Consider the following 55112-nt stretch of genomic DNA (forward strand, 5'->3'; position numbering starts at 1 on the left):
GCGCTGCACGGCGCGGTGCGGTCGGTCGCGCGCGGGCGGCGACGCCAGGGCTCGGACGTGGTCGTCGGCGCGGTCGAGCGCGCCGCGGTGCTCAACGCGGCGGACTTCGCGGCGAACCGCGTCACCGTCCCGGTGGACCGGCACGGCCGCGTAAACGCCGACGCGTTCACGGCCGCGGTCGCGGCGCCGGGCGTCGCCCTGGCCGCCCTTCAGCACGCCAACGGCGAGGTCGGGACCCGCCAGCCCGTCGACGCCGTGCACGCGGCCGCCCGCGCCGCCGGGGTCCCGTTGCTGGTCGACGCGGGCGCGAGCCTGGGCCACGTCGACGTCGGCGACTCCTGGGACCTGCTGGCGGCGGACGCGGGCGACTGGGGCGGCCCCGGCGGGCTCGGCGTCCTCGTCACCCGGAGCGGGGTCCGGCGCTCGCCCGACTGGCCGGAGGACGAGGACCGCTGGTTCCCCGGCGGCGTGAGCGTGCCCACCGCCCTGGCGGCCGCGGTCGCATTGCAGGTCGCCACGTCCACCCGCGGCGCGGACGACACGGGACGGCGACAGCTGGTCGACCGGATCCGGTCGCGGGTGGCCGCCGAGGTCCCCGACGTCGACGTCGTCGGCGACCCGGTCGACCGTCTCCCCCACGTCCTGACCTTCTCCTGCCTCTACGTCGAGGGCGAGGCGTTGCTCGCCGCGCTCGACGCCCGCGGGTTCGCCGTGGGCTCGGGGTCGGCGTGCACGTCGAGCGCGCTCGAGCCCAGCCACGTGCTGGCGGCCATGGGCGCGCTCACCCACGGCAACCTCCGACTGGCGCTCCCGCGCGGCACCGACCCCGCGGACGTCGAGCGGTTCCTCGACGAGCTGCCGGGCATCGTGGCGGCCGTCCGGCAGGAGTGGGGGGTCGGCGGGCTGTGATCACGGTCGACGCCCGCGGGCTGCGCTGCCCGGCGCCGGTCATCCGCCTGGCCCGCGCCGCGGCCGACGCGCCGCCCGGGACCGAGCTGACGGTGCTGGCCACCGATCCCGCGGCCGTGCACGACGTGCCCGCCTGGGCGCGGATGCGGGGGCACGCGATGGTCGGCGCTACCGAGGAGGACGGCGTGCACGCGCTGACCGTCCGCCTGCACGCATGACGCAGGCCCGGCCCCCGCGAAGGGGAACCGGGCCTGTGGACGTCAGATCAGCTGAACGAGCCGCCGCACGCGCAGGCGCTGCCGGCGTTCGGGTTGTCGATGGTGAAGCCCTGCTTCTCGATCGAGTCGGCGAAGTCGATCGTCGCGCCCTCGAGGTACGGGACGCTCATCCGGTCGACGACGACCTCGACACCGTCGTAGTCCTTGAGGGCGTCGCCGTCGAGGACCCGCTCGTCGAAGTAGAGCTGGTAGATCAGGCCGGAGCAGCCACCGGGCTGGACGGCGACGCGCAGACGCAGGTCGTCGCGGCCCTCCTGCTCGAGGAGGCTGCGGACCTTCGAGGCGGCGAAGTCCGTGAGGAGGACGCCGTGCGTCTCGGTCGCGGTCTCGGTCGCGGTGGTCTCGCTCATGGGTTCTCCTGGGTGCTCGCTGGACAGCACTTCTGTTGCGTCAACCTCTGGCAACAGCACCCGCCGCGAGGTTGTTCCCGTCCAGGGTACGACGCCCACGGCGACTTCCCGTCAACGTGACCAGGTTCTCGCCACGCGGGCGGCCCGGGCCGCCAGGGTCTGCGCCGGGGCGGCCAGCGCGGCGGCCACCTGCTCGGGGGTCTCGCCCACCGCGTAGGCGGCCGTGATGCCCGCCGCGGACAGCTCGCGGCGCCCGACCAGGACCTCTCCCGCGACGACGACGGTCGGCACGGCGTGCGCCAGCGCCCGGGTCGCGACCTCGGCGACCACCTTCCCGTGGAGCGACTGCCAGTCGAAGCGCCCCTCCCCGGTGACGACGACGTCGTGGTCTCCGACGAGCGCGTCGAGGCCGACGGCGTCGGCGACGAACGCCGACCCGGGCACCAGACGCCCGCCGAGCAGCGCCAGGCCGAACCCGAGCCCGCCGGCGGCACCGGCCCCGGGTGCGGCGGTGAGCCGCGAGGTGGCCGAGGCAGGACGGGTGCCGGCGAGCAGGTCGGGGCGCAGGGCGTCGCCGAGGGCTGCGGTGGCGGCGTGCGCGAAGTGGCCGAGCGCCCGCTCGAGCTCCTGCGCCTGCTCGGGCGTCGCGCCCTTCTGTGGCGCGAACCCGGCGCTCGCGCCGTGCAGCCCGAGCAGCGGCACGTCGACGTCCGTGGCGACGACGAGCTCGACCTCTCGCAGCCGGTCCCGCAGCTCCCGGAGGCCCGCGAGGTCGTCGGGGACCACCGCGCCGAGCGAGCCACCGCCGGTGTCGAGCAGGTCGGACGGCCCGGCGAGCCCGAGCGCGCGGGCGAGCCCGACCAGCGCACCGGCGCCGCCGTCGTTCGTCGCGGAGCCGCCCAGTCCCACGACCACCCGCCGGGCACCCGCCGTCAGCGCGGTCGCGACCAGCTCACCGACGCCCCGGCTCGACGTCCGGGTCGGGTCGCGGAGCTCGGGCGCGACGAGGGGCAGACCGACCGCCTGCGCGGACTCGACGTAGGCGGTCGTCCCGACGAGCAGGACCACGGCCGGGACCTGGACGCCGACCGGCGAGGTCACCGCGACGGGGACCAGCTCGCCGCCCAGCGCCGCGTGCAGGGTCGCGACGAACCCGGGTCCCCCGTCGGCGAGCGGGCACACCGTGACCTCGTCGTGCGGCGCGACGGTCCGCCAGGCACCGGCGATCGCGTCCGCCGCCTCGGCGGCCGTGAGGCTCGAGCCGAAGCTGTCGGGGGCGATGAGGACGCGCACGCCGTGCATCGTGGCACGCCGGTCTCCCGCGAGCGTGCAGCGCCTCGTGTGCGAGGATCGCCGCGTGAGCGTGAGCACCTTCTCCGAGCCGGCTCCGTCGGCCCTCCTGCTGCTGGGGCGCGGTGTCGACCTGGCCTCCGAGCGCGGCGTCGAGTGCGTGGGCGACCTCCCCGCGCCGAGCGACCCGGACCTCGTCGAGCGCGCCCGCGCGGCGCGCGCCGCGCTGGGTACCCGCGCCTTCGTCCTCGGCCACCACTACCAGCGCGACGAGGTCATCGAGTTCGCCGACGTCACGGGCGACTCGTTCAAGCTCGCGCGCGAGGCGGCCGCGCGGCCCGAGGCCGAGTTCATCATCTTCTGCGGCGTGCACTTCATGGCCGAGTCGGCCGACATCCTCACGTCCGACCACCAGCAGGTGATCCTGCCGGACCTCGCGGCGGGCTGCTCCATGGCGGACATGGCCGCGATCGACCAGGTCGAGGACGCGTGGGACGTGCTGGTGGACGCCGGCGTCGCGGAAGCGACGGTCCCGGTCACCTACATGAACTCCGCCGCGTCGATCAAGGCGTTCACGGGCCGCCACGGCGGCACCATCTGCACCTCGTCCAACGCGCACGTCGCCCTGCGCTGGGCCTTCGACAAGGTCGGCGGCGTCGGCGGCACGGGCAAGGTGCTGTTCATGCCCGACCAGCACCTCGGGCGCAACACCGCCGTGCAGCAGCTCGGCCTCTCGCTCGACGACTGCGTCGTCTTCGACCCGCGCAAGCCCGGCGGCGGCCTGACCACGCAGCAGCTGCGGGACGCCCGGATGATCCTGTGGCGCGGGCACTGCTCGGTGCACGGGCGGTTCTCGGTCCGGAACGTGACGGACATGCGCGCGGCGGTCCCGGACGTCACGGTGATCGTGCACCCGGAGTGCCAGCACGAGGTCGTGCTGGCGGCGGACCTGGTGGGCTCGACCGAGTACATCGTCAAGGCTCTCGACTCCGCGGCGCCCGGCAGCTCCTGGGCTGTGGGCACCGAGCTCAACCTCGTGCGCCGGCTCGCGGCGGCCCACCCCGACAAGAACATCCACTACCTCGACTCCACGGTCTGCTTCTGCTCGACCATGAACCGCATCGACCTGCCGCACCTGGTCTGGGCGATGGAGTCGCTGGTGGCCGGGCGGCCCGTCAACCGGATCGTCGTGGACGCCGACGACGCCCACTGGGCGCGCGTGGCGCTCGACCAGATGCTCGCCCTGCCGGGCTACTGAGCATGTCCACGGGACACCATCTGCGCGTCGGCATCTTCGTCTTCGACGACGCCGAGGAGCTCGACGTCGTCGGGCCCTACGAGGTGCTCTCCTCCTGGGCGAGCACGTCGGAGCTGCGGCCCGAGGTCGTGACGTTCTCCGTGGACGGCTTCGGGGTGCGCTGCGCCAAGGGTCTTCGACTGGTCCCGGACCTCAGCGCGGACGAGCTCGGCCCGGTGCACGTCCTCGTCTACCCCGGCGGCTCCGGCACGCGTCCGCTGCTGCGGGACCCGGAGCACCTCGAGTGGGTCCGCGGCATGCGCGCGTCGACCCCGCTGATGACCAGCGTCTGCACGGGCGCGCTCGTGTACGCCGCGGCGGGTCTGCTGTCGGGGCGACCGGCCACGACCTACTGGAACGCGTTCGACGAGCTGGCGACGCTCGACCCGAGCGTGCTCGCGGACACCGAGGCGCGGTTCGTCGACGACGGCGACGTGGTCACGTCCGCGGGCGTGTCGGCGGGCATCGACATGGCCCTGCACCTCGTGGCGCGACTGGAGTCGGTCGAGGCCGCCAAGGCCGTGCGGCGCGGCATCCAGTACGACCCCGAGCCCCCGGTATGACGGGACCGCTCGACGCTCCCGTGGTCGAGCACGCCCTGCTGCCGGTCCGCGCCGGCCAGGAGGACGCGTTCGAGCGGGCGATGGCGGAGGCCACCCCGCTCGTCGCGAGCGTCCCCGGCTTCCGTGGCATCCGCGTCTCCCGGGGCGTCGAGAGCGCATCGACCTACCTGCTGCTCATCGGCTGGGACTCCGTCGAGGCGCACGAGGTCGGGTTCCGCGGCTCGCCGCAGTACACGCAGTGGCGGGAGCTCCTGCACCACTTCTACGACCCGTTCCCGGTGGTCGAGCACTTCGTCGCCGTTCCCGCGGAACCTACTCGCGAGTAACATCGCGCGGGTGACCCGGATGATCCAGCTCGCACTGGCCACCACCCGCCCCCGACGTGCCGTCCCCGGTCGCGGCCTGCTCGACCCGTCCGTCACGCGGATGCGCGTCCACGTGGGCGACCTGGACTTCTACCGCCACGTGAACAACGGCGTGTACCTGCAGATGATGGACGTCGCGCGCAGCAACTTCCTGGCGGACCTCGGGGCGTTCGGCCCGCTCCACACCCACGGCTGGTACCCCGTCGTCGCCTCGTCGACCATGTCCTACCGCCGGTCGCTCACGCTCGGCCAGCGCTTCGAGATCTCCACGCGCCTGCTCGGCTGGGACCAGCGCTGCGCCTACCTCGAGCAGGTCTTCCGCCGCGGGGACCAGCACGTCGCCCGCGGCGTCGTCGCCGGCCGGTTCCTCGGCCGGGACGGCTCCCGCATCCCGGCGCCGGACGTCATCGACCTGTTCGGCACCCACGACTGGCCGTCCCCAGAGCTGCCGGCGGACGTCCAGGCCTGGGCCGAGGCCGTCGGCGTCGCGCACCGCGAGACCGCCTGACGCCCTCGGCGCCGTCTGGTTGGCTGGGTCGATGGCCCGCACCGTCCCCCTGCTGCCCTGCGGCTCCCTCGACGAGACCGTCGACTTCTACGGCGCGCTCGGCTTCTCGGTGGTCTCCCGCCAGCAGCGGCCCTACGCGTACGTCGCCCTGCGTCGCGACGACGTCGACCTGCAGTTCTACGGCATGCCCGACTGGGACCCCGCGCGACCCTCGCCCGGCTCGCCGCCCTGCCGCTGGACGACGACGAGCGGGCGGCCGGCGCGACAGTCCTCGCCCAGGCCCGCGAGCTCGCCGCGGACCTCTAGCTGCCGGCCAGCCGCTCGAGCAGCAGCGCCTCGGCCAGCACGACCTTCTCCAGCTCGCCCAGGTGCACCGACTCGTTCGCGCCGTGCGCGCGGCCGTCGGGGTCCTCAACGCCCGTGACCAGGATCGACGCGTCGGGGTAGACCTCGAGCAGGTCGGCGATGAACGGGATCGATCCGCCGACGCCGATGTCCACGGGGTCCGTCCCCCACGACTGCGCGAACGCCCACCGCGCGGCCTGCATCGCCGGGGAGTCCAGCGGCGCCTGGAACGGCTTGCCCTGCTCGCCGTCGGTCACGGTCACACGGGCGCCGAACGGGGCGTGCCCGACCAGGTGCGTGCGCAGGGCGGCCATCGCCGCCGCGGGGTCCTGGCCGGGGGCGAGCCGGACGGAGAGCTTGGCCGAGGCGCGCGGGGTGATGGTGTTCGACGCGCTGGCCACGCGGGGCGCGTCGAAGCCGATGACACCGATCGCCGGGCGGGTCCAGAGCCGGGCGGTGATCGGCCCCGTGCCCGCGAGCCGGACGCCGTCGAGCACGCTCGCGTCCGCGCGGAACGTCGCCTCGTCGTAGTCCACGGACGGGTCGGGCGCGTGCACGAGGCCGGCGACCGCGACGTCGCCCTCGTCGTCGTGCAGTGTCGTGATCAGGCGGGCGAGGAGGGTCGGGGCGTCCAGGATCGCGCCGCCGAACATGCCCGAGTGCACGGCGTGGTCCAGGACGGCGACCTCGACCACGCAGTCGACCAGGCCGCGCAGCGACGTGGTGAGGCCCGGTACGCCGATGGCCCAGTTCGACGAGTCCGCGACGACGATGACGTCCGCCTCGAGCAGGTCGCGATACGTGTGCAGGAACGCGGTGAACGTCGGCGAACCGATCTCCTCCTCGCCCTCGACGAACACCGTGACACCGACGCCCAGGTCGTCGCCGAGCACGCGCAGGGCACCGACGTGCGCGATCACGCCCGCCTTGTCGTCCGCCGCGCCGCGGCCGTAGAGCCGCCCCCCGCGCTCCGTGGGCTCGAACGGCGGGCTGTCCCAGTCGGCGTCGTCGCCCGGCGGCTGGACGTCGTGGTGGGCGTACAGCAGCACGGTCGGCGCACCCTCCGGCGCGGGGCGACGGCCGACGACGCCCGGGGCGCCGCCCGGGACCGAGAGCACCTGCACGTCGTCGAGACCGGCGTCGCGCAGGAGCGCCACGACGGCGTCGGCGCTGGCCGCGACGTGCGCCTGGTCGAACTCGGCGTTCGACACGCTCGGGATGCGCACGAGGGCCTCGAGGTCGGCGCGCAGGGCGCCGAACGCGGCCGCCGTGCGAGAGCGGAGGGCGTCCGTGCGGTCGCCGGGAAGGATGCTGGGGTGCGAGGAGGCGTCGGTCACGGACCAGCACGCTACTCGACTACCCTGGCGGGGTGTTCGGACGCAGCAACGACCCCCAGCCCGTGACTCCCGCACTGACGGAGAGCGCACCCCCGCCCACGGACGCGGGCAAGGGCCGTCCGACGCCCAAGCGCAAGGTCTCCGAGGCCGCGAACAAGCGCCCGCTGGTCGCGCCGACCACCAAGAAGGCCACCCGCGAGCAGGCCAAGGCGCAGCGCGACGTCGAGTACCGGGCGATGCAGACCGGCGACGAGCGCAACATGCCGGCCAAGGACCGCGGTCCCGTCCGGCGCTACATCCGGGACGCGGTCGACGCCCGCTGGAACCTCGGCGAGTTCTTCCTGCCGATGGCGGCGGTGTTCCTCGTCGCGCAGTTCGCGCTGGCCAAGACCGCGATCGCCGTCTTCGCCATCCTGGCGCTCTACATCTACATCATCGCCGCCGGCATCGACGGCTGGCTCATGTGGCGCGGCCTGAAGAAGCGCCTCGTGGCCAAGTTCGGCGCGGAGCAGATCCCGCGCGGGGTCGCGATGTACGCGGTGCTGCGGGCGTTCCAGATCCGCCCGGCGCGCCTGCCCAAGCCGCAGGTCAAGCACGGTCAGCGGCCCTCCTGAGCCCGCCGTAGGGTGGCGGGCATGGTTTCCTACCGCTACCTGGGCCGCTCCGGCCTGAAGATCACTGAGATCACCTACGGCAACTGGCTCACGCACGGCTCGCAGGTCGAGAACGACACCGCGAAGGCCTGTGTGCGCGCCGCGCTCGACGCGGGCATCACCAGCTTCGACACCGCCGACGTCTACGCCAACACCAAGGCCGAGACCGTCCTGGGCGAGGCGCTGAAGGGCGAGCGGCGCCAGTCGCTCGAGATCTTCACCAAGGTCTACTGGCCCACCGGCCCCGGCGGCGCCAACGACATGGGGCTGTCGCGCAAGCACATCATGGAGTCGATCGACGGCTCCCTGGAGCGCCTGCAGACGGACTACGTCGACCTCTACCAGGCGCACCGGTACGACGAGTCGACGCCGCTCGAGGAGACGATGCAGGCGTTCGCCGACGTCGTCCGCGCGGGCAAGGCGCTCTACATCGGGGTCTCCGAGTGGACCGCGGACCAGATCCGCGCCGGCCACGCGCTGGCGACGGACCTGGGCTTCCAGCTCATCTCCAACCAGCCGCAGTACTCGGCGCTCTGGCGGGTCATCGAGGGCGAGGTCGTCCCGACGTCCGAGGAGCTCGGGGTGTCGCAGATCGTCTGGTCCCCCGTGGCGCAGGGCGTGCTCACCGGCAAGTACAAGCCGGGCCAGGCGCCGCCCGCCGGGTCCCGCGCGACCGACGAGAAGGGTGGCGCCCGGTTCATCGGCCGCTTCCTCGAGCAGCCCGACGTGCTGCGGCGGGTGCAGGACCTCACGCCCGTCGCCGACGAGCTCGGCCTCTCGCTGGCGCAGCTCGCCGTGGCGTGGGTGCTGCAGAACCAGAACGTCGCCGCAGCGATCATCGGGGCCTCGCGGCCCGAGCAGGTCACGGAGAACGTCGAGGCGTCGGGCGTGACCATCCCGGCGGAGCTGCTCGCCCGGATCGACACGATCCTCGGCGACTCCGTCGTGTCCGACCCGGCCGAGACGGCCAAGAACGCGCCGCCGGCGCGCTGAACGGACGGTCCGGCCCTGGGGCTCCCCCGGGGCCGGACCCCCGTCACACGGTGACGGGCTCCCGCGCCTCGGTGGGAACCGTCATCCGCGGCAGGAACACGTGCACCAGCGGGCCGATCGCCAGCGCGTAGGCCAGCGTCGCGAACCCGACGGTGCCGCCCAGCAGCCAGCCGACGGAGACGACCGCGACCTCGATGGTCGTGCGGACCAGGCGCACCGAGCGCCCGGTCCGGCGCACCAGGCCGGTCATGAGGCCGTCGCGCGGCCCCGGACCGAGCCGGGCGCCGACGTAGAGCCCCGTCGCCAGGCCGTTGAGCACGATGCCGCTCGCGGCCAGCGCGATGCGGACGCCCATCGCGTCCGGCAGCGCGTCCAGCGCGGTGAGGAACGGATCGACCAGCACGCTGATCACGACGACGTTCGCCACGGTGCCGACCCCCGGGCGCTGGCGCAGCGGGATCCAGCAGGCGAGCACGACGAGGCCGACCAGCAGCGTCACCATGCCGAACGAGAGCCCGGTGCGGTGCACGATCCCCTGGGTCAGGACGTCCCACGGCATGCTGCCGAGGCCGGCGTCGACGAGCATCGCGATCGAGGCGGCGTAGAGAACGAGGCCGACGAGCAGCTGCCCGCCCCGGCGCACCGGTCGGGCGTCGGACCTCTTCCACGACGGCATCGCGCGAGCATACGCACGCGCCCTCACGTGAGCTGCTCGAACCACGCGTGGTGCGAGGCCGGCGGCGGTCGGTGGCCCAGCCCGTCGCGGCGCACCAGGCGCGCCAGGTGGACGATGAGGCTCACGAGAACCACGATCGCGATCAGGACGAATATCCACGTGCTCATGGTCAGGAATACTGGCTCGTAAGTGGCATCGCTTGGAATAGCCACTTCTGGCATAGTGGCCTCATGACGATCACCGAGCTGCCCGCGGACCGACGGATCAGCGGCCACCGCCTCGGCGCGGTGCTCGGCGCGTGGCAGCGGCCCGGGCCCGCGTACGTCGCCCTGGCCGACGCGCTGCGCGCCGCGATCCTCTCCGGCGCTGTCCCGCTGAGCACCCGGCTGCCGAGCGAACGGGAGCTCGCCGACGCCACGGGCGTCTCCCGGACGACGACCACCGCGACGTACGGGCTGCTGCGCGACGAGGGCTACGTGGTGAGCCGCCGCGGCTCGGGCACCGTCACCACGCTCCCCGCCGGCCCGGGCGCACGCTCGTCGATGGCGGAGTCGGTGGGCGACGAGCCGGGCGTCGTCGACCTGGCCATGGCGGCGCCGTCGGCACCCTCGTCCCTGCACGGTGCGTACCTCGCCGCGCTCGACGCGCTGCCGCGGCACCTGGCCGGCACCGGCTACGCGCCCCTCGGCCTGCCCGTGCTGCGGGAGGCGATCGCCCGCTGGTACACGCGACGCGGCACACCCACGACGCCGGACCAGGTGCTGGTGACCACGGGCGCGCAGCAGGCCATCCACCTGCTCGTGAACGCGCACGCCGGCCCGGGCGACCGCGTCGTGGTCGAGCACCCGACCTACCCGCACGCGATCGACGTGGTCCGCTCCGCCGGCGCCCGCCCCGTCCCCGTGCCGTCCGGGGGGACCGGGCTCGACATCGACCTGCTGGAGTCGACGCTGCGGCAGGTCTCACCGCGGCTCGTGTACCTCATCCCGAGCCACCGCAACCCCACGGGCACCAGCCTGACCGACGAGGACAGCGCCCGGGTGCGCGGGCTGGCCCGCCGGTACCGCACGACGATCGTCGGCGACGAGGTGCTCACCGAGCTGACCATGGACGGGTCGGCGCCCGGCTCGTTCGCCGGCGACGGCACCGCGGCGGCGTACGTGGTGTCGATCGGCTCGGCGTCGAAGAGCTACTGGGGCGGCCTGCGCATCGGCTGGGTCCGCGCGCACCCGGATCTCGTCAACCGGCTCGCCGCCACGCGGGCGCACGTCGACATCGGCACCGCGCTGCTCGAACAGCTCGTGGTCGCGGAGCTGCTGGCCCACTCCGACGAGCTCCTGGCCGGGCGGCGCGCGGCGCTGCGGGACCGGCGCGACCTGCTCGTCGGTCTGCTGCTGGACCAGCTGCCGTCGTGGAGCTTCGAGGTCCCCGCGGGCGGGCTGTCGCTCTGGGCCGACCTCGGCGCCCCGGTGTCGAGCGCACTGGCCGCGATCTCCACGCGGCACGGCGTCCGGGTGGTGCCCGGCACCGCATTCGGCGTCGACGGCAGCTTCGAGCGGAACCTGCGCCTGCCGTTCAGCACCACCGCCGACAACCTGCGCCGGGCCGTCGCAGGTCTGGCCGATGCCTGGGCCGGCCTGGGCGTCACCGAGCCCGCCGCCGGACCCGCCCGGGTCCACGCGATGGTCTAGGTCGTCAGATCAACGGCAGCGTGAGCGTCGGGGTCGCCTGCGACCCCTCGTGCAGCAGCCCCACGGACTGGACGCCCTGGGCGGCCAGCGTGCGCCAGTTCTCCCCGAGCCACTGCTCGGCGTCGTACTGCGTGGTGAACACCGGGCTCACGGGTCGGTCGAGCGTGGCGCCGTCAGCACCGTCGAACCGCCACTCCCACTGCGGCCTCAGCACCATCACGCGACCGCCGTCCGGCGGGCGGGTCCACGCAGCGCCTGGTCGGCGGCGAGCGCGCGGGTGATCCGGGACGCGTAGGCCGGTCCCTCGTAGATGAGGCCCGTGTAGCCCTGCACGAGCGTCGCGCCGACCGCGACGTACTCGCGCGCGTCGGCCGGGGTCGTGATCCCGCCGACCCCGATGATGACGGCGTCCGGCCCGAGGTGGCTGCGCAGGCGTGCGACCACGTCGAGCCCGCGGGCCAGCACCGGCGGACCGGAGAGCCCGCCCGGTCCGAGGTCGTGGCCGATGGTCGTGTTCACGGCGACGATCCCGTCCAGGCCGAGCTCGGCGGCCAGCTCGGCGACCGCGTCGACGTCGTCGTCGGACAGGTCCGGCGCGATCTTGACCAGCAGCGGGACCGCGGCCAGCCCCGCCGCCGCGGTCGCCTCGTCGGCGGCCACGCGCGTCGCCTCGAGGATCGGGCGCAGCGCAGTCACGGACTGCAGGTCGCGCAGGCCCGGGGTGTTGGGCGACGACACATTGACCACGAGGTAGTCGGCGTAGGGCGCGAGCCGCGCGGCGCTGGTGGCGTAGTCGACCGGTGCGTGCTCGGCGGGGGTCACCTTGGTCTTGCCGATGTTCACCCCGACCACGAGCCGGCGGCCCGCGGGCGTCGCCCGCAGCCGGCGCAGCCGGGCCGCCACGGCCTCGGAACCCTCGTTGTTGAAGCCCATCCGGTTGCGCAGCGCCCGCTGGTCGAGCACCCGCCACAGCCGCGGCGGCTCGTTGCCGGGCTGGCCGTGGGCCGTGACGGTCCCGACCTCGACGAAGCCGAACCCGATCATGGTCAGGCCGGCGACGCCGACCGCGTTCTTGTCGAAGCCGGCGGCGAGCCCGAACCGGGACGGGAAGCGTCGGCCCCACACGTGCACGGCGCCCGCGTCACCGGCGCCGAAGATCCGGCGGACGACGTCGCGCAGCACGGGGACCTGGGCGACCACGCGGATCAGCCGGAACGCGACCTCGTGCGCGCGCTCGGGATCCATGCGACGGAAGACGAGGTCGAAGAGCAGGCGGTACACGTGTTCACCCTAGGTCGTCGGCAGCGGAGCGGCCCGTGCGCCACAGCCACAGCAGCCCGAGGAACGGCAGCACCAGCGGGACGTACCCGTAGCCCTGGCCGAACGCCGACCACACCGTCTCGTCGGGGAACTCCCCCACGTCCACCAGGGACAGCGTCCCGACGGTGAGCACGCCGACCAGCTCGATCGAGACCGCCCACCACGCGACCGTCCGCCAGTCCTTGGCCAGCGCGACCGTGGCGACGACGTACACGAGCCCCGCGGCGAGCGAGAGCAGGTAGGCGACGGGCGCCTCGTCGAGCTTGGTCGCCACCTGGTAGATGCCACGCGCCGTCGCCGCCAGCGCGAGGATCCCGTACACGGCGACGAGCAGGCGGCCGGGGCCGCTCCCGGTCGGTCGGTGTGCTGCCGGTCGGTCCGTCACACGGTCCCCCAGATCTGGAGCAGTCGGAATTCGAGGAAGGCCACGGTCACCGCGGCCACGAGCAGGACGACCGAGCTCCAGCGCGTCCGCTCGGCGAACGCCCACGCGGCGGCGATCGGCAGGATGAGCAGCTGCGTGATGACGTAGCCCCACAGGAGCACGCCGTCGACGTCAGGGCTCCCGGTCGCGGCCAGGACGCCGGCGACCAGGGCCTGCACGACGAGCACGGCCTCGATCACCGCCCCGCCCCAGAGCTGGCGCAGGATCACCGCGCGGTCCCGCACGACGAACCAGGCCGCCCAGCCACCGAGCGCGAGGCACAGCGCGGCGACCAGCAGGGCGAGGGGGACGATCACGGTGCCCCACCGTACCGGCGGCCGCCGGGCGGACCGTCCACCGTCCGGATCTATCATCGAGCCGTGACCGTCTCGCTGACCTCCCAGGACCCTGCCCGCCTCGCCGTCGACGCCCTGGTCGTCGCGGTCGCCCAGCAGGACGGCGCACCGGCCGTCCTGGGCGCCGAGCGCCTGCCCAAGGACCTGCGGGCCCAGCTGGCCGACGCCGCGGCGCTCGGGATCACCGGCGCGGCCGACGAGGTCCGACGCCTGCCGGGTACCGGCCTCGTGGCGAAGGTGGTCGTCCTGACCGGGGTCGGGCCGGCCGACAAGGTGACGCCCGAGGTGCTGCGGCGCGCGGCGGGCGCGGCGACGCGCGAGCTCGCCGGAACCGCCAGCGTGGGCCTCGCCCTGCCCGCCGACGACGCCGCCTCCGTGGCCGCCGTCGCGGAGGGCGCTCTCTTCGGCGCGTACTCCTACACCCGCTACCGCGCGTCCGAGGCCGCCAAGGAGGCGCCGGTCGGCTCGATCCAGATCGTCACCGCACACCCCCGCGACCGCGCCGCGGCTGCGGCCGTCGCCCGTGCCGAGGTGGTCGCCGCCGCCGTGCACGGCACGCGCGACCTGGTGAACGCCGCCCCCAACGACCTGTACCCGGCCGCGTTCGCGGAGATCGCGAAGGCCGCCGCCAAGGACTCGGGCGCCAAGGGCCTCAAGGTCACCGTGCTCGACGACAAGGCGCTCGCCGCCGGCGGCTACGGCGGCCTGATCGGCGTCGGCCAGGGCTCCGTCCGTGGCCCGCGCCTGGTCAAGGTCGCCTACTCGCCGTCGCACCCGAAGGCCAAGGTCGCCCTTGTCGGCAAGGGCATCACCTTCGACTCGGGCGGCATCTCCATCAAGCCCGCAGCCGGCATGGAGGCCATGAAGTCCGACATGGCCGGCGCCGCCGCGGTGCTGCACACCGTCCTCGCCGCCGCGCGCCTCGAGCTGCCCGTCGCCGTCACCGGCTGGCTCTGCCTGGCGGAGAACATGCCGTCCGGCACCGCCCAGCGTCCGTCCGACGTGCTGACGATCCGCGGCGGCAAGACCGTCGAGGTGCTCAACACCGACGCCGAGGGTCGCCTGGTGATGGCCGACGGGCTCGTCGCCGCCGTCGAGGAGAAGCCGGACGTCGTCATCGACATCGCGACCCTCACCGGCGCGCAGCTCGTCGCGCTCGGCCACCGCGTCTCGGCCGTCATGGGGACCGACGACGTGCGCGCGGAGGTCGTCACCGCCGCCGAGACCAGCGGCGAGCTGTTCTGGCCCATGCCGCTGCCGGCGGACCTGCGCGCGGGCCTCAAGTCCAAGGTCGCCGACCTGGCGAACATCGGGGACCGGTTCGGCGGCATGCTGACCGCCGGGATCTTCCTGCAGGAGTTCGTCGGGCAGACCCCGTGGGCCCACCTGGACATCGCCGGACCCGCCTACAACGAGCGCTCCGCGCACGGGTACACGCCGGTCGGCGGCACCGGCGTCGGGGTGCGGACGCTGCTGGCACTCCTGGAGGGCCGCGCGCCGGCTGCCTAGGCGTGCTTGCGCTTCGTCGCCAGCCGCTGCCGCGAGTTCCAGTCGCGGACGCGCTGCGGGTAGCCGGTCCGCTGCACGTCGTACACGGGGATCCCCATGTCGCGCGCGAGCTGCCACGCGGTCTCGGGGTCCGGCACCCGGCGACGGGTCCACTCGCCGTCCGTGGCGACGAGCATCATCGTCGTCGGGGTGTCGTTGGTCCGCGGCTCGACGTAGGCCTCGACCCCGACGCGCGTGGCGACGAAGTCCTTGAGGTGCGTGATCGTCGCCTGCCGCGCGTCGCGGTCCGTCGGCGCGTCGTTGGCGGCGGCCGGCTTGCGGCGCGAGAACAGGCCCATGGCGCACGAGAGTAACCTGCGAGCCTGTCGGTCCGCGGGGTGTGATGCGACAGACGGAACAGCAGTCATGGGACGACTGTTCTGCTCATCACACGGTCGCGCGCGTCGTCCAGGTCGTTCCAAGCCTGCCGGGATGACAGGATGGTCGGCGAGCTCGAGACCACCAAGTCTGCGTATGAGGAGTCTGCACGTGGCCGACACGAACGGCACCGCTTTCGACATCGTCGTCCTGGGCGGAGGCAGTGGCGGCTACGCCGCTGCGCTGCGCGCCGCACAGCTGGGCAAGTCCGTCGCCCTGGTCGAGGCCGACAAGGTCGGCGGCACCTGCCTGCACTACGGATGCATCCCGACCAAGGCCCTGCTGCACGCCGCCGAGCTGGCGGACCACGCCCGCGACGGCGCCCACTTTGGCGTGCACACCACGCTCGACCACATCGACATGAACGGTGTGAACGAGTACAAGGCCACCGTCATCGGCCGCCTCTACAAGGGCCTGCAGGGCCTCGTGAAGTCGCGCAAGATCACGGTCTTCGAGGGCTACGGCAAGCTCGTCGGCCCCGACACCGTCGAGGTCAACGGTGAGCGCATCACCGGTGGCCACGTGATCCTCGCGACCGGGTCGTACGCGCGCTCGCTGCCCGGCCTCGAGATCGGCGGCCGCGTCGTCACGTCCGACCAGGCGCTGCAGCTCGACTGGGTGCCGAAGTCCGTCATCGTGCTGGGCGGCGGGGTCATCGGCTCCGAGTTCGCCAGCGTGTGGAAGTCGTTCGGCGCGGACGTCACCATCATCGAGGCGCTCCCCCACCTGGTCGCCAACGAGGACGAGTCGCTCTCCAAGGCGTTCGAGCGCGCGTTCCGCAAGCGCGGCATCAACTTCAACCTGGGCGTCCGGTTCCAGGGCGTGACCCAGGACGACAACGGCGTGCACGTCACGCTCGAGGACGGCAAGACGTTCGACGCCGACCTCCTGCTCGTCGCCGTCGGCCGCGGGCCGCGCACCTCGGGCGTCGGGTACGAGGAGCAGGGCATCACGCTGGACCGCGGGTTCGTCATCACCGACGAGCGCCTGCACACCGGCGTCGGCAACATCTACGCGGTCGGAGACATCGTCCCCGGCCTCCAGCTGGCGCACCGCGGCTTCGCGCAGGGCATCTTCGTGGCCGAGGAGATCGCGGGCCTCAACCCGGCGGTCATCGTCGAGTCGGGCATCCCGCGCGTGACGTACTCCGACCCCGAGGTCGCCTCGGTGGGCCTCACGGAGGCGCGCGCCAAGGAGGTCCACGGGGCCGACGCCGTCGAGACGCTCGAGTACAACCTGGGCGGCAACGGCAAGAGCCAGATCCTCGGCACGCAGGGCTTCGTCAAGCTCGTGCGCCAGAAGGACGGACCCGTCGTCGGCGTCCACATGATCGGCGCGCGCGTCGGCGAGCTCATCGGCGAGGGTCAGCTCATCGTCAACTGGGAGGCCTACCCGGAGGACGTCGCTTCTCTCGTGCACGCCCACCCCACGCAGAACGAGGCCCTCGGGGAGGCGCACCTCGCGCTCGCCGGCAAGCCGCTGCACGCCCACAACTGACCTCACGAATCGAAGGAGACACGAGCGGTCATGTCCGACAACGTGCAGCTGCCCGCACTCGGTGAGTCCGTCACCGAGGGGACCGTCACCCGCTGGTTGAAGAACGTGGGCGACACGGTGGAGGTCGACGAGCCGCTGCTCGAGATCTCGACCGACAAGGTCGACACCGAGATCCCGTCGCCGTTCGCCGGCGTGCTCGAGCAGATCCTGGTCCAGGAGGACGAGACGGTCGAGGTCGGCGCCACGCTCGCCGTCATCGGGTCCGGCCAGGCGTCGTCCGGCCAGGATGACGCCCCGCAGGCGGCCGAGCCCGCTGCCGAGGAGGCGCCGTCCGAGGGGGGGCCCGCTGAGGAGGCGCCCGCCGAGCAGGCACCCGCCGAGGAGCCCGCCGCCGAGGCCGCCCCCGCCCAGCAGCCGGTCGAGTCGCACGAGGAGCCCGCCGCGGCGCAGTCCGCGCCGGGGTCGGACGGCGGCGCCAGCGAGAACGTCACGCTCCCCGCGCTCGGCGAGTCCGTGACCGAGGGCACCGTCACGCGGTGGCTCAAGGCCGTGGGCGACGACGTCGCCGTGGACGAGCCGCTGCTCGAGATCTCGACCGACAAGGTCGACACGGAGATCCCGTCGCCGTTCGCCGGCACGCTGCAGCAGATCCTGGTGCAGGAGGACGAGACCGTCGAGGTCGGCGCCGTGCTCGCCGTCATCGGCTCCGGTTCCGCACCTGCAGCCGCCGCACCGGCTGCCGCACCCGCTGCCGCACCGGCCGCCGCACCCGCCGAGAAGGCGCCGGAGCAGGCTCCCGAGCCCCAGTCGGCACCCGAGCCCGCCGCCGAGCAGGAGTCCGCCGCGGCCACGCCCGCGCCGGTCGCCACGCCGACGCCGGTCCCGGCCACCCCGACGCCGGCGCCCGTGCCCGCCACCCCGGCGGCCGCTCCGGCTCCGGCTCCGGCTCCGGCACCCTCGGCCTCGGGCACCTACCTCACGCCGCTCGTCCGCAAGCTCGCGGCCGAGAAGGGCGTCGACGTGGCCGGTCTCGTCGGCACCGGCGTCGGCGGTCGGATCCGCAAGGAGGACGTGCTCGACGCGGCCGCCAAGGCCGAGGCCGAGAAGGCCGCCGCGGCGACTGCTCAGCCCGCGGCGCCCGCCGCCGCACCGGCTCCGAAGTCCGCTGCCGCGACCGTGTCGCCGCTGCGCGGGACCACCGAGAAGGCGAGCCGCCTGCGCCAGATCATCGCCGAGCGCATGGTCGACGCCCTGCACTCGCAGGCGCAGCTCACCACCGTGGTCGAGGTCGACGTCACCAAGATCGCCCGGCTGCGCGCCAAGGCGAAGAGCGAGTTCTCGTCCCGCGAGGGCGTCAACCTCACGTTCCTGCCGTTCTTCGTGCTGGCGGCGATCGAGGGCCTGAAGGCATACCCGAAGATCAACGGGGTGCTCGAGGGCAACACGATCACGTACCACGGCCAGGAGAACGTCGGCATCGCGGTCGACACCGAGCGCGGCCTGCTGGTGCCGGTCATCCGCGACGCGGGCGACCTCAACCTCGCCGGCATCGCGCGCAAGATCGTGGACCTGGCCGGTCGCACGCGCCAGAACAAGGTCACGCCGGACGAGCTCAGCGGAGCCACGTTCACGGTGACGAACACCGGGTCGGGCGGCGCGATCATCGATACGCCGATCGTCCCGGGCGGCACGTCCGCCATCCTCGGCACCGGCGCGATCGTCAAGCGCCCGGTCGTCATCCAGGACGCGGACGGCGCCGAGGTCATCGCGATCCGCTCGATGTGCTACCTGTCCCTCTCCTACGACCACCGCCTGGTCGACGGGGCGGACGCCTCGCGCTACCTCAGCGCGGTGAAGGCCCGCCTCGAGGAGGGTGCGTTCGAGTCCGAGGTCGGCATCTGACGCGCGGCAGCACCTGATCGGCCGACGGCCCGGCACCCCGACATGGGTGCCGGGCCGTCGACATGTCGACCGGGCGGCCCGACCGTAGGGTGAGCGCCATGCACGTGGTCATCGCGGGGTCGCACGGCTTCATCGGCAGCGCGCTCGTCCCGCACCTGCGGGCCGACGGGCACGACGTCCGGGTCCTGGTGCGAGGAGACGCCGGAGGTCCCTCGGAGATCTCCTGGGACCCGCAGGCCGGCCGCCTCGATCCGGCCGAGCTCGCCGACGCCGACGCGGTGATCAACCTGGCGGGCGTCAACCCCGGCTCGCGCCCCCTGACGACGGCCCGCAAGCGGGAGGTGCTGTCCTCGCGGGTGCTCACCACGCGGCTTCTCGCCCGGACCCTCGCGGAGCTGGACGACGGGCCCGAGGTGCTCCTGCAGGCGTCGGGCATCGGCGCCTACGGCTCGCGCGGCGAGGACGTGCTCGACGAGGACGAGCCGATCGGCACCACGTTCTTCGCCAACGTCGTCCGCCAGTGGGAAGCGGCCACCGAGGCCGCCGCCGACGCCGGCGTCCGGGTGGTGTTCCTGCGCACCGGGATCGTGCTCGGCCAGGGCGGCGGCGCGCTGGGACCGCTGCTGCCTCTGCTCAAGGCCGGCGTCGGGGGCCGCCTCGGGTCGGGCAGGCAGTTCTGGCCCTGGATCACGCTGCTGGACGAGGTCCGCGCCATCGAGCACCTGCTCACGGCCGACGTGCACGGTCCGGTGAACCTGGTGACCGCGCCGGCGAGGAACGCCGAGGTCGTGGCCGCCCTCGCCCGCGCGTTCCACCGTCCCGCGGCGATCCCCGTGCCGTCGTTCGCGCTGCGGACGGTGCTCGGCGACTTCTCGTCGGAGGTGCTCGGCTCGATCCGCGCGGTGCCGGCGGTGCTGGACGCGACCGGGTTCGTGCCGACGCACAGGGACCTGGACACCGCGGCCGCCTGGGTCGCCCGCGGCTGACGTCAGGGTTGGACCACGTCCCACACGCGCCAGCCCTCGTCGGTCCACCGCAGCCCCAGGACGACGGTGCGCGGCGGCGAACCCGTGCGGGTGGCCGAGGACATGGCCGCCGTCACGGCGACGTCCGTGGTGGAGCCCCGCGTGCCGTCGTCGGCGACCAGCCACGCGTCCTGCACGTCGGCCGCGAGGCCCTCCTGCGGGCCATGCCCAGCGAGCAGTAGCACGTCGGCCGTGTGCGCCGGACCGTCGGCGACCTCGACGGCGCCGAGCGCGCCCGCGTCGCCTGCACCGACCGCCGCTGCGCGCAGCCTGCTGAGCTCCGTCGCCGCCGCCACGGGATCGCCGCGGTCCGTCACCGGCGACCCTCCGGGACCCGTCACCGCAGGCTCCGGTGCGGACGATCCGGGATCCGTCGACCGGGACCCCGAGACGGGCGCCGACACCACGTCGGCGTGACCGGGCACCGAGGCCGCAGGCGACACCAGGAGGTGCCGTCCCGCAAGACCGCCGACCACGAGCACGACGGCCGCGGCAGCGGCTACGGACAGCCGCAGCCTGCGTCGTCGCCCGGCATCACGCCCCGCTCGGACGTCCCGGCGGGCCCGTGTCGCCGGCGCAGACGCCCCTGTCGCTCGGACGTCCGGGAGCCGGAGGGGCGCCGGTTCGGTCACGCGGTAGCAGCGGTCCACCACCTGCCCCGCCCCCAGCCCCGGCACCGTCAGCAGGTCCACCAGGGCCCCTCGCAGGGACGGCTGGTCCGCAGGGTGCACGTCCTCGCCCGGCAGCTGCGCGACCACGGTGGTCACCAGACGGCGCACGTCCGCCTCGGCCTCCCCCGACCCGAGCAGGGCGCCGCGCAGGTCGGTCAGCACGGGCCGGCCGTCGGGGCGCAGCACGACGGCCGACGCCGAGACGGCACCGTGCACCAGGCCGGCGTCGTGCAGCACCCCGAGCGCCCCCGCCACCGGGATCGCGACCGTGGCGGCCTCGCCGTCGGTCAGCGGCGACCGCGCGGCGCGGACCTGGTCCAGCGTCAGGCCGGCGACGTGCTCGACCGCCAGACCGAGGCGACCGGGCGAGAGCTCGATGACGTCGAGGAGCCGCGCGAGGTGCTCGTGCCGCAGCGCCCGCAGCCGGTCGGCCCGGGCCGCGAGGTGTCCCTCGAGCGCGGCGGGCACGACGTGCAGCTCGAGGCGGCGGTCGGTGCCGTCGAGGGCGACCGCCAGCCAGCCGGTGCCCGCGACGTCGACGGGGCGGAACCCGACGCGGGCGAGGGCCGCCTCCACGTCGGCCGGCACGAGGAACCTGTCCATGCCGGACATCCAAGACCGGACGGCCGCGGCCCGTCGGCCGTCATCCACAGGCCGTCAGGCGAGCAGGACGACCCGCCGCTCCGCCGCGGACACGAGGGCGGCGTCGAGGACGCGGGCCGTGCGGGCGGCGTCGGCGGGCTCGACCGGCGGCGGTCCGCCGTCGACGACCCACCGGACCACGGCGCGGTAGAGGTCGACGTGGCCGCCGCCGACCGCCGGCACGGGGAAGCGCTCGGCGCCGCGGACCAGCCAGCCCTCGTGCACGGGCTCGCCGGGCCGCCGGGTCTCCTCGTAGGCGTCGTCCAACGCGGCGAAGGGCGTCGGCTCCCCCTCGAAGCTGGTGACCAGGAACGCGCCGCCGTCGCCCAGCACTCGCGTGCGCGGCCCGGGCGCACCGACGACGGCCCCCGCCTGCAGGTGGCTCACCACCCCGTTGTCGGCGTGCACGAGCGCGAGGAACACGTCGTCGACGGCCGGGGTCGAGCGCGCGTGGAGCTCGGCGTACACCTGCGTGACCGGGCCGAACAGCTGGACGGCAGAGTCGACCAGGTGCGCGCCGAGGTCGAGCAGGAGACCGCCCGACTCGGGGTCGTTCTCCTTCCAGCGGTCGTGCGGCACGGGCCGGAACCTCTCCCAGCGCCGCTCGAACCGGTGCACGGTCCCCAGCTCGCCCCGGGCCAGGAGCCCGAGCAGCGTGAGCTGCTCGCTGTCCCACCGGCGGTTCTGGAAGACCGTGAGCCGCCCGTCGGCGCGATCGGCCAGCGCCTGGGCGTCGGCCGCGCTCGTGGCCAGCGGCTTGTCGACGATCACGTGCAGCCCCGCGTCGAGGGCGGCGCCCACGTGCGCGACGTGCTCGCCCGTGGGGCTGGCGACGACCACGAGGTCGAGCTCGGCCGCGTGCTCCAGCAGCCCGTCCACGTCGGCGACCACGGTGGCCCCGGGCCAGTCCTGCTCCACCTGCGCCGCTCGGCTGCGGGTGACCACGCAGGTCACCTGCTGGCCGGCCTCGCGCAGCAGCCGGGAGTGGATGCCCCGGCCCGCTCCCCCGTACCCGACCAGTCCGACGCGCAGCGGCTCCATGCGGCTCACTCTAGGTCGGGGGCGACCTTGTGCAGACCGTGCTCCTCCTGGCGGGACAGCGCGCTGGGCCACCACGTCCGACGCCCGAGGTCGTGCACCAGCGCGGGCACCAGCAGGCTCCGGACGACGAGCGTGTCGAGCAGCACGCCGAACGCGACGATGAACGCGATCTGCGCCAGGAACAGCAGGGGGATGACCCCCAGCGCGGCGAAGGTCGTGGCCAGCACCACGCCCGCGGACGTGATGACGCCGCCGGTCACCGCGAGCCCGCGGACCACCCCGGCACGGGTGCCCACCTTCACGGACTCCTCGCGCACGCGGGTCATGAGGAAGATCGAGTAGTCGACGCCGAGCGCCACCAGGAACACGAACGCGAACAGCGGCACGACGGGGTCGGCGCCGGCGAAGCCGAACACGTGGTTGAAGAAGATCGCCGCCACGCCCAGCGACGCCGCGAACGAGAGCACGTTGGCGACGAGCAGCACCGCCGCCGCCACGACCGAGCGCAGGAGGAACATGAGAATCAGCCCGATCACCAGCAGCACGACCGGGACGATCACGCGCAGGTCCCGCTCGCTGGCCAGCTGGGTGTCCAGCGTCTCGGCGGCGGCACCCCCGACGACCGCGGTGGGGCTGACCTCGTGGACCGCGGTGCGCAGGTCCTCCACCGTGGCGACGGCCGCCTGGGTGTCGGCCGAGGCCGTCGTCGTGACGTCGAGACGCACCCGCCCGTCGACGACCACCGGCGGGGCGTCCGTCGCGGGAGCCCCGGCGCCGGCCGGCGCACCGGTGTACGGCGCGACGGACTCGACGCCGTCGACCCCTTCGGCCGCGGTGGTCACGGCGTCGACGTCCGCCTCGTCGACGATGACGATCGCGGGCTGCACGGCGCCGGCCGGGAAGTGCTCGGCCAGCACGGCCTCGCCGGCGACGGCGTCGACGTCGGTGAGGAAGATGTCGACCTGGCTGGTCCCGGACGCGTTCAGGGTGGGCAGGAAGGCGGCACCGACGCACAGGACCAGCGCGGTGACCACCCAGACCGGCCGGGCGCGGCGGCCGACGAAGCGCGCCAGCCGCGCCCACACGCCAGTGCCGTCGGCGGGGTCAGGCTCGGCCGCGACGTCGACGTGCGCGTGGCCGTCGGCCGGGGCGACGGGCGCCGGCTCCGGACGCGGTGCGCGCGGCCAGAACAGGAACCGGGACCGCTTGCCGCCGATCAGCAGGATGGCCGGCAGCAGCGTGAGCGCGCCGAGCAGGGCCGACGCGATGCCGATGGCCGCGACCGGCCCGAGGGAGCGGTTGGAGCCCAGGTCGGAGAGCAGCAGGCACAGCACGCCCGCGATGACCGTGCCGGCGCTGGCCGCGATGGGCTCGACGCACGCGCGGAGCGCACGCCCCATCGCCTCGGCGGGGTGCTCGACGCGGTGCAGCTCCTCGCGGTAGCGCGCCACGAGCAGCAGCGCGTAGTCCACGGACGCACCGACGACGAGGATCGACAGGATCCCCTGCGACTGCCCGTTGAGGACCAGCGTCCCGTTCTTGGCGAGGTGGTAGACCACCAGGCCCGCGAGGCAGAGCGCGAACACCGCCGTGAGGATGACGACGAACGGCAGGAACGGCGAGCGGTAGACGAGCACGAGGATGAGCAGCACGGCGCCCAGGGCGACGAGCAGCAGGACGCCGTCGATGCCGCCGAACGCGGTGACCAGGTCCGCGACGAACCCGGCGGGGCCCGTGACCCACGCGTGCAGGCCGAGCTCGCCCGCGGACGTCGCGGTCGCGCCGAGGTCCTGCTCGAGGGAGTCGCGCAGCGCCAGGACGAACGAGTCGGTGACGCCCTCGTCGTCGGCGAGGAGGTCGTCGGCCTTCGCACCGTCCAGGGAGAAGGCGACCAGCAGTGCCTCGCCGTCCTCGGACGGGACCACCGCGGGCTCCCCCACGAGGTACTCGGACCACGTGCCCTCGTTCCCGGGCGGCAGGGCCTGGTCCGGCACGCCCGCGGCCCACTCCTGCACGGCCGCCAGCTGGTCGGGGGTGACGTCGCCGCCACCCTCCGGCTCCAGGACGACCAGCGCCGGTAGGGTCTCGGTGTCGACGAAGCCCTTGTTCTCCTCGGCCGCCACGGTGGACTCGGCCGACGAGGGCAGGAAGGCCGAGGCGTCGTTCGTCTGGACCTGCGACAGCTTGCCCTGCGCCATCCCGCCGACCGACCCGATGCCGAGCCACACGACGAGGGCGACGCCGACGAGGACGGCGCGGACGATCGTGGAGCGGCGATTACTCAGCATGCTGAGTATCATTGGGCTTGTTCTTCGGAACAGCAAATGGAGGCGGAACGGATGAGTGGGCGGATCGGAGCGTTCGACCCCTCGTCCCCCGACCCCGAGCAGTGGCCCGTCGGCCGCCTGCTCGCCTCGGCGGCGCGGCGCGTCGAGCGCGACTGGAACACGCACCTGGCCGCCTGGGACCTCAACCACGCGAGCCTGGCGGTGCTGGCCCACCTGCAGCGGAGGCCGATGTCCCAGCGCGAGCTCGCCGCGGCGAACGCCGTGACTGAGCAGACCATGAGCCGTGTGCTGGCCCGCATGGAGCGCACGGGCTACGTCACGCGCACGCCCCACGACGACGACCGCCGCCGCCACGTCATCACGATCACGGACTCGGGCCGCGCCGCGTTCGCCGTCGCCGCGGACCACGAGCTGGCCGAGGCCATGGTCACGCGCGGGCTCACGCCGGAGCAGGCGGACCAGCTGCGGCGCCTGCTGGTGGTCGTCGCCCGGGCCGACCGCGACGCGGGTTAGCCTGACGGGCATGCGGTTCGACGAGCTCGACCTCGGCACACGCCTGCTCCCCTACGAGCCGACGTGGCAGCTGCAGCGCGAGGTGCTCGCCGCGGTCGCGGACGGGTCCAGCGACGACGTCGTGCTCCTGTGCGAGCACGAGGACGTGTACACCGCGGGCCGCCGCACGGCGTCCTGGGACCGTCCCGTCGACGGCACGCCGGTGGTCGACGTCGACCGCGGCGGACGGATCACGTGGCACGGACCGGGCCAGCTCGTCGGCTACCCCATCGTGAAGCTGGCGACGCCCATCGACGTCGTCCGCTACGTGCGCGCGCTCGAGGACGCGCTCATCCTCACGTGCGCAGACCTGGGCCTGACCGCGGTCCGGGTGGAGGGCCGCAGCGGGGTGTGGTTCGCCGCGGACGATCAGCGTGGGCTGCGCGAGCGCAAGGTCGCCGCCATCGGCGTCCGCGTGTCGCGCGGCGTGACGATGCACGGCTTCGCGCTGAACTGCGAGCCCGACCTGGCCGCGTTCGACCGCATCGTGCCCTGCGGGATCACCGACGCCGACGTGACGTCGCTGTCGGTCGAGACGGGTCGACGCGTGACCATCGCCGAGGTCACCCCCCTGGTGCGCGCGCACCTCGTCGAGACCCTCGTCCCGATCATCGAGGTCCGGCCGGCCGTCGCCGCGGTGTGACGCGCACCTCCCCCGCAGCCGACGCGCCACCAGCGGGTTAGTCTGACCGGCGTGACGATCGCAGCCGATGGCCGACGCATGCTCCGCATCGAGGCGCGCAACGCCGAGACGCCCATCGAACGCAAGCCGGAGTGGATCCGCACGCGCGCGACGATGGGCCCCGAGTACACCGAGCTCAAGGGCCTGGTGAAGCGCGAGGGCCTGAACACGGTGTGCGAGGAGGCCGGCTGCCCCAACATCTTCGAGTGCTGGGAAGACCGCGAGGCGACGTTCCTCATCGGCGGCGACCAGTGCACGCGGCGCTGCGACTTCTGCCAGATCGACACGGGCAAGCCGGCCGCCTTCGACGCCGACGAGCCGCGCCGGGTCGCCGCGTCCGTGCAGGCCATGGGCCTGAAGTACTCGACCGTGACGGGCGTCGCGCGCGACGACCTGCCGGACGGCGGCGCGTGGCTGTATGCGGAGACGGTCCGGCAGATCCACGCCGTGAACCCCGGCACCGGCGTCGAGCTCCTCATCCCCGACTTCAACGCAACCCCCGAGCTGCTGGCCGAGGTCTTCTCCTCGCGGCCCGAGGTGCTGGCGCACAACCTCGAGACGGTGCCCCGGATCTTCAAGCAGATCCGCCCGGGCTTCCGCTACGACCGGTCCCTGTCGGTGATCACGGCCGCCCGCGAGGCCGGCCTGGTCACCAAGTCCAACCTCATCCTCGGCATGGGCGAGACCACCGAGGAGGTCGTGGAGGCCCTGGGCCAGCTGCACGAGGCCGGCTGCGACCTCATCACGATCACCCAGTACCTGCGCCCGTCCGTGCGCCACCACCCAGTGTCGCGCTGGGTGCGGCCGGAGGAGTTCGTCGAGCTGTCGCAGGAGGCGGAGCGCCTCGGGTTCCTGGGCGTCATGTCCGGGCCGCTGGTCCGCTCCTCGTACCGTGCCGGCCGCCTCTGGGGCCAGGCCATGCGGCGCTACGGACGCCCGATCCCCGAGGCGCTGGCACACTTCGCCGAGCCGACGACGTCGCGCCAGGAGGCGGCGAGCCTGCTCGCCCGCTGAGGGCCGTCAGAGGCTGCCCGATCCGTCGGTAGACTTCGGGCCCATGGCCCGTGACACTTCCTCCGCCGCTGCACCGACCGGCAAGGTCAAGAAGACCCGCTGGTACCACCAGGTGTGGCAGGCGTACCAGATGACCCGCAAGAACGACCCTGCCGTCACGTGGATCGTGCTGGCCGCGTTCTTCGGCATCATCGCGCTGGGGCTCATCATCGGCCTGCTCATCGGCCACTGGGTCTACGTCCTGCTGCTCAGCATCCCGTTCGCGGCGCTCGGTGCGATGTTCCTCCTCGCCCGCCGCGCCGAGACGGCGGCGTACACCCAGATCGAGGGCCAACCCGGAGCCGCGTTCGCCGCCCTCGGGACCATCCGGCGCGGCTGGAACTTCACGCAGGAGCCCGTCGCCGTCGACCCGCGCACGCAGGACATGGTGTTCCGCGGCGTCGGCAGGCCGGGCGTCGTCCTCGTGGGCGAGGGGCCCGGGCCGCGCATCTCGAAGCTGCTCGAGTCCGAGCGCAAGCGCACCGCGCGCGTCATCTCCGGCGCGCCGATCACGCTCATCCAGGTGGGCGACGGCGAGGGTCAGGTCGCGCTGCGCAAGCTCCCCCGCGCGGTCCAGAAGCTCCGCCCGAAGCTGTCCAAGCAGGAGGTCGCCGAGGTGAGCAAGCGCCTCACCGCCCTCGGTGGCGTCAGGCTGCCCGTGCCCAAGGGCGTCGACCCCATGCGCGCCCGCCCCGACCGCAAGGGCATGCGCGGCCGCTGACGGCTCATGTCGGACCGTCGCTGGAACCACAACACGCACTACCACCGGCTGGCGCTCCGGCACGCGTCGGTGGCCCGCACGGCGCTCGACGTCGGCTGCGGCGAGGGCCTCCTCACGCGCGAGCTGCGCGCCGCCGGCGTGGGCGTCGTGACGGGGCTCGATGTGGACGACGCGCAGATCGGGCGCGCCCGCGCCCAGTCCGGTGACGGCCTCGACTACCTGGTCGGCGACGTCCTGACGACGCCCGCCGACGGGCAGTTCGACCTGGTGACCTGCTACGCCACCCTGCACCACCTCGAGCTCGAGGCCGGGCTGCGGCGGCTGCGGGACCTGACGGCTCCGGGCGGCCGCCTGGTCGTCGTCGGTCTGGCCCGGGTCGCCACGCCGGCGGACGCCGCGCTGAGCCTGGCCGCCGTGCCGGCCGCGGCCGTCGCGGACCGGGTCCGGGGCGACTGGGAGCACGGTGCGCCGGTCCGGGACCCGGAGCACGCCTACGGCGAGGTGCGCAGCGCGGCGCGACGCCTCCTGCCCGGCGTCCGGTGGCGCCGGCGCCTCTACTGGCGCTACAGCCTGGAGTGGCAGGCGCCGGCCTGACGGGTCAGCGCCGGACGATCGCCGTGCCCGCGGCCCGGTCGTGCAGGCCGCGCCCGTCGCCGTCCCAGACGGCGGCGGGGATCACGAGGCACAGGAGCACGGTGCGGACGAGGGCACTGAGGAACCCGGGCGCCGCGGTGGCCCACACCGGGTCCACGACCTCGCCGGCTCGTGGCACGAACACCCGGCGCACGCGCAGGCCCAGCAGGCGGTGCCCGAGGGTGAACCCGATGGACCCCACCAGCAGCACGTTCTCGAGCGCGAAGATCCCGAGGGTGGCCAGGGAGCTGCCGCGGGACAGGATGAACGCGTCCGGGTCCACCGCGAAGAACGCACCGGAGATCAGCAGGCACGCCAGCCAGTCGATGACCAGAGCCGCGGCCCGCCGCCCCAGAGGCGCGAGCGCGCCCGAGCCCGCCGGGGGCAGCCCGAGGCGAACGCCTCGCGCGGGTGCGTCACCGGCCGCCCGCTCGGGCTCGTCGGGGGTACCGCCTAGCCACGAGCTGAGGTCACGACGATCTGCCACCCGAGCAGGGTAGGCGACGCGGCCAGGCTCACCCGCACAGGAAGCCGGACCGAGACGGCAACGCACCGGAAACGTCGCCGGTATGCGACGTTCGTAGGTTGACCCCACTGCTCCGCTGATCCACGCCGGAGCGTCGAGCCGTGCCTGAGGGGTTGTCATGAGCGGGAACGCTGTGCGTCGCGAGGCGATCTGGAACGTCGAGGCCTACGTCCCCCCGGCAGTCAGCTTCAGCGGGAGCGAGGCCCCCGGTGAGATCTTCGGCACGAACGTCTTCAGCAAGACGGTCATGCAGAAGCGCCTGCCGAAGTCGGTCTACAAGTCCGTGATCGCCACCGTCGAGCACGGCGCGACGCTGGACCCGGCGGTCGCCGACGCCGTCGCCTCCGCCATGAAGGACTGGGCGCTGGAGAAGGGCGCGACCCACTACGCGCACGTCTTCTACCCGCTCACCGGCCTGACCGCCGAGAAGCACGACAGCTTCTTCGAGCCCGTCGGCGACGGCACCTCGCTGGCGGAGTTCGCCGGCAAGACCCTCGTCCAGGGCGAGCCCGACGCGTCGAGCTTCCCCAACGGCGGCCTGCGCAACACCTTCGAGGCCCGCGGCTACACCGGCTGGGACGTCACCAGCCCCGCGTACATCCTCGAGAACCCGAACGGGAACACGCTGTGCATCCCCACGGTGTTCGTCTCGATGACGGGCGAGGCCCTCGACCACAAGACGCCCCTGCTCCGCTCGCAGCAGGCCATGGGCGAGCACGCCGCGCGCATCCTCGCGCTGTTCGGCCACGAGGACCAGAAGGTCGTCGCGTTCTGCGGCCCCGAGCAGGAGTACTTCCTCGTCGACCGGCACTTCTTCCTGTCCCGCCCGGACCTGCTCAACGCCGGCCGCACGCTGTTCGGCACCAAGCCGCCCAAGGGGCAGGAGTTCGACGACCACTACTTCGGGGCCATCCCGGACCGCGTGCTGGGCTTCATGATGGACACCGAGCGGGAGCTGTTCAAGCTCGGCATCCCGGCCAAGACCCGCCACAACGAGGTCGCCCCCGGCCAGTTCGAGATCGCCCCGATGTTCGAGCGCGGCAACCTCGCGGCCGACCACCAGCAGCTGCTCATGACCACCTTCAAGGCCATCGCCAAGAAGCACGGTATGGAGTGCCTCTTCCACGAGAAGCCGTTCGCCGGCGTCAACGGGTCGGGCAAGCACGTGAACTTCTCGCTGGGCAACAACGAGCTCGGCTCGCTGCTGGTGCCCGGCGACACCCCGCACGACAACGCGCAGTTCCTGGTGTTCTGCGCGGCCGTCATCCGCGCGGTGCACAAGTACGCGGGCCTGCTGCGGGCGTCCGTGGCCTCCGCGACGAACGACCACCGGCTCGGCGCCAACGAGGCTCCCCCGGCGATCATCTCGATCTTCCTGGGTGACCAGCTGGCCGACGTGTTCGAGCAGATCGCCAAGGGCGCCGCGTCGTCGTCGAAGGGCAAGGGCGTCATGCACATCGGCGTCGACACGCTGCCCGTGCTGCCCACGGACCCGGGCGACCGCAACCGCACGAGCCCGTTCGCGTTCACCGGCAACCGCTTCGAGTTCCGCGCGCCGGGCTCGATGCAGACCGTGGCCGGCCCGATGACGACGATCAACACGATCATGGCCGACTCGCTCGACTACGCCGCCACCGAGCTCGAGGCCGCGGTCGCCGCGGGCACCGACTTCGACACGGCCGTGCAGACGCTGCTGACCGAGATCATCACGGACCACGGGGACGTCGTCTTCAACGGCGACGGGTACTCCTCGGAGTGGCCGATCGAGGCGGAGCAGCGTGGCCTGGCCAACCTGAAGACCACCCTCGACGCCCTGCCCGAGCTCATCACCGAGCCCGCGATGGAGCTGTTCGAGAAGTACGGCGTCTTCAACCACCGCGAGATGCACAGCCGGTACGAGATCGGGCTCGAGCAGTACGCGCTCACCATCGGCGTCGAGGCTCGCCTCGCGCTCGAGATCGGCACCACCGCGATCCTGCCGGCGGCGGTCAAGCACCAGACCGACATCGCCCTCAACATCGGCGCCCTGCTGGCCGCCGGGGTCGAGGCCGACACCGCCCCGCTGACCGAGGTGACCACGCCGCTCACCGCGCTCCGCGCCGGGCTGGCGACCCTGCGCGCGGCGCTCAAGGCCGACGTCGGGCACTCGGCGCTGGCCGAGGCGGAGCACGCGCGCGACGCCCTCCTGCCGGCGATGGCCGAGGTCCGGGCCGCCGCCGACGCCCTCGAGGAGCTGGTGGCCGACGAGCTCTGGCCGCTGCCGACGTACCAGGAGATGCTCTTCATCCTCTAGCCGGACGGCCCGGCCGACTGGTCCCCTCCGGGCATAGGGTCAACAGTCGTCACATGGGGCGCGAGTTCGTAACGCCGTCGAAACACTTGGTACACGACGGAGAAACGGCCCGCTCGTAGCCTCGCCTTGCCCGACCCCACGGGTACCACCGACCGAGGAGCAGCGGATGTTCAGCAAGCCAGAGGAAGTCCTGGCGTTCATCAAGAGCGAGGACGTGAAGTTCGTCGACGTCCGGTTCTGTGACCTGCCCGGCACGATGCAGCACTTCAACGTCCCGGCCTACTCGCTGGAGCTGGACTTCTTCACGGACGGCCAGATGTTCGACGGGTCGTCGATCCGCGGCTTCCAGGCGATCCACGAGTCGGACATGAAGCTCATCCCCGACATCAGCACGGCGTACATCGACCCGTTCCGGGTGGAGAAGACGCTGAACATCAACTTCCACATCGTCGACCCGTACACCGACGAGCCCTACAGCCGGGACCCGCGTCAGGTCGCCGCGAAGGCCGAGGCGTACCTGAAGTCGACCGGCATCGCGGACACGGCGTTCTTCGCCCCCGAGGCCGAGTTCTACATCTTCGACGACGTCCGCTTCCACACGAAGCAGAACGAGTCGTTCTACAAGATCGACTCCTTCGAGGCGGCCTGGAACACCGGTCGCGAGGAGGAGGGTGGCAACCTCGGCCACAAGATCCCCTACAAGGGCGGCTACTTCCCCGTCCCGCCGGTGGACGGCTTCTCGGACATCCGCGACCAGATCAGCCTGCAGCTGGACGCCCTCGGCCTCGGTGTCGAGCGCGCCCACCACGAGGTCGGCACCGCCGGCCAGCAGGAGATCAACTACCGGTTCGACAAGCTCGCCATCTCGGGCGACAAGGTCATGCTCTTCAAGTACGTCGTGAAGAACGTGGCGCACGCGAACGGCAAGACGGCGACGTTCATGCCGAAGCCGCTCTTCGGTGACAACGGCTCGGGCATGCACGTCCACCAGTCCCTCTGGAAGGACGGCGAGCCGCTGTTCTTCGACGAGAAGGGCTACGGCGGCCTGTCCGACGTCGCGCGCTGGTACATCGGCGGCCTGCTCAAGCACGCGCCCTCGCTGCTGGCGTTCACCAACCCGACGGTGAACTCCTACCACCGCCTGGTCCCCGGCTTCGAGGCCCCCGTCAACCTGGTCTACTCGGCCCGCAACCGCTCCGCGTGCATCCGCATCCCGGTCACCGGTTCGAACCCGAAGGCCAAGCGCATCGAGTTCCGCGTGCCGGACCCGTCGTCGAACCCGTACCTGGCGTTCGCCGCCATGCTCATGGCCGGCATCGACGGCATCCAGAACCGGATCGAGCCGCCGGACCCGGTGGACAAGGACCTGTACGAGCTGCCCCCCGAGGAGCACGCCCTCATCCAGCAGGTCCCGGGCTCGCTCGGCGAGGTCCTCGACAGCCTCGAGGCCGACCACGACTTCCTCACGGCGGGCAACGTCTTCACGCCCGACCTCATCGCGACGTGGATCGACTACAAGCGCAACGCCGAGGTCGACCCGATCCGTCTGCGCCCGCACCCGCACGAGTTCGAGCTCTACTACGACGTCTGACCTCTCACCGCAGGTCAGGAACGTTCTGCCTGCCGGGTGACATGGCATGGACATGTCCGCATGTCCGCCCGGACCTAGGACGCCCTCGTGGCGGTGGCTGCTCCCACCGCCACGAGGGCGTTCGTCGTCGCGGCCCGCGGACGATCGACGGTGCGAGCACGCCGACCTCGTCGAGCGAGGACGACGCGTCGAGGACCACGCCGCCGAGCACGGGCCCAGCTGGCTCCAGATCGTCCTGGCGACGCCTTCGGACACGACGACGGTCGTCACGCGAGAGGACCGGTGAGGCGTTGCAGCGCGGTCAGACCCTCGGGCGTTCCGGGCCAGTGCCTGACGACCGCGTCAGCGCCGGCGCGTCGAACGACCGAACGGAGCACGAGGGCGACGACGATCGCGTCGTCCGCGTAGCCGAGCACAGGGATGAAGTCGGGCACCAGGTCGATCGGCAGAGCGAGGTAGCCCAGGAGCAGCCACAGTCGGACTCGCACACCACGAGGAACGCTGCCGTCGGCAGCAAGGCGACGCAGCAGGCGCACGAGATCAGGCAGCAACCGCAAGAGATCACGGAGGCGAACCTCGTCAGGTCGAGTGAGCCACAGCGCGACGATGAGTGCGAGCCACAGCAGGACCAGACCGGCCAGGACGCCGATCAACGACCAGCCCCAGTCCGGCATCGTCGCTCCGACTCCCCTCGACCTTGGGTCAAAGCCAGCGTAACGGCGGGCGTCGGCGCACCAAGGGGCCGGGTCGTCTTCCCCTCGGCAGCCAGAACACCCCGCACCATGCTCCTCGCACACTCGCTGCCGGACGAAGGCGGGTCGGCCCCGATCGAGGCGGATCGGTTCGGACGGGCTCGGATCTGCGGGTGAGGACCCTGCGAGGTCGACCTCGACGCGGTGGGGGCGTTCCGGTCGACGGTGTACCGCTGCCGGCAGCACCGGGGGCATGTCTGCGCCACGTTTGCGGACTCCCCGGCGCGGACAGGTCGTGCACGGCGCTATCGGACGACGCGGTAGTCGACCAGGAGGTGGCCGGTCGGAGACGCGACGCTCCGGATCACCTCGAGCCGGATCGGCGGCAGCCCGTCGAGCAGCCGCCGTCCGTGGCCGGCGATCGTCGGAGCGATGACCAGCCGGAGCTCGTCGACGACGCCCGCCGCGAGCAGGGTCTGCGCCACCGAGATGCTGGCGTGGACGCCGATATCACCTCCCGGCGCCCGCTTCAGCTCCCGCACGACGTCGACCAGGTCGCCGTCGACCGCGCTCGCGTCGGCCCACTCCGGGTCGAGCGGCGCCGAGGTCGCGACGTACTTCGGGACGCGGTTGATGAAGTCCGCGAACGGCTGGATGGTGCTGCCGGGCCAGTACTCCGCCCACTCGTCGTAGCTGCGCCGGCCCAGGACGACGGCGTCCTGCGTCGCGATCACCGCGGCGAGGTTGGCGTCCAGCTCGTCGTCCCAGGTGGTGAAGAACGACGACGGGTCCTCGGCGACGCCGTCGAGGGACAGCAGCTCGTACGCGACGACCTTGCGCATGCACGACACCTCCGTTCGGCGGCGCCGGCCGAGTGAGACCGGGCCAGTGACGACTCTGCCAGGACCGTCGAGCCCGGACTGGTAGATCTGCCGTTCGCCGCGAGCAACACCAACCCCCTCAACCACCTCGAGGCGCTCGACGACCCCGGGCTGCACAGCCAGGTGGTGGCAGCCTGCGGATCACCACGCCACCTCCACCACCACCGGTGACGTCCACCGCGGTCGTCCGGATCACGCCGTACCCCGCGCGCGCCGGGTCGATGTCGCACACCGTCACGCCGAAGGACGCCACGACAGGCGCCTCGATCGCCGGCACGGTGACCGTGCGGACCGCCGCGGGTGCGGTCGGGCTGACCGTGCCCGTCGGACAGCCGTTCACCTACTCCTTCGCGCCGCGCCGGACGCGGGTGCTGGCCCAGGACGGGATGTGGGAGTGGGAGCTGACGTACCCCTGGGCGACCGCGTCCCTGTCCTCGCCGTACGGGTCGGTCGGAGTGGACCTCGGCCTGCCCTGAGCAGGCGGCCTCAGTTCAGGGAGGCGTCCTCGGCGAACGTCGACACCATCGCGAGGTCGCCGCCCTGACGTCGCAGGACGCGCCGCCACAGCTGCTCGGGCTCGCGGGTGAGCACGTCGGCCGGTTCGGCATCGACGACGAACCAGGCGCGCTCCGCGATCTCGGCCTCCAGCTGGTCCTCGGACCACCCGGCGTAGCCGACGAACACCCGGACCCCGCGGACGAGCGGCGTGACGTCCTGGGGCACCGCGTCGAGGTTGACCAAGCCGAACGGGCCGGTCATCCCGTCGACGTCGGCGGAGGCGCGGGTGCCGGGTTCCACGACGGCGACCCCCATCGCCGTGTCCTGGCCGACCGGCCCGCCGAGGAACAGGGCGGCCGGGTCGGTGACGTGCGCCTGCCACTCGGGCAGGACCGCGCCGACGTCGACCGGCGACGGTCGGTTGAGCACGACCCCGAGCGCGCCCGTGGAGCTGTGGTCGAGCAGGAGGATGACGGTCCGGTGGAACGCGGGCTCGCGCAGGGCGGGAGCGGCGACCAGGAGCCTGCCCCGCATCATCGGACGGTCGGACATGCTCCCATCATCGCCGAGCGATCCTCGTCGTGCCGGGCGTCAGGTGACGCGGCCCAGCGCGATCGCCGCGTACATCAGCGCGGCCACGGTCTCCCCGTCGGTGATCGTCCCGTCGGCGACGAGACCCAGTACCTGCGACCACGGCACGTTCCGGACGGCCGTGATCCCCTCCTCCGCCTGCTCGGTGGGCTCGTCGGCGGGACGCAGCCCACGAGCCAGGAACACGTGCTCCGGCGCGTGGCAGATCCCGTTGAGCGCGAACATCGACGCGAGGAGCTCCCAGCGGTCGGCCGCCAGGCCGGTCTCCTCGCGCAGCTCCCGACGCGCGGCGAGGAGCGGCTCCTGTCCGTCCGAGCCACCGGCGGGCACCTCGAGCGACAGCACGCCCGTGGTGTACCGGCCGACCTCGACGAGCACGACCTCGTCGTCGTCCGTGACCGGCACGACGAAGACCGCGTCGTTGCGCACCTCGACGACGCCGTAGATCCCGGGCGCGCCGTCCGGGCGGTCGACCTCGTCCTCGCGCACGCGGATCCAGGGGTTCTCGTAGACGGTCGTCGAGGAGCGGGTCAGCCACGCGTTCATTCCGCCAGCCTGGCAGAACGGCCGCCGGCTCATTGCCCGGGACCTCTGCGCGCGAGCACACTGAGGTGCGCCCGGGAGTCGAGACCCGGGGAAGGGCGGCCGACGATGGCCGATCTGTCGAGCGGGACCGTCACCCAGGCGGAGCACGATCGCCTGCGGCGCGCCTACGACGACGCCACCGACCAGTTCGCGGCCGCGAACGCGGTCCTCACGGCGCTCGGGTCGGCGGCCGATCCCGACGCCGTGCTCGACACCATCGTCCACACGGCCCGGCGGCTGTGCCGCGCCCAGACCGTGCTGGTGTACCTCATCGACGGCGACCGGTTCACGCTCGCGTCGTCCGTGGGCCTGACCGACGAGCTGCGGCACTACTGGCGCGAGCACCCGATCCGGGTGGACGGCGACACGATCGTCGGCCGGGCCGCGACCGGCCGGAAGGTCCAGCAGATCTCGGACGTCCTCGTCGACCCCGCCTACCGCCGGCGCGACCTCCAGGAGATGGTCGGGTTCCGCACGGTGGTCGCGGCCCCGATGGTGCTGGAGGACGAGGTGGTGGGCGCCCTGTCGCTGCTGCGGAGCGAGGTGGAGCCGTTCGACCCGAGCGCCGTCGCCCTGCTCGAGGCGTTCGCGGCCCAGGCGGCGATCGTCGTGCGGCACGTCGACCTGCTGGCTGCCCTCGACGCCCGCGGCGCCGAGCTGGCCCGGCGCGTCGACCAGCTCGAGGCGCTGAGCGCCGTCGGTGGGATCGTGAGCTCCAGCCTCGTCCTCGACGAGGTCCTGGCCACGATCATCAAGAACGCCGTCCGCTTCTCGGGCTGCGACGGCGGTTCGATGATGGAGTACCTCGAGGAGGACCAGGTCTTCTCCGTGCGCAGCGCGTACGCGAGCAGCCCCGATCTCCTGGCCGCGCTGCGGTCGGTCCGGATCGAGCTCGACGCCACGCTCGTCGGGCGCGCCGCGCTCGAGCGGCACCCCGTGGCCGTCCCCGACCTGGACGAGGTCGACCTCGACCCGCACCTGGCCGTGCTCCACGCCGACGGCTGGCGGTCCGTGCTCGCCGTCCCGGTGCTGCGCGGCGAGCGGATCGTCGGCGCCCTCGTCGTGCGCCGCCGCTCCGCGGGCCCGTTCGCGCAGGAGACCATCGACTTCCTGGAGACGTTCGCCAGCCAGTCCGCCCTCGCCGTGACCAACGCGCGGCTGTTCCGCGAGCTCGAGGTCAAGACCGCCGAGCTGGAGGTGGTGAGCCAGCACAAGTCCGACTTCCTGGCGAGCATGTCGCACGAGCTCCGGACGCCGCTGAACGCCGTGATCGGGTTCTCCGAGGTCCTGCTCGAGCGACTCTTCGGCGACATCAACGAACGGCAGGAGGAGTACCTGCGGGACATCCTCAGCTCGGGCCAGCACCTGCTCGAGCTGCTGAACGAGATCCTCGACCTCTCGAAGGTCGAGGCCGGGCGGATGGAGCTCGAGCCGTCCACCTTCTCGGTCGTCGCCGCCGTCGACTATGGCGTCGGCACCGTCCGTGGACGCGCGCGAGACCACGGCATCGCGCTCGCGTGCACCATCGACCCGACGGTCGACCTGGTCGAGTCCGACGAGCTGAAGTTCAAGCAGGTCCTGGTCAACCTGCTGAGCAACGCCGTGAAGTTCACGCCCGACGGCGGCCACGTCGAGGTCGCCGTCCGCCGCGTCGGGCCGGATCTCGAGGTCACGGTCGCCGACGACGGCCCGGGGATCGCACCCGACGAGCGCGAGCACATCTTCGAGGCGTTCCAGCAGGGGCGGCGGGGGGCACCGAAGGAAGAGGGCACGGGGCTCGGCCTGACCCTGTGCCGACGGCTGGTCGCGCTGCTCGGCGGCCGGATGTGGCTGGAGACCGACGTCGGCGTCGGGAGCACGTTCGGCTTCGTGATCCCCGCGTACACCGCCCTGGAGAACGGTGCGGACGGGTCGCGCGACAGCCTGCCCGTCGTCGTCGTGGTGGACGACGACCGCGCCTCGCTGGACCTGCTGGCGGCCTACCTCGACGGTCTCGGAGTCCGGGTGGTCCGGGCGCGGGACGGCCGGTCGGGCCTCCACGAGATCCGGTCGACACTGCCCGTCGCGGTGGTGCTCGACCTGCGCCTCCCGGGCCTCGACGGCTGGCAGGTCCTCGAACGCCTCAAGGCGGACGAGGCCACGCGCGACATCCCGGTCGTCATCGCGTCGATCGTCGACGAGCGCTCCCGCGGCCTCGCCCTCGGGGCGACCGAGTACCTGATCAAGCCGGTCGGCCGCGACGACCTGGTCCGGGCGCTGCGCAGCTGCGGGTCGCTGCCCGCCGAGGCCGACGCCACCACGGGAGGGGGGCGGGGATGACGACCGGTCGCATCCTCGTGGTCGAGGACAACGCGCTGAACCTCAAGCTCATCCGCGACGTGCTCCAGGTCCGCGGCTACGACGTCGTCGAGGCCAGGTCGGGCGAGGAGGGCGTCGACCGGGCGCACGAGTGCTGCCCCGACCTCGTCCTCATGGACCTGCAGCTGCCCGGCATCGACGGTGTGGAGGCGATGCACCGCATCCGGCAGGACCCCGTCGTCGCCGACGTCCCGGTGGTGGCCGTCACCGCCTTCGCGATGCAGGCGGACCGCGACCGGGCGCTGGCCGACGGCTTCGACGGCTACCTGTCCAAGCCGATCAGCGTCCGGTCCCTGCCCGCCCAGGTCGACGCGTTCCTCGTCAGCGGCCACGCCCATGCCTGATCCGGTGACCATCCTCGCGGTCGACGACGTGCCGCAGAACCTGCGGCTGCTGCAGGCGGTGCTGGAGCCCCGCGGCTACCGGCTGGTCCTCGCGGGGTCGGGCGAGGAGGCGCTGCGCGTGCTGGCGGACCCCGCGCAGGGCGTCGACCTCGTCCTGCTCGACATCGTCATGGCCGGCATCGACGGCTACGAGGTCTGCCGCCAGGTCCGGGCAGCCCCGACCACCGCCTATCTCCCCGTGGTGATGATCACGGCGAGCGGCGACCAGGAGAAGCTGCGGGCGATCGAGGCGGGGGCCGACGACTTCGTCACGAAGCCGTTCCACCAGGGCGAGCTGGTGGCCCGCGTGGCGTCGCTGGCCCGGGTGAAGAAGTACCAGGACACGATCGCCCGGCAGGCGGCCGAGCTGGCGGAGTGGAACCGGGAGCTGGAGGCACGGGTCCACGCGCAGGTCGACGAGCTGCAGCGGCTCAGCCGGCTCCGGCGGTTCCTGCCCCCGCAGCTGGCCGACCTGGTCATCGACTCCGGGGACGAGTCGCTCCTCGACAGCCACCGCCGCGAGATCGTCGTGGTGTTCTGCGACCTGCGGGGGTTCACCCCGTTCGCGGAGCAGTCGGAGCCCGAGGAGGTGATGTCGGTGCTCCGCGAGTACCACCGGGCGCTGGGCGAGCTCATCGACGAGTACGAGGGGACCCTCGAGCGGTTCACCGGCGACGGGCTCATGGTCTTCTTCAACGACCCGGTGACGTGCGACGACCCCGCCTGGCGGGCCGTGGCGATGGGTCTGGCGATGCAGGACCGCGTCGCCGCCCTGGCGGAGGGCTGGTCGCGTCGGGGGCACCAGCTGGGGTTCGGCGTCGGCGTCGCGCAGGGCTACGCGACGCTCGGCCGGATCGGCTTCGAGGGCCGCTCGGACTACGCCGCGATCGGCAGCGTGACCAACCTGGCCGCGCGCCTGTGCGCGGCGGCCGAGGACGGCCAGGTGCTGGTCAGCCAGCGAGTCTTCTCCGCCGTCGACGAACGCGTCGGCGGGCGACCCATGGGCGAGCTCGACCTGCGCGGCTTCAGCCGGCCGGTGGGGACGTTCGCCGTCGAGCACGCCGAGGTGAGGCAGTCGTGACCACGCTGGAGGAGCTGGACGAGGTCGCGCGGCAGGAGCGGTTCGAGACGCTCCAGCAGCGCATGAGGTCGGTCTGGGACGTCATGCGGCTCCATCACGAGGACGAGTCCGTGGTGGTCGTCCCGTCGGTCGCGGTCGACGGCAAGGCGAGCGCCGGGCTGGTCCAGGCGTTCGAGGAGCGGTTCCTGTTCCTGCTCCTGCTCCTGCGCCAGCCCTTCCTGCGGATGACCTACGTGACGTCGACGCCCGTCAAGGACAGCATCATCGAGTACTACCTCGCGCTGCTGCCGGGCGTGATCCCGAGCCACGCCCGCACCCGCCTCACGCTCGTCTCCGTCGACGACGCCACCCTGCGCCCCCTGAACGAGAAGCTGCTCGAGCGCCCCCGGCTGCTGGCGACCATCGCGGCGGGGATCCCGAACCGCGCGCGCTGCCACCTGATCGCCTACAGCACCACGGAGCGGGAGCGGGACCTCGCCCTGCACCTCGGCATCCCGATGTACGGCTCCGACCCCCGGCTGGCGGACCTGGGCAGCAAGACCGGCTGCCGGGGCCTCTTCGCGCAGGAGGGCGTGCAGCACCCGTCCGGTGCCGAGGACCTGCGCAGCAGCGCGGACGTCGTCGACGCCGTGCTCGGCATGGTCACTGCGCGCCCCAGCACCGCCCAGGTCATCGTCAAGCTCAACGACGGCGTCTCCGGCAACGGGAACGCCGTCGTCGACCTGCGCGGCCTCGACGCCGGGCGCGGGGACCTGCGCGCGCAGGTGGCCGACCGGGTCGCGGTTCTCGAGCTGGAGTCGGCGACCATGAGCCGCAACGACTACTGGGAGAAGTTCGAGCGGGGCGGCGGGGTGGTCGAGGAGCGGATCCTGGGCGCCGAGCTGCGCAGCCCGAGCGTGCAGCTCCGGGTCCTTCCCGACGGCACGGTCGAGCTGCTCTCCACGCACGACCAGCTGCTCGGCGGTCCCAGCGGCCAGCGCTACCTGGGGTGCACGTTCCCCGCGGACCCGGCGTACTCCCGGCTGATCAGCGAGCCTGCGGAGGTCATCGGCCGGCGCCTCGCGCGGGAGGGCGTCCTCGGGCGGTTCGCCGTCGACTTCGTCGTCGTCCGCGACGTGTCGGGGGCCTGGACGGCGCACGCCATCGAGCTCAACCTGCGCAAGGGCGGGACCACGCACCCGTTCCTGACGCTGCAGTTCCTCACCGACGGCCGCTACGACGGACCCTCGGGCCGCTACCTGACATCCACCGGCGACGAGAAGCATCTGGTCGCGACCGACCACCTCGAGGCGCCGGAGCTGCGCGCGCTGCGTGTGGTCGACCTCTTCGACGTCGTCGCGCGGCACGGCCTCCACTTCGACCAGTCCCGGCAGACCGGCGTCGTGTTCCACATGATCAGCTGCCTGACCGAGCTGGGCCGCGTGGGCATGACGGCCGTCGGGGACACGCCCGAGCAGGCGATGGAGCTCTACCGGCGCGCCGAGGAGGTCCTCCTCGCGGAGGGCACGGCGGCCGGGCGCGCGCGGGCGCTGCCGGGATGACGACGGACGCCGTCGACCGCGTCTGGTACGTCGCCTACGGGTCGAACCTGAGCGTCGACCGGTTCCGCTTCTACCTGCACGGCGGCCGCCCGCCCGGGAGCCTGCGAACCTACCCCGGGTGCCGCGACCGGACCGAACCCGCCCGCACCGTCCCGCTCGTCGTCCGCGGGAGCCTGTCGTTCACCGGGGCGTCGAAGGCCTGGGGCGGGGGCACGGCCGTGTTCGACCCGGACGGGCGGGGCTGGGTCGCCGCGGCCGCCTACCTGCTCCGCGTCGGGCAGCTGGCGGACGTCCTGGCCCAGGAGATGCGCCGCGACCCGGAGAACGACCTCGACCTGCAGACCCTCTGGCGCGAGGGCCGGCACCGGTACGGCCCCGGGCGCTACGAGACGATCGTGCACCTGGGTGAGCGCGACGACATCCCCCTCGTCACCCTGACCTCCGAGCCGTTCGACGACGCGCCGCTGGCCGCACCGACCGAGGCCTACGTGCAGACGATCTCGACGGGCCTGCACCAGACGCACGGCTGGGGTCCGGACGAGGTCCGCCGGTACCTCGGCGCCATCCCGGGTATGACCGAGGCGGTCTCGTCGTCGTGAGGACGGCCCCGCGCCGGCGACCGCTGTGTGCGCGCTGAGCGCCAGTTGTGGAGGACGCCGCCACCACTGCACACAACGTGCACGGGACCCCCGCGCAAGTCCCTGACGTGCGCAGACACCGATGCCTAGCGTGGCGCTCATGACCGACTCCGGTGCACCGACGCCCCCCACCACGCCCGCTCTCCCCGGCCCGTCGCCCACCTGGGTGGCGGGCCGTCCTGCTGCCGTCCCCAGCGAGCCCGGCCCGCTCGCCCGGGCGCTGGTCCCCTTCTGGGCGGAGCGCCGACGACCCGTCGAGACGCGCACCCTCGTCCTGTGCGCGACCGCCGGCGTGCTCGGCGGCGGGCTGCTCGTCGGTCACCGGCCCGGCCTGGGAGCCGCCCTGGTCGGGCTCCTGGTCTGGGTGGCGGCCGCGCCGGCCCTCGTGCGGCGCCGCGACGTCCACGACCTGGCGACCGCGGCACTGTCGATCGCCCTGGTCGTCGTCGTCGCCTTCCGCGACGCGGGCTGGGTCGTCGTGCTCTGCGCGCTCGTGGCCGCGTGGGCGGGGGCAGCCGCGGTGACCTCGTCGAGGTCGGCCCCGGCCGCCGCGCTCGCGCCGCTCAGCTGGGCCGCGGGCGCCGTCCGGGCGCTGCCGTGGGTGGCCAAGGGCGTCGAGACCCGGCTGGGCCGGCGCCGGGGACAGCTGCTGGTCGCGCTGCGCAGCGTGGCGATCACCGTCGGTCTGCTGCTCGTGTTCGGGTTGCTGTTCGCCAGCGCCGACCGCGTCTTCGCCAGCTACCTGCCGCGGATCCAGGCCGACCTGCTCCCGGGCCAGGTCGTCGTCGGCGCCCTGGTCGCGCTCGTCGCCGCGGCGCTCGCGCACCTCGCCCTCGCCCCGCCGAGCTGGTCGGACGCGCGGCTGCCCGAGCGGACGCCTGCCCGGAGCGGTGAGTGGCTGCTGCCCGTGGTGGCGCTCGACGTGATGGTGGTGGGGTTCGTCGCCGTGCAGGTCGGCGGACTGCTCGGGGGCCACCGGCACGTGCTCGAGACTGCCGGCCTGACCTACGCGCAGTACGCGCGGGAGGGATTCGCGCAGCTGGTCGTCGTCACCGCCCTCACGCTCGTCGTCGTCGCGGTCGCCGCCCGGCGTGCCCCCCGCGAGACGCCGCGGGACCGGCTGACCTCCCGGATCGCCCTCGGGGTGCTCTGCCTGGGCACCCTCGGCGTCGTGGCGTCGGCGCTGCGCCGCATGGACCTGTACGTCGAGGCCTTCGGGCTGACCCGGCTGCGGGTGTTCGTCGTCGTCGTCGAGCTGACGCTCGCCGCGGTGTTCCTGCTGGTCATGGCGGCCGGCATCCGGTGGCGGGGCCGGTGGCTCCCGCGCGCGGTCGTGCAGGTGGTCGCCGTGGCGATGCTCGGGCTGGCGCTGGTCAACCCCGACGCGCAGATCGTCCGGCTCAACACCACGGCGGACCTCGTCGCGGACCTCGACGTCGGCTACCTGGCCGGGCTGTCGGCCGACGCCGTGCCGGCGATCGCGCAGATCGAGCACCAGCCGTTCCTGCGCTCCTGCCTGCTCGCCGCCCAGGACGTCCCGGCGGCCACCGGGCTCGCCGACTGGAACCTCGGCCGCCAGCGCGCGTCCTGGGTGCTCGCCGACGAGCCCGGCTCCCCGGGGTCGTGCTCCCGGGTCGGGCGGTGACGCCGGCTCAGACGAGCGCCGCGGTCTCGACCTCCTCGACGGTCTCCTCGGTCCGAGGTCGAGGTCGCGCGGCCAGCGCGGCCAGGCCGAGCACCAGGACGGCGATGACGAACACGGTGATCACGTAGGCGGGCGTGAGCATGTCGGCCAGGACGAGCGCGAGGGCGGCCAGGGCAATCACCACGACGCGCACCAGGGTGCGCTGCTCGTCCAGCCAGACCCCCACGGGGCCCGTGGTGATGCCCCGACGGTCGCCGGCGTTCCGGACCCAGGCGGCCGCCTGCGACGACGAGGCGCGCAGCTGGCGCGCGGCGGTGGTGCCACCGGCGGCGAACGCGATGATCGCCAGGAGCAGGCCGAGCACCAGGCCGACGCGCAGCTCGATGCGCAGCAGCGAGACGACCTGGTCGTAGATCGCGACCGCGGTGTCCACGCGTTGCACGGTGGGTGGCAGGGAGTTGGCGTACAGCGAGCGCCCGATGGCCAGCCCCGCGCCGAGCAGCACCATGGCCCCGGCCAGCGACAGCCCGGCGATGACCAGCGCCCGCGACCGGCGCTGCGCCGCGAGCACACCCGCGGCGAGCAGGGCCAGCGACAGGTACGGCAGCAGGCCGCCGACGACGTCGATCAGCCGGTAGGCGTTCTGCAGCCGCACCAGGTCGGCGCTGTTCGCGATCGGGAACGTCACGTTGATGGTCGGGATCCGGCTGACCAGGGTGAACCCGGCCTGCTCGAGGGAGGTCTTGACCTGCTCGATGATCGGGGTGATGTCCAGGGTGAGCTGGCCGGCGTCGCTGATCTGCGCGAGCGCGTCCGGGTCGCCGCGCAGGGTGGCCACGATCTGCTCGTGCGCCACCTTGTTGGCCTCCTCCCACGTGTTGGAGAACGCGTCGGAGGTGACGATCTTGTTCACGTTCTTGCGGATGAAGCTCGTGATCGCGTCCTGCAACGGCTGCTGCAGCGACTGGACCGCACCCGAGACGATCGGCGGCAGGTTCAGCTGGGACACCGCGTCGGTGGCCTGCGTGGTCAGCTCCTGCACGTTGAGGGCGTCCACGATCGCGAGGGTGACCCGGTTGGTCACCGCGGACTGGACCAGCGGGTCGTCCGCGATGGGCGCCACCGTGTTGACGTACCGGTCCGTGTCGACCATCAGCCCGCGCGCCCACGAACCCACCACCGCGATCGGCGCGAGCAGCGCCCCGATGAGGATGAGCACCACGGCGGCGGTCGACCGACCCCACTTGCGCCGCGGCCGGGGCGGCGCGGGCTGCATCACGACGACGGGCGGGTTCGCCGTCTCCGCCCGCAGCCGCGCGTTCTCGGTCTCCAGCAGCTGCAGCCGGGCGAGCAGCACCGCCCGGTCCTCGGTCCCCGTCGTCTCCGGGACCTCGACGTCGAGGTGCGTGGGGATCTCGGCCGTGTCCTGCTGGGAGGCCGCCGTGTCGAGCGAGAGCGTGTCGTTCTCCGACGCCCCGGGGGTCTCCGTGTCCGGAGCCTGCTCGTCCGGCGTGACCGGGTCCGCCGCCGGCTCGTCCGGCGTGACCGGGTCCGCGGCCGGCTCGTCCGGCGTGACCGCGTCCGGCGTGACGTAGGGCGACTCGGCGTCGGGGGTCGCGGGCGCGTCGTCGGCGACGGGTGGGTCGGTCGTCGCCTCCGGCTCCGTGTCGGACGGCTTGCCGGACGGACGCCGCGGCTTGCGGGGCGACGAACTGTTCTCGACCACGATTTCTCCCCGATGTCCTGATCTGCACCGCGACAGGTCGAGCATGTCAGTTCCCCTGGTCAGAGCGCGAGAGTGGCCGCACCCGGGTGTCCGACGAGTCCCGGGACGGTCCACCCGGGGGACGCCTCGAGCGATCCCGCGGCGGGAACGGTGCGAACGAAGAGCGCTGCCGCCCCCGGACCTGTCCGCCCGCCGTCCCGGGCCGTGCCGACCGCCCGACCGCTCAGCCGTAGAAGACGCGCTCCACCACGGTGCGCGCCCGACGGGCCGTGCGCAGGTAGTCCTGCTCCAGCTCGCCGCCGGAGCCCGCCGGGTAGCCGACCACCCGCGCGAGGCCGGCCAGCGCCTGCCGGTCGTGCGGGAGAACGTCGGCGTGGGCGCCACCGCGGCCGCTCCACAGCACGTTGGCGTCCCTCAGCCGGCTGGCCAGCAGCCACGCCTCGCTCAGCACGCGGGCGTCGTCGGCGTCGAGCAGGCCGGCCGCAGTCGCGGCGTCGAGCGCCCCGAGCGTGGTCGTGGTGCGCAGCGCCGGGACCGCGTGGGCGTGCTGCAGCTGCAGCAGCTGGGCGGTCCACTCGACGTCGGAGATGCCGCCTCGCCCGAGCTTGAGGTGCCGGGCGGGCTCGACGCCGCGCGGCAGCCGCTCGGACTCGACCCGGGCCTTGATCCGGCGCACCTCACGCTCGGCCCCGGCGTCGATGCCGCCGGCCGGGTACCGCAGCGGATCGACGAGCCGGATGAACCGCTCCCCCAGCTCGTCGTCCCCCGCGACCGGACGCGCACGGAGCAGCGCCTGGCTCTCCCACGTCGAGGACCAGCGCCCGTAGTACTCCGCGTACGAGTCGAACGACCGCACCAGCGGGCCGTTGCGCCCCTCCGGCCGCAGGTCCGCGTCGACCTCGAGCGTCGGCTCGGGGCCGACGGTCCCGAGCAGCGAGCGGAGCTTCGTCGTCACCTGGAGCGCGAACTCCTGCGCGGTGACGGCGTCCACTCCCTCGACGGGGTCGTGCACGAACAGGACGTCCGCGTCGGACGAGTACCCCATCTCGCCGCCGCCCCAGCGGCCCATCGCGACGACGAGCAGCCGGGTCGGGTTCTCCTGCAGCCCCTTCTCGGCGCGCACCTCCCACTCGGCGACGCGCAGCGCGCCCACCAGCACGACGTCCGCGGCGGCGCTCAGGCTCCGCGACGCCCGCTCGCCGGTGACCACGCCGAGCACGTCGGCCGCCGCCGTGCGGGACAGCTCGCGGCGGCGCAGCCCGCGCAGCGCGGTGACGGCGGGCACGGGCTCGTCGGACCGCGTGAGGATCGCGTCGGCCTCCGCCGTCAGCCGCTCGAAGGTGCGGGGCACCAGGTCGGCGTCGTCGGCGAGCCACGTGACCGACTCCGGCGACCGGGTGAGCGCGTCCGCCACGTAGCGCGACGTCGACAGCACCAGCGCGAGCCGGCGGGCCGCTGTGCCGGAGTCGCGCAGGAGCTTGAGGTACCAGTGCGTCGCGCCCAGCTCGTCGGACAGCCGCCTGAACGCGAGCAGCCCGCCGTCGGGGTCGGCCCCGTCCGCGAACCAGCCGAGCATGACCGGCAGGAGCTGGCGCTGGATCGCCGCCCGCCGGGAGACTCCCTCGGTCAGGGCCGCGATGTGCCGCATGGCGCCCGCGGGGTCGGTGTAGCCGATCGCGGCGAGCCGGGCCTTGGCCGCGTCCGGCGCGAGGCTGGCCTCCTCCGTGGACAGCTGCGCGGTCGCCGGCAGCAGGGGCCGGTAGAACAGCTCCTCGTGCAGGCCGCGGACCTCCCGGCGGGCGGCGCGCCAGCGGTCGTCCAGCCCCTGGGCCCCCTCGGCGCGCATCCCGATCGAGCGCGCGAGGCGGCGCAGGTCCGGCTCCGAGGTGGGCATGAGGTGCGTGCGCCGGAGCCGGTACAGCTGGATGCGGTGCTCGAGCACGCGGAGCAGCCGGTAGCAGACGGCCAGCTGCGCGGCGTGCGCGCGGCCGACGTAGCCCCCGGCGGCCAGCGCGGCGAGCGCGGTCAGCGTGCTGGGGCTGCGGATCGACTCGTCGGCGCGCCCGTGCACCAGCTGCAGCAGCTGCACGGTGAACTCGACGTCGCGCAGCCCGCCCACGCCCAGCTTCAGCTGACGGTCCGCCTCCGCCGCCGGCACGTGCCCCTCGACCCGTCGGCGCATGGCCTGCGAGTCCTCGACGAAGTGCTCGCGCGTCACGGCGCTCCACACGAAGGGCTGCGTCATCTCCACGTACTCGCGGCCCAGCGCCTCGTCCCCCGCCAGCGGTCGGGCCTTGAGCAGCGCCTGGAACTCCCACGTCTTGGCCCACCGCTCGTAGTACGCCTTGTGGCTGGCCATCGTCCGGACCAGCGGTCCGTCCTTGCCCTCGGGCCGCAGCGCGGCGTCGACCGGCCAGAGCGCCGGCTCGGCCGACGGCGTCGAGCAGGCGCGGGCCAGCCCCGCCGCGAGACGGGCACCCGCGGCCAGCGCTTCGGCCTCGTCCACGCCGTCCACCGGTTCGGCGACGTAGATGACGTCGACGTCGCTCACGTAGTTGAGCTCGCGGCCGCCGCCCTTGCCCATGCCGATGACCGCGAGCCGCACGCCCCGACCGTGGTCGTCGAGGTCCGCGCGGGCGAGGGCGAGCGCCGCCTCGAGGGCGGCACCGGCGAGGTCGGCCAGCGCCGCGGCGATGCCCGGCAGGCGGGACAGGGGCTCCGAGCTGGTCAGGTCGGTCGCCGCGATCCGGAGCAGGCGCGACCGGTAGGCCAGCCGCATCGCGTCGGTACCGGGAGGCCCGACCACCGTCGCCACCGGGACGTCCGCGTCGGGGTCGGCCCCGACGGCGGCCAGCAGCTCCGCGCGGACCGCGGCGACGGGCACGCCCGTGCCCGGGCTGTCGTCGAGCACCACCCGCAGGTTCTCCGGGTGCGCCACCAGCGTGTCGCCCAGGGCGACCGAGGCGCCGACGACGGCGAGCAGCCGCGCCCTGGCGGGGCCGTCCTGCTCGAGGATGCCGCGCAGCAGGCCCAGGAGCTCCGGGTTGCCGACGACGGCCCCGGCGAGCTTCGCGAGCGCGAGCAGCGCCTGGTCCGGGTCCGCCACGTCGGCCAGGGGCGCGATGAGCAGGTCCGCCGGCGCGTCGACCACGCGCAGCAGGGCCGCGTCGGACAGCAGCCGTTCCGCGCGCGCGGCGTCGGCGACCCCGACCCGCGTGAGCCGGCCCGCCAGCGACGACCCGCGTCCCGCCGTGGTGCTCACAGGACCGGCAGGAACCGCCGCAGCTCGTACGGCGTGACCTGCGAGCGGTACGCCTCCCACTCCTGGCGCTTGTTGCGCAGGAAGTAGTCGAACACGTGCTCACCCAGCGTCTCCGCGACGAGCTCCGAGCGCTCCATGATCGAGATCGCGGCGTCCAGCGACTGCGGCAGCGGCTCGATGCCGAGCGCCCGGCGCTCGGCGTCCGTCAGCTCCCACACGTCGTCCTCGGCGCCCTCGGGCAGCTCGTAGCCCTCCTCGACGCCCTTGAGGCCGGCCGTGAGCAGCAGCGCGAACGCGAGGTAGGGGTTGGTGGCCGAGTCGATCGCGCGGTACTCGATGCGGCTCGAGTTGCCCTTGCCGGGCTTGTACATCGGCACGCGCACGAGGGCCGACCGGTTGTTGTGGCCCCAGCAGACGTAGCTCGGCGCCTCGGCGCCGCCCCACAGCCGCTTGTAGGAGTTCACGAACTGGTTGGTCACGGCGGTGATCTCGGGGGCGTGCCGCAGCAGGCCGGCGATGAACGAGCGCGCGGTCTTGGAGAGCTCCAGGTGGCCGCCCGCCTCGTGGAACGCGTTGCGGTCGCCCTGGAAGAGCGAGAGGTGCGTGTGCATGCCGGAGCCGGGCTGGTCCGCCAGCGGCTTGGGCATGAAGCTGGCGAAGACGCCCTGCTCGAGCGCGACCTCCTTGACCACCGTGCGGAACGTCATGATGTTGTCCGCCGTGGTCAGCGCGTCGGCGTAGCGCAGGTCGATCTCGTTCTGCCCCGGGCCGGCCTCGTGGTGGGAGAACTCCACCGAGATGCCCATCGACTCGAGCATCGTGATGGCGGCGCGCCGGAAGTCGTGCGCCGTGCCGCGCGGCACGTGGTCGAAGTAGCCGCCCTGGTCGACGGGCACCAGGGGCTGCGTCGGGTCCGCGGGCGCGTCGAACAGGTAGAACTCGACCTCGGGGTGCGTGTAGAAGGTGAACCCCTGGTCGGCGGCCTTGGACAGCGCGCGCTTGAGCACGTTGCGCGAGTCGGCCAGCGACGGCTCGCCGTCGGGCGTGAGCAGGTCGCAGAACATGCGAGCGGTGCCGTGCCGCTCACCGCGCCAGGGCAGGACCTGGAACGTCGAGGGGTCGGGCTTGGCGATCATGTCCGCCTCGTACACCCGCGTCAGGCCCTCGATGGCGCTGCCGTCGAAGCCGATCCCCTCCGAGAAGGCGGCCTCGAGCTCGGCCGGTGCCACCGCGACCGACTTCAGGATCCCGAGCACGTCGGTGAACCAGAGACGGATGAAGCGGATGTCCCGCTCCTCGACCGTGCGGAGCACGAACTCCTGCTGCCTGTCCATGCGGTACATCCTGCCTGATGAACGGCGTCGCCGAGCGTCAGTGTCCGGGGCGGGTCGGCACGGGTCTCCGGCCCCGCGTGAGGAGGGACACGACGGGGCGTCGGGGGTCGGCGCGATGGTTAGGCTCGACCCCATGTCTCACCCCCGCATCGCCCTCGCGCAGATCGACACGCGTGTGGGGGACGTCGACGCGAACGCCCACGCGGTCCTGGAGTGGGCGCGCACCGCCGCGCTGGCCGGGGCGGACCTGCTGGTGTTCCCCGAGATGACGCTGACGGGCTACCCCATCGAGGACCTGGCGCTGCGCGCGTCGTTCCGGCGGGGTGCGGAGGCCGCGCTCCAGCGGACCGCGAAGGCGCTCGCCGACGAGGGTCTGGGCAACCTGGCGGTGCTCGTCGGCACCGTCGGGGAGAAGGTCGTGACGCCCGTGCACGAGCCGGGCGCCCCGGAAGGGCCACGGCGGCCCACCAACCAGGCGGTGCTGCTGCAGCACGGCCAGGTGCAGGTCCGCTACGACAAGCACCACCTGCCCAACTACGGCGTGTTCGACGAGTACCGGATCTTCGCGTCGGGCGACGACGTCTGCGTCATCGACGTGCAGGGCCGCCGGGTCGGGGTCGTGATCTGCGAGGACATCTGGCAGGACGGCGGACCGGTCTCGCAGATGGACGAGAACGAGGTGTCGCTGCTGGTCGTGCTGAACGCGTCGCCGTACGAGGAGGGCAAGGGGTACCAGCGCGTCGAGCTCGCGGCACGCCGGGCCCACGAGGTCGAGGCACCGGTCGCGTACGTGAACCTCGTCGGAGCCCAGGACGACCTGGTCTTCGACGGCGGCTCGTTCGTCATCGCGACGGACGGCACGGTGCTGACCCGCGCGCCGCAGTTCGTCGAGCACCTGCTGGTGTGGGACCTGCTCGACGACGACGACGCGCCGGCCACCGGCCCCGTCGCCCAGCCGCTCGCGCCCGACGAGGAGGTCTACCGCGCGCTGGTCACCGGCCTGCACGGGTACGTCACCAAGAACGGCTTCCACTCGGTCGTGCTCGGCATGTCCGGTGGCATCGACTCCGCCCTGGTGGCGGCCATCGCCGCCGACGCCCTCGGCGGCGAGAACGTGGTCGGTGTCTCGATGCCGTCGGTCTACTCGTCGGACCACAGCCGGGACGACGCGCAGGACCTCGCCAAGCGGATCGGCGCCGACTTCCGCGTGCAGCCCATCAAGCCGATGGTCGACGCGTTCGAGGCGGAGATGCCGCTCGAGGGCGTGGCCGCGGAGAACCTGCAGGCCCGGGTGCGCGGCGTCATCCTCATGGCGATCTCGAACCGCGAGGGCCACCTGGTGATCGCGCCGGGCAACAAGACCGAGCTCGCGGTCGGGTACACCACGATCTACGACGCCGGCAGCATCGGCGGCTTCGCCCCCATCAAGGACGTCGACAAGTCGCGGGTGTGGGCACTGGCGCGCTGGCGCAACAACGCCGCGCTGGACGGCGTCTTCGGCCCGGACGAGCTGCCGCCCATCCCGGAGTCGTCGATCACCAAGCCGCCGTCGGCGGAGCTGCGGCCGGGGCAGGTCGACCAGGACTCGCTGCCGCCGTACGACGTCCTCGACGAGGTGCTGGACGCGTACGTCGAGCACGCCGAGGGCAGGGCCGAGCTGCTCGCCCGCGGGTTCGACCCGGCCGTCGTCGACAAGGTCCTCGCGCTCGTCGACCGCGCCGAGTGGAAGCGACGTCAGTACCCGCCGGGCACCAAGGTCACCGCGCTGGCCTTCGGCCGCGATCGCCGGCTACCGATCACTACCCGTTGGCGCGAGCCGTGAGCACACCGACAGGAGCCCCAGGAATGAGCCAGACCCCGAAGCGCGTGCGCGTGCACCACCTGCTCGAGGCCAAGGAGCGCGGTGAGCGGCTGACGATGCTCACGGCCTACGACGCCGTGACGGCGCGGATCTTCGACGAGGCCGGCATCGACATGCTGCTGGTCGGCGACTCGATCGGGAACACCATGCACGGGCACACGACGACGCTGCCTGTCACGGTGGACGACCTCATCCCGCCGGCACGTGCGGTCGCCGGCGCCGCGAAGCGCGCGTTCGTCGTCGCCGACCTGCCGTTCGGCTCGTACGAGGCGGGTCCGGCGCAGGCGCTCGGGACCGCCGTGCGGATGATGAAGGAGACCGGCGTCGCGGCCGTGAAGTTCGAGGGCGGCAAGCGCGTCGTCCCGCAGATCAAGGCGCTCACGGATGCCGGGATCCCGGTCGTCGCGCACCTTGGCTACACACCGCAGTCGGAGAACCTGCTCGGCGGGCCGCGCGTCCAGGGCCGCGGAGACCTGGCGGCGGAGCTGCTGTGCGAGGACGCCGTCGCCATCGCCGAGGCAGGAGCCGTCGCGGTGGTCCTGGAGATGGTCCCGGCGCCGGTCGCCGCACGGGTCACCGAGATCCTGCAGATCCCCACGATCGGCATCGGCGCCGGGTCGCAGTGCGACGGGCAGGTGCTGGTCTGGGTCGACATGGCGGGGATGACCGACTGGTCCCCGCGCTTCGCCAAGCGGTTCGGCGAGGTCGGCGCCGCGCTGCGGGCCGCCGCGACGGCCTACGCCGACGAGGTGCGCGGCGGCACGTTCCCGGACGCGGACCACCAGTTCGACGCGTGAGCAGACGCGGGCGCGTCCTGGTCCGGGCGGGCGCGGCCGTCGTGCTCGTCGTCCTGGTCGCGCTCGCGGTCCCCGTCGCGTCGGGCGTCTGGCCGGTCGCGCAGGTGGTGTCGTTCCGCGCGCTGCTCGGGCTCGGCGCCGCCGCGGCCGCAGTCGCGCTGCTGGCCGTGCCGTGGACACGGGTCCGGCTCCTGCCGGTCACCGTCGCCCTCGCGATCGGGGCGCTCGCCCAGAGCTCCGTGCTCGTCGTGCGGTCCGTCCCCCAGCACGTCGCCGCGGCGCCGCCGGACGCGCAGGTGGTCGTCCTGTCGTTCAACACGCTCGACACCGTCGACGCCCAGCTGCTCGCCGGGCTGGCCCTCGACCACCACGCCGACGTCGTCGTGCTGCCCGAGACGTCGGACTACACCGCCCGGATGACGGCGAAGCGCATGGCGGCCGCGGGTCACCCGATGCAGCTGCTCACCGCCGAGGGCCACACGTCCTTCGTCGCCGGGACTGCGCTGCTCGTGTCCGCTCGGCTGGGCTCCTACCCGACCGCCGAGCCGCTCCCGACGAGGCTCGGCGCGCTGCTCGCGGCACCGGCCGACCCCCGGACGTCGCCCGTGCTCGTCGCAGCCCACCCGATCGCGCCCGGCCGCCGCGGCGCGATGCCCGGGTGGCGCACCGAGACCCGGCTGGTGGCCGACACGTGCGCCGGAACGCCCGGCGCGATCGTCGCGGGCGACCTCAACGCGACGCTGGACCACCCCGGCCTGCAGGACCTTGGCCCGTGCGTCGACGCGGCCCGAGCGGCCGGGGCCGGGGCGCTCGGCACGTGGCCGGCGTCCGCACCCCGGCTCCTCGCGGCGCCGATCGACCACGTGCTGGTCGACGGGCGGGCGTGGCGGGTGGTCGGCTTCCAGGTGCTTCAGCGCACCGGCGGCAGCGACCACCGCCCGATCCTCGCGACGCTGGTGCGCCGCTAGGACTTCTCCTCGTCCTGCGCGTCCCAGTCCTGGTTGCGCTTGCGCGCCTTCTCCAGCGCGTGCGTCGCCTCCTCGCGCGTCGCGTACGGGCCCATGAGCTTGGTCCAGTCGCTCTGCCGGCCCTCCTCGACCTCGTGGGTCTCGGTGTTGAACCAGAACTTCTCCGCCATGGTGCTCTCCCTTCGCCCAGGGCACCGCGGCGACCGGCCTGACCGGCCTCGATGCCCTCCTGTCCGTAGACTGCCAGGTATGTCGACGGTGCACGCGCCACGAGCCGCCCTGGTCCCCGGGACGCAGAGTCCCCGCCGGGCGGTCGGGGCGTCCATCGCCCGTCCCGAGTACGTCGGCCGGCCCGGTCCCGCGCACTGGTCGGGCGGCAACGTCCTCGAGCCGGAGATGATCGAGCGCGTCCGCGTGGCCGCGCGCATCGCCGCCCAGGCGCTGGAGCTCGTCGGCAGCCACGTCGCCCCGGGCGTCACCACGGACGAGCTCGACGCCATCGGGCACGAGTTCATGGTCGACCACGGCGCGTACCCGTCGACGCTGGGCTACCGCGGCTTCCCCAAGTCGCTGTGCACGTCGATCAACGAGGTCATCTGCCACGGCATCCCCGACTCGACCGTGGTCGAGGACGGGGACATCGTGAACATCGACGTCACCGCCTACATCGGCGGCGTGCACGGCGACAACAACGCGACCTTCCTCGCGGGCGACGTGGACGAGGAGTCCCGGCTGCTGGTCGAGCGCACGCGTGAGTCCCTGACCAGGGCGATCAAGGCGGTCGTGCCGGGTCGGGAGATCAACGTGATCGGGCGCGTCATCGAGAAGTACGCGGCGCGGTTCGGGTACGGCGTCGTCCGCGACTACACCGGGCACGGCGTCGGCCCCGCCTTCCACACCGGGCTGGTGATCCCCCACTACGACGCGGCCCCCGCCTACGACACCCTGATCGAGCCGGGCATGGTCTTCACGATCGAGCCGATGCTCAACCTCGGCACCCCCGACTGGGTGATGTGGGACGACGACTGGACCGTCCTGACGGCCGACGGCCGACGCAGCGCGCAGTTCGAGCACACCCTGCTGGTCACCGACACCGGAGCGGAGATCCTGACCCTGCCATGAGCGACAACAAGCACAAGAAGTCCCCCGACACGGCCTTCGGCATCGACATCGGCGGCAGCGGGATCAAGGGCGCCCCGGTGTCGCTGGCCGACGGCGAGTTCGCCGCGGACCGGCTCCGCATCCCGACGCCGCAGCCCTCGACGCCCGACGCGGTCGCCGAGACCGTCGGCAAGGTCGTCGACTCGTTCCACCTGGCGAAGGACGTGCCGATCGGGGTCACGTTCCCAGCGGTGATCCTCCACGGGGTCGCGCAGTCGGCTGCCAACGTCGACAAGTCGTGGATCGGCACGGACGTCGAGAAGGCCGTGCACAGCGCGACCGGGCGCAAGGTCCTGGCGGTCAACGACGCCGACGCGGCGGGCTATGCCGAGGTCCTGTACGGCGCGGCGAAGGGTGTGGAGGGCGTGGTCCTCGTGGTCACGCTCGGCACCGGCATCGGGTCCGCGCTCATCGTCGACGGGCACCTGGTGCCCAACACCGAGCTGGGCCACCTGGAGATCGACGGGTTCGACGCCGAGTCGCGCGCGGCCGAGAGCGTCCGCGACCGCGAGGGCCTGGACTGGGCGGGGTGGGCCGCGCGCCTGCAGAGGTACTTCACCGTCGTCGAGAACCTGTTCTGGCCCGACCTCATCGTGGTCGGCGGCGGCGTGAGCAAGCACCACGCCGACTTCCTGCCGCTGCTCGACATCCGGACCGAGATCGTCCCGGCGAAGCTGCGCAACGCGGCCGGCATCGTCGGCGCCGCCGCCCT

54 protein-coding genes (1 of these 54 running past the window's edge) are annotated in these 55112 nt (G+C 73.2%); 32 read left to right on the forward strand and 22 right to left on the reverse strand.

Translation table 11 applies throughout. The features are described 5' to 3' along the window. Together AC1DT4_RS08150 and AC1DT4_RS08155 are read left to right on the forward strand one after the other, a co-directional pair. On the forward strand, positions 1 to 909 hold a 909-nt coding region (locus AC1DT4_RS08150; RefSeq protein ID WP_477089280.1), incomplete at its 5' end, for an aminotransferase class V-fold PLP-dependent enzyme. After that, positions 909 to 1127, forward strand: coding sequence for a sulfurtransferase TusA family protein (locus tag AC1DT4_RS08155; protein ID WP_477089399.1), 219 nt, complete (start codon positions 909 to 911; stop codon positions 1125 to 1127). The genes AC1DT4_RS08150 and AC1DT4_RS08155, both read left to right, overlap by 1 nt. A gap of 47 nt (positions 1128 to 1174) precedes the next feature. Here the strand turns inward: AC1DT4_RS08155 and erpA are convergent, their stop codons facing one another. Further along, positions 1175 to 1537 (reverse strand): iron-sulfur cluster insertion protein ErpA, encoded by a 363-nt coding sequence (erpA, locus tag AC1DT4_RS08160; RefSeq protein ID WP_370503438.1) that lies wholly within the window; start codon positions 1535 to 1537, stop codon positions 1175 to 1177. A gap of 111 nt (positions 1538 to 1648) precedes the next feature. Then, the gene (locus AC1DT4_RS08165; RefSeq protein ID WP_477089281.1) at positions 1649 to 2839 is read right to left on the reverse strand and encodes a glycerate kinase family protein; all 1191 of its coding nucleotides are present in this window, start codon (positions 2837 to 2839) and stop codon (positions 1649 to 1651) included. Positions 2840 to 2894: 55 nt separating this feature from the next. On the opposite strand from AC1DT4_RS08165, the gene nadA reads away from it, so the two are divergent. The 4 genes from nadA to AC1DT4_RS08185 are packed head-to-tail and all read left to right on the forward strand — an operon-like array spanning position 2895 to position 5560. Further along, entirely contained in the window at positions 2895 to 4085 is a 1191-nt protein-coding gene (nadA, locus tag AC1DT4_RS08170) for a quinolinate synthase NadA (protein ID WP_477089282.1), read from the forward strand. Between the two features lie 2 nt (positions 4086 to 4087). Then, positions 4088 to 4687, forward strand: coding sequence for a DJ-1/PfpI family protein (locus tag AC1DT4_RS08175; protein WP_477089283.1), 600 nt, complete (start codon positions 4088 to 4090; stop codon positions 4685 to 4687). Then, positions 4684 to 5013 (forward strand): antibiotic biosynthesis monooxygenase family protein, encoded by a 330-nt coding sequence (locus AC1DT4_RS08180; protein ID WP_477089284.1) that lies wholly within the window; start codon positions 4684 to 4686, stop codon positions 5011 to 5013. Before AC1DT4_RS08175 ends, AC1DT4_RS08180 begins: the two co-directional genes overlap by 4 nt. Before the next feature lie 19 nt (positions 5014 to 5032). Continuing rightward, a complete protein-coding gene (locus AC1DT4_RS08185) occupies positions 5033 to 5560 on the forward strand; it encodes an acyl-CoA thioesterase (protein WP_477089285.1) in 528 nt (175 codons plus the stop codon). Positions 5561 to 5862: 302 nt separating this feature from the next. Here AC1DT4_RS08185 and AC1DT4_RS08190 read toward each other — a convergent pair whose 3' ends face one another. After that, positions 5863 to 7242 (reverse strand): M20/M25/M40 family metallo-hydrolase, encoded by a 1380-nt coding sequence (locus tag AC1DT4_RS08190; protein WP_477089286.1) that lies wholly within the window; start codon positions 7240 to 7242, stop codon positions 5863 to 5865. A gap of 32 nt (positions 7243 to 7274) precedes the next feature. On the opposite strand from AC1DT4_RS08190, the gene AC1DT4_RS08195 reads away from it, so the two are divergent. Together AC1DT4_RS08195 and AC1DT4_RS08200 are read left to right on the forward strand one after the other, a co-directional pair. After that, positions 7275 to 7856 (forward strand): DUF3043 domain-containing protein, encoded by a 582-nt coding sequence (locus tag AC1DT4_RS08195; RefSeq protein ID WP_477089287.1) that lies wholly within the window; start codon positions 7275 to 7277, stop codon positions 7854 to 7856. Positions 7857 to 7877: 21 nt separating this feature from the next. Next, on the forward strand, positions 7878 to 8888 hold the full coding sequence (locus AC1DT4_RS08200) for an aldo/keto reductase family protein (RefSeq protein WP_477089288.1): 1011 nt from the start codon (positions 7878 to 7880) through the stop codon (positions 8886 to 8888). Between the two features lie 43 nt (positions 8889 to 8931). Here the strand turns inward: AC1DT4_RS08200 and yczE are convergent, their stop codons facing one another. Together yczE and AC1DT4_RS08210 are read right to left on the reverse strand one after the other, a co-directional pair. Next, the gene (yczE, locus tag AC1DT4_RS08205; protein ID WP_477089289.1) at positions 8932 to 9564 is read right to left on the reverse strand and encodes a membrane protein YczE; all 633 of its coding nucleotides are present in this window, start codon (positions 9562 to 9564) and stop codon (positions 8932 to 8934) included. 23 nt (positions 9565 to 9587) lie between these two features. Beyond that, complete coding sequence (locus tag AC1DT4_RS08210; protein ID WP_477089290.1) at positions 9588 to 9731, reverse strand: hypothetical protein; 144 nt, start codon at positions 9729 to 9731, stop codon at positions 9588 to 9590. A 63-nt stretch (positions 9732 to 9794) separates the two neighbouring features. On the opposite strand from AC1DT4_RS08210, the gene yczR reads away from it, so the two are divergent. After that, positions 9795 to 11255, forward strand: a complete 1461-nt coding sequence (gene yczR, locus AC1DT4_RS08215) for a MocR-like transcription factor YczR (RefSeq protein WP_477089291.1) — start codon at positions 9795 to 9797, stop codon at positions 11253 to 11255. Between the two features lie 4 nt (positions 11256 to 11259). On the opposite strand, the gene AC1DT4_RS08220 is transcribed toward yczR, so the two are convergent. From AC1DT4_RS08220 to AC1DT4_RS08235, 4 genes are read right to left on the reverse strand one after another with little or no spacing between them, the layout of a single operon-like run. Beyond that, positions 11260 to 11472 (reverse strand): hypothetical protein, encoded by a 213-nt coding sequence (locus AC1DT4_RS08220; protein WP_477089292.1) that lies wholly within the window; start codon positions 11470 to 11472, stop codon positions 11260 to 11262. After that, entirely contained in the window at positions 11472 to 12536 is a 1065-nt protein-coding gene (locus tag AC1DT4_RS08225) for a quinone-dependent dihydroorotate dehydrogenase (RefSeq protein ID WP_477089293.1), read from the reverse strand. Before AC1DT4_RS08225 ends, AC1DT4_RS08220 begins: the two co-directional genes overlap by 1 nt. 4 nt (positions 12537 to 12540) lie before the next feature. After that, positions 12541 to 12960 (reverse strand): hypothetical protein, encoded by a 420-nt coding sequence (locus tag AC1DT4_RS08230; protein ID WP_477089294.1) that lies wholly within the window; start codon positions 12958 to 12960, stop codon positions 12541 to 12543. Further along, positions 12957 to 13316 (reverse strand): hypothetical protein, encoded by a 360-nt coding sequence (locus AC1DT4_RS08235; protein WP_477089295.1) that lies wholly within the window; start codon positions 13314 to 13316, stop codon positions 12957 to 12959. The genes AC1DT4_RS08230 and AC1DT4_RS08235 overlap by 4 nt, the downstream gene beginning before the upstream one ends. Positions 13317 to 13379: 63 nt before the next feature. On the opposite strand from AC1DT4_RS08235, the gene AC1DT4_RS08240 reads away from it, so the two are divergent. After that, complete coding sequence (locus tag AC1DT4_RS08240; protein WP_477089296.1) at positions 13380 to 14864, forward strand: leucyl aminopeptidase; 1485 nt, start codon at positions 13380 to 13382, stop codon at positions 14862 to 14864. On the opposite strand, the gene AC1DT4_RS08245 is transcribed toward AC1DT4_RS08240, so the two are convergent. Then, a complete protein-coding gene (locus AC1DT4_RS08245) occupies positions 14861 to 15202 on the reverse strand; it encodes an oxidoreductase (RefSeq protein WP_477089297.1) in 342 nt (113 codons plus the stop codon). The two genes, AC1DT4_RS08240 and AC1DT4_RS08245, sit on opposite strands and share 4 nt — an antisense overlap. Before the next feature lie 190 nt (positions 15203 to 15392). Here AC1DT4_RS08245 and lpdA point away from each other — a divergent pair, with 190 nt between their 5' ends. From lpdA to AC1DT4_RS08260, 3 genes are all read left to right on the forward strand, one after another. Next, a complete protein-coding gene (lpdA, locus tag AC1DT4_RS08250) occupies positions 15393 to 16778 on the forward strand; it encodes a dihydrolipoyl dehydrogenase (RefSeq protein ID WP_477089298.1) in 1386 nt (461 codons plus the stop codon). A 30-nt stretch (positions 16779 to 16808) separates the two neighbouring features. Next, the gene (sucB, locus tag AC1DT4_RS08255; RefSeq protein WP_477089299.1) at positions 16809 to 18680 is read left to right on the forward strand and encodes a 2-oxoglutarate dehydrogenase, E2 component, dihydrolipoamide succinyltransferase; all 1872 of its coding nucleotides are present in this window, start codon (positions 16809 to 16811) and stop codon (positions 18678 to 18680) included. Between the two features lie 98 nt (positions 18681 to 18778). After that, positions 18779 to 19666: a TIGR01777 family oxidoreductase gene (locus AC1DT4_RS08260; RefSeq protein ID WP_477089300.1), complete on the forward strand. Its 888-nt coding sequence runs from the start codon at positions 18779 to 18781 to the stop codon at positions 19664 to 19666. A gap of 2 nt (positions 19667 to 19668) precedes the next feature. On the opposite strand, the gene AC1DT4_RS08265 is transcribed toward AC1DT4_RS08260, so the two are convergent. Genes AC1DT4_RS08265 through AC1DT4_RS08275 form a run of 3 tightly spaced genes read right to left on the reverse strand, consistent with a single transcriptional unit; the run spans position 19669 to position 24347 of the window. Then, positions 19669 to 20979, reverse strand: a complete 1311-nt coding sequence (locus tag AC1DT4_RS08265) for a protein kinase family protein (protein ID WP_477089301.1) — start codon at positions 20977 to 20979, stop codon at positions 19669 to 19671. Between the two features lie 54 nt (positions 20980 to 21033). After that, on the reverse strand, positions 21034 to 22059 hold the full coding sequence (locus tag AC1DT4_RS08270; RefSeq protein ID WP_477089302.1) for a Gfo/Idh/MocA family protein: 1026 nt from the start codon (positions 22057 to 22059) through the stop codon (positions 21034 to 21036). Positions 22060 to 22064: 5 nt separating this feature from the next. Next, a complete protein-coding gene (locus AC1DT4_RS08275; RefSeq protein WP_477089303.1) occupies positions 22065 to 24347 on the reverse strand; it encodes an MMPL family transporter in 2283 nt (760 codons plus the stop codon). 51 nt (positions 24348 to 24398) lie between these two features. Between AC1DT4_RS08275 and AC1DT4_RS08280 the strand changes: the two genes are divergently transcribed. The 5 genes from AC1DT4_RS08280 to AC1DT4_RS08300 are packed head-to-tail and all read left to right on the forward strand — an operon-like array spanning position 24399 to position 27949. Further along, complete coding sequence (locus AC1DT4_RS08280; RefSeq protein ID WP_477089304.1) at positions 24399 to 24860, forward strand: MarR family winged helix-turn-helix transcriptional regulator; 462 nt, start codon at positions 24399 to 24401, stop codon at positions 24858 to 24860. A 10-nt stretch (positions 24861 to 24870) separates the two neighbouring features. After that, a complete protein-coding gene (gene lipB / locus AC1DT4_RS08285; protein WP_477089305.1) occupies positions 24871 to 25542 on the forward strand; it encodes a lipoyl(octanoyl) transferase LipB in 672 nt (223 codons plus the stop codon). 51 nt (positions 25543 to 25593) lie between these two features. Next, complete coding sequence (gene lipA / locus AC1DT4_RS08290; RefSeq protein WP_477089306.1) at positions 25594 to 26595, forward strand: lipoyl synthase; 1002 nt, start codon at positions 25594 to 25596, stop codon at positions 26593 to 26595. 43 nt (positions 26596 to 26638) lie between these two features. Next, the gene (locus AC1DT4_RS08295) at positions 26639 to 27355 is read left to right on the forward strand and encodes a DUF4191 domain-containing protein (RefSeq protein WP_477089307.1); all 717 of its coding nucleotides are present in this window, start codon (positions 26639 to 26641) and stop codon (positions 27353 to 27355) included. A 6-nt stretch (positions 27356 to 27361) separates the two neighbouring features. Beyond that, positions 27362 to 27949, forward strand: coding sequence for a class I SAM-dependent methyltransferase (locus AC1DT4_RS08300; RefSeq protein WP_477089308.1), 588 nt, complete (start codon positions 27362 to 27364; stop codon positions 27947 to 27949). A gap of 4 nt (positions 27950 to 27953) precedes the next feature. Here the strand turns inward: AC1DT4_RS08300 and AC1DT4_RS08305 are convergent, their stop codons facing one another. Next, complete coding sequence (locus AC1DT4_RS08305) at positions 27954 to 28475, reverse strand: RDD family protein (RefSeq protein ID WP_477089309.1); 522 nt, start codon at positions 28473 to 28475, stop codon at positions 27954 to 27956. A gap of 157 nt (positions 28476 to 28632) precedes the next feature. Here AC1DT4_RS08305 and AC1DT4_RS08310 point away from each other — a divergent pair, with 157 nt between their 5' ends. Continuing rightward, positions 28633 to 30807, forward strand: coding sequence for a glutamine synthetase III family protein (locus AC1DT4_RS08310; RefSeq protein WP_477089310.1), 2175 nt, complete (start codon positions 28633 to 28635; stop codon positions 30805 to 30807). 166 nt (positions 30808 to 30973) lie between these two features. Then, a complete protein-coding gene (gene glnA, locus AC1DT4_RS08315) occupies positions 30974 to 32398 on the forward strand; it encodes a type I glutamate--ammonia ligase (RefSeq protein WP_477089311.1) in 1425 nt (474 codons plus the stop codon). A 266-nt stretch (positions 32399 to 32664) separates the two neighbouring features. Here glnA (AC1DT4_RS08315) and AC1DT4_RS08320 read toward each other — a convergent pair whose 3' ends face one another. Both AC1DT4_RS08320 and AC1DT4_RS08325 read right to left on the reverse strand, forming a co-directional pair. Next, complete coding sequence (locus AC1DT4_RS08320; protein ID WP_477089312.1) at positions 32665 to 33072, reverse strand: YkvA family protein; 408 nt, start codon at positions 33070 to 33072, stop codon at positions 32665 to 32667. A 323-nt stretch (positions 33073 to 33395) separates the two neighbouring features. Continuing rightward, positions 33396 to 33932, reverse strand: a complete 537-nt coding sequence (locus AC1DT4_RS08325) for a dihydrofolate reductase family protein (RefSeq protein WP_477089313.1) — start codon at positions 33930 to 33932, stop codon at positions 33396 to 33398. Between the two features lie 206 nt (positions 33933 to 34138). Here AC1DT4_RS08325 and AC1DT4_RS08330 point away from each other — a divergent pair, with 206 nt between their 5' ends. Next, complete coding sequence (locus AC1DT4_RS08330; RefSeq protein WP_477089314.1) at positions 34139 to 34447, forward strand: hypothetical protein; 309 nt, start codon at positions 34139 to 34141, stop codon at positions 34445 to 34447. A 10-nt stretch (positions 34448 to 34457) separates the two neighbouring features. On the opposite strand, the gene AC1DT4_RS08335 is transcribed toward AC1DT4_RS08330, so the two are convergent. Next, positions 34458 to 35021 (reverse strand): YqgE/AlgH family protein, encoded by a 564-nt coding sequence (locus tag AC1DT4_RS08335; protein WP_477089315.1) that lies wholly within the window; start codon positions 35019 to 35021, stop codon positions 34458 to 34460. A gap of 39 nt (positions 35022 to 35060) precedes the next feature. Continuing rightward, on the reverse strand, positions 35061 to 35606 hold the full coding sequence (locus AC1DT4_RS08340; RefSeq protein WP_477089316.1) for an NUDIX domain-containing protein: 546 nt from the start codon (positions 35604 to 35606) through the stop codon (positions 35061 to 35063). Between the two features lie 105 nt (positions 35607 to 35711). On the opposite strand from AC1DT4_RS08340, the gene AC1DT4_RS08345 reads away from it, so the two are divergent. The 6 genes from AC1DT4_RS08345 (at position 35712) to AC1DT4_RS08370 (ending at position 43291) form a co-directional block, all read left to right on the forward strand. Beyond that, entirely contained in the window at positions 35712 to 37964 is a 2253-nt protein-coding gene (locus AC1DT4_RS08345; protein WP_477089317.1) for a GAF domain-containing protein, read from the forward strand. Further along, a complete protein-coding gene (locus tag AC1DT4_RS08350) occupies positions 37961 to 38347 on the forward strand; it encodes a response regulator (protein ID WP_477089318.1) in 387 nt (128 codons plus the stop codon). The genes AC1DT4_RS08345 and AC1DT4_RS08350 overlap by 4 nt, the downstream gene beginning before the upstream one ends. A 4-nt stretch (positions 38348 to 38351) precedes the next feature. Continuing rightward, positions 38352 to 39467 carry an adenylate/guanylate cyclase domain-containing protein gene (locus tag AC1DT4_RS08355; RefSeq protein WP_477089319.1) on the forward strand — a complete coding sequence of 372 codons (1116 nt, stop codon included), beginning with the start codon at positions 38352 to 38354 and terminating at the stop codon, positions 39465 to 39467. After that, positions 39464 to 41008 (forward strand): peptide ligase PGM1-related protein, encoded by a 1545-nt coding sequence (locus tag AC1DT4_RS08360; RefSeq protein WP_477089320.1) that lies wholly within the window; start codon positions 39464 to 39466, stop codon positions 41006 to 41008. The genes AC1DT4_RS08355 and AC1DT4_RS08360 overlap by 4 nt, the downstream gene beginning before the upstream one ends. Further along, positions 41005 to 41607 carry a histone deacetylase gene (locus AC1DT4_RS08365; protein ID WP_477089321.1) on the forward strand — a complete coding sequence of 201 codons (603 nt, stop codon included), beginning with the start codon at positions 41005 to 41007 and terminating at the stop codon, positions 41605 to 41607. The genes AC1DT4_RS08360 and AC1DT4_RS08365 overlap by 4 nt, the downstream gene beginning before the upstream one ends. Before the next feature lie 139 nt (positions 41608 to 41746). After that, positions 41747 to 43291 carry a DUF4153 domain-containing protein gene (locus AC1DT4_RS08370; RefSeq protein ID WP_477089322.1) on the forward strand — a complete coding sequence of 515 codons (1545 nt, stop codon included), beginning with the start codon at positions 41747 to 41749 and terminating at the stop codon, positions 43289 to 43291. A gap of 7 nt (positions 43292 to 43298) precedes the next feature. On the opposite strand, the gene AC1DT4_RS08375 is transcribed toward AC1DT4_RS08370, so the two are convergent. The 3 genes from AC1DT4_RS08375 to glnA (AC1DT4_RS08385) all read right to left on the reverse strand — a co-directional run bounded on the left by AC1DT4_RS08375 (position 43299) and on the right by glnA (AC1DT4_RS08385) (position 49613). Continuing rightward, positions 43299 to 45017 (reverse strand): hypothetical protein, encoded by a 1719-nt coding sequence (locus AC1DT4_RS08375; RefSeq protein WP_477089323.1) that lies wholly within the window; start codon positions 45015 to 45017, stop codon positions 43299 to 43301. Between the two features lie 223 nt (positions 45018 to 45240). Then, positions 45241 to 48279 (reverse strand): bifunctional [glutamine synthetase] adenylyltransferase/[glutamine synthetase]-adenylyl-L-tyrosine phosphorylase, encoded by a 3039-nt coding sequence (locus tag AC1DT4_RS08380; protein ID WP_477089324.1) that lies wholly within the window; start codon positions 48277 to 48279, stop codon positions 45241 to 45243. Beyond that, positions 48276 to 49613: a type I glutamate--ammonia ligase gene (gene glnA, locus AC1DT4_RS08385; RefSeq protein WP_477089325.1), complete on the reverse strand. Its 1338-nt coding sequence runs from the start codon at positions 49611 to 49613 to the stop codon at positions 48276 to 48278. Before glnA (AC1DT4_RS08385) ends, AC1DT4_RS08380 begins: the two co-directional genes overlap by 4 nt. Before the next feature lie 133 nt (positions 49614 to 49746). On the opposite strand from glnA (AC1DT4_RS08385), the gene AC1DT4_RS08390 reads away from it, so the two are divergent. The 3 genes from AC1DT4_RS08390 to AC1DT4_RS08400 are packed head-to-tail and all read left to right on the forward strand — an operon-like array spanning position 49747 to position 53239. Then, on the forward strand, positions 49747 to 51435 hold the full coding sequence (locus AC1DT4_RS08390) for an NAD+ synthase (protein WP_477089326.1): 1689 nt from the start codon (positions 49747 to 49749) through the stop codon (positions 51433 to 51435). Between the two features lie 23 nt (positions 51436 to 51458). Then, positions 51459 to 52271: a 3-methyl-2-oxobutanoate hydroxymethyltransferase gene (gene panB, locus AC1DT4_RS08395; RefSeq protein WP_477089327.1), complete on the forward strand. Its 813-nt coding sequence runs from the start codon at positions 51459 to 51461 to the stop codon at positions 52269 to 52271. After that, positions 52268 to 53239, forward strand: coding sequence for an endonuclease/exonuclease/phosphatase family protein (locus AC1DT4_RS08400; protein ID WP_477089328.1), 972 nt, complete (start codon positions 52268 to 52270; stop codon positions 53237 to 53239). The genes panB and AC1DT4_RS08400 overlap by 4 nt, the downstream gene beginning before the upstream one ends. On the opposite strand, the gene AC1DT4_RS08405 is transcribed toward AC1DT4_RS08400, so the two are convergent. Next, positions 53236 to 53409, reverse strand: coding sequence for an SPOR domain-containing protein (locus AC1DT4_RS08405; RefSeq protein WP_477089329.1), 174 nt, complete (start codon positions 53407 to 53409; stop codon positions 53236 to 53238). The two genes, AC1DT4_RS08400 and AC1DT4_RS08405, sit on opposite strands and share 4 nt — an antisense overlap. 79 nt (positions 53410 to 53488) lie before the next feature. Here AC1DT4_RS08405 and map point away from each other — a divergent pair, with 79 nt between their 5' ends. Then, positions 53489 to 54361 carry a type I methionyl aminopeptidase gene (map, locus tag AC1DT4_RS08410; protein ID WP_477089330.1) on the forward strand — a complete coding sequence of 291 codons (873 nt, stop codon included), beginning with the start codon at positions 53489 to 53491 and terminating at the stop codon, positions 54359 to 54361. Continuing rightward, positions 54358 to 55112: the 5' portion of a polyphosphate--glucose phosphotransferase gene (ppgK, locus tag AC1DT4_RS08415; RefSeq protein WP_477089331.1), read on the forward strand. 22 nt of this gene lie beyond the right edge of the window; 755 of the gene's 777 nt are visible here — the first part of the coding sequence; it begins with the start codon at positions 54358 to 54360; its stop codon lies beyond the right edge, outside the window. Before map ends, ppgK begins: the two co-directional genes overlap by 4 nt.

This window comes from Cellulomonas sp. P4_D11, assembly GCF_056401915.1.

Bases quoted from the DNA above. Each gene is read 5' to 3' on its own strand.
- erpA (WP_370503438.1), bottom strand. From the start codon at position 1,537: ATGAGCGAGACCACCGCGACCGAGACCGCGACCGAGACGCACGGCGTC.
- AC1DT4_RS08165 (WP_477089281.1), bottom strand. From the start codon at position 2,839: ATGCACGGCGTGCGCGTCCTCATCGCCCCCGACAGCTTCGGCTCGAGC.
- AC1DT4_RS08175 (WP_477089283.1), top strand. From the start codon at position 4,088: ATGTCCACGGGACACCATCTGCGCGTCGGCATCTTCGTCTTCGACGAC.
- AC1DT4_RS08180 (WP_477089284.1), top strand. From the start codon at position 4,684: ATGACGGGACCGCTCGACGCTCCCGTGGTCGAGCACGCCCTGCTGCCG.
- AC1DT4_RS08185 (WP_477089285.1), top strand. From the start codon at position 5,033: ATGATCCAGCTCGCACTGGCCACCACCCGCCCCCGACGTGCCGTCCCC.
- AC1DT4_RS08200 (WP_477089288.1), top strand. From the start codon at position 7,878: ATGGTTTCCTACCGCTACCTGGGCCGCTCCGGCCTGAAGATCACTGAG.
- yczE (WP_477089289.1), bottom strand. From the start codon at position 9,564: ATGCCGTCGTGGAAGAGGTCCGACGCCCGACCGGTGCGCCGGGGCGGG.
- AC1DT4_RS08210 (WP_477089290.1), bottom strand. From the start codon at position 9,731: ATGAGCACGTGGATATTCGTCCTGATCGCGATCGTGGTTCTCGTGAGC.
- yczR (WP_477089291.1), top strand. From the start codon at position 9,795: ATGACGATCACCGAGCTGCCCGCGGACCGACGGATCAGCGGCCACCGC.
- AC1DT4_RS08220 (WP_477089292.1), bottom strand. From the start codon at position 11,472: ATGGTGCTGAGGCCGCAGTGGGAGTGGCGGTTCGACGGTGCTGACGGC.
- AC1DT4_RS08245 (WP_477089297.1), bottom strand. From the start codon at position 15,202: ATGGGCCTGTTCTCGCGCCGCAAGCCGGCCGCCGCCAACGACGCGCCG.
- sucB (WP_477089299.1), top strand. From the start codon at position 16,809: ATGTCCGACAACGTGCAGCTGCCCGCACTCGGTGAGTCCGTCACCGAG.
- AC1DT4_RS08260 (WP_477089300.1), top strand. From the start codon at position 18,779: ATGCACGTGGTCATCGCGGGGTCGCACGGCTTCATCGGCAGCGCGCTC.
- AC1DT4_RS08265 (WP_477089301.1), bottom strand. From the start codon at position 20,979: ATGGACAGGTTCCTCGTGCCGGCCGACGTGGAGGCGGCCCTCGCCCGC.
- AC1DT4_RS08270 (WP_477089302.1), bottom strand. From the start codon at position 22,059: ATGGAGCCGCTGCGCGTCGGACTGGTCGGGTACGGGGGAGCGGGCCGG.
- AC1DT4_RS08275 (WP_477089303.1), bottom strand. From the start codon at position 24,347: ATGCTGAGTAATCGCCGCTCCACGATCGTCCGCGCCGTCCTCGTCGGC.
- AC1DT4_RS08280 (WP_477089304.1), top strand. From the start codon at position 24,399: ATGAGTGGGCGGATCGGAGCGTTCGACCCCTCGTCCCCCGACCCCGAG.
- lipB (WP_477089305.1), top strand. From the start codon at position 24,871: ATGCGGTTCGACGAGCTCGACCTCGGCACACGCCTGCTCCCCTACGAG.
- AC1DT4_RS08295 (WP_477089307.1), top strand. From the start codon at position 26,639: ATGGCCCGTGACACTTCCTCCGCCGCTGCACCGACCGGCAAGGTCAAG.
- AC1DT4_RS08300 (WP_477089308.1), top strand. From the start codon at position 27,362: ATGTCGGACCGTCGCTGGAACCACAACACGCACTACCACCGGCTGGCG.
- AC1DT4_RS08310 (WP_477089310.1), top strand. From the start codon at position 28,633: ATGAGCGGGAACGCTGTGCGTCGCGAGGCGATCTGGAACGTCGAGGCC.
- glnA (WP_477089311.1), top strand. From the start codon at position 30,974: ATGTTCAGCAAGCCAGAGGAAGTCCTGGCGTTCATCAAGAGCGAGGAC.
- AC1DT4_RS08320 (WP_477089312.1), bottom strand. From the start codon at position 33,072: ATGCCGGACTGGGGCTGGTCGTTGATCGGCGTCCTGGCCGGTCTGGTC.
- AC1DT4_RS08325 (WP_477089313.1), bottom strand. From the start codon at position 33,932: ATGCGCAAGGTCGTCGCGTACGAGCTGCTGTCCCTCGACGGCGTCGCC.
- AC1DT4_RS08335 (WP_477089315.1), bottom strand. From the start codon at position 35,021: ATGTCCGACCGTCCGATGATGCGGGGCAGGCTCCTGGTCGCCGCTCCC.
- AC1DT4_RS08340 (WP_477089316.1), bottom strand. From the start codon at position 35,606: ATGAACGCGTGGCTGACCCGCTCCTCGACGACCGTCTACGAGAACCCC.
- AC1DT4_RS08345 (WP_477089317.1), top strand. From the start codon at position 35,712: ATGGCCGATCTGTCGAGCGGGACCGTCACCCAGGCGGAGCACGATCGC.
- AC1DT4_RS08350 (WP_477089318.1), top strand. From the start codon at position 37,961: ATGACGACCGGTCGCATCCTCGTGGTCGAGGACAACGCGCTGAACCTC.
- AC1DT4_RS08365 (WP_477089321.1), top strand. From the start codon at position 41,005: ATGACGACGGACGCCGTCGACCGCGTCTGGTACGTCGCCTACGGGTCG.
- AC1DT4_RS08370 (WP_477089322.1), top strand. From the start codon at position 41,747: ATGACCGACTCCGGTGCACCGACGCCCCCCACCACGCCCGCTCTCCCC.
- glnA (WP_477089325.1), bottom strand. From the start codon at position 49,613: ATGGACAGGCAGCAGGAGTTCGTGCTCCGCACGGTCGAGGAGCGGGAC.
- AC1DT4_RS08390 (WP_477089326.1), top strand. From the start codon at position 49,747: ATGTCTCACCCCCGCATCGCCCTCGCGCAGATCGACACGCGTGTGGGG.
- panB (WP_477089327.1), top strand. From the start codon at position 51,459: ATGAGCCAGACCCCGAAGCGCGTGCGCGTGCACCACCTGCTCGAGGCC.
- AC1DT4_RS08405 (WP_477089329.1), bottom strand. From the start codon at position 53,409: ATGGCGGAGAAGTTCTGGTTCAACACCGAGACCCACGAGGTCGAGGAG.
- map (WP_477089330.1), top strand. From the start codon at position 53,489: ATGTCGACGGTGCACGCGCCACGAGCCGCCCTGGTCCCCGGGACGCAG.